Below are 53,975 nucleotides of genomic sequence, written 5' to 3' on the forward strand. Positions count from 1 at the left end.
CGAGGCCCGATTCGAGGCGGTCAGATAGTCGATGGCCTTGACGATTCCCTTGGCGCCCGCGCCCGGTCCGCCCAGATCGCGCGACTTGTAGACGCCGGTGGCGATGATCACCGCATCATGCTGCGCGCGGATATCCTCAAAGGACATGGTCTCGCCGACATTGCAGTTCTGCACAAAATGAACGCCCGCCTGCTCCAACTGCTCGACACGGCGCATGACCACGTCTTTCTCCAGCTTGAAGCCCGGGATGCCATAGGTCAAAAGCCCGCCGGCGCGATCGTAGCGGTCATAAACCGTGACCTGAAGACCAGCGCGGCGCAGCATGTCTGCCGCGGCCAGACCGCCGGGGCCTGCACCGATGATACCGATGCTTTCGGTCCGTTCCTGCGATGGCTTACCGGGGGTGACCCAGCCCTTATCCCAAGCAGTATCAACGATATACTTCTCAACCGAGCCGATCGTCACGGTGCCGTGGCCGGACTTTTCGATCACGCAGTTGCCTTCGCAAAGACGGTCCTGCGGGCAGATGCGACCGCAGATTTCCGGAAAGGTGTTGGTTGCCTGAGCGACTTCATAGGCCTCTTTGAGACGTCCGGTCGCGGTCAGGCGCAGCCAATCGGGAATGTTGTTGTGCAGCGGACAATGGCTTTGGCAATACGGCACGCCGCATTGGCTGCAACGGCTCGCCTGCTCTTCGGCCTTGGCCTGCGCGAACTCGACATAAATCTCGTCGAAATCCTTGTTGCGGACATCCGCATCACGCTTTTCGGGCATCGCGCGCGAGACGTCTACGAATTTCAGCATGGGCTGCTTGGCCATTTGGATTTGCTCCATTCAGGGATTCCGGTTGCGCCTCTTTACAGAAGGTCAAAACGGAATAAAAGTCACAACTATTGACCTATAATTCGTTTTTCTGGCCTGCCCAACATTTTTTGACGCAAGATGCGCAGTTTTTAGGTATAACTCCGGACCTTTTATTTGCGTTTCCCCTAGAGTCCAATGAGTTATACAGGGGCCAGTTTTGCATTTCGGAAGATGCTCATGACCTTTACCCACCTTCTCATCCTGGCGCTGATCCAAGGGGTTACCGAATTCCTCCCGATCTCCTCGTCGGGGCATCTGATTCTGCTTCCCAATCTAACAGGTATGGAGGATCAGGGGCAGGTTCTAGACGTGGCTGTCCATATCGGCACTCTCTTCGCGGTTGTGCTTTATTTTTGGGCAGATGTGCGCGAGGCGCTGTTTGGCATTCCCCGAGTGCTGCGCGGAAAGCTGGATACCCCCGGCGCCAAGCTGGCCTTCCTGTTGCTGATCGCCACCATCCCTGTCGTCATCGTGGGGCTTGTCCTGAAGGTCACCGGCCTCAGCGACATGATGCGGTCTACCGCCGTGATTGGATGGACAATGCTGATCTTCGGTCTGGTTCTGTACTGGGCCGACACCCGCGGCCCCGAGGTCAAGGCCGCCCCCGAATGGTCCTTGCGTGATGCTGTCGTCATGGGCCTGTGGCAAGCGGTGGCGCTGATCCCCGGAACCTCGCGGTCCGGCATAACGATCACCGCCGCCCGCCAGTTGGGCTATGTCCGGCACGACGCGGCGCGACTGTCGATGCTGATGTCGATCCCGACGATCATCGCCTCAGGCACCCTGCTGGGGCTTGAGGTCGCCGCAAGTGCAGACGCCGCCGCCGCCCGTGATGGCGCGATTGCGGCCGCGCTGACCTTTGTCGCGGCGCTTCTGGCGCTGAGCCTGATGATGCGCTTGCTGCGGTCTGTCAGCTTTACACCCTATGTCATTTACCGGGTGGTCCTGGGCGTTTTCCTGCTGTGGGTCGCCTATAGCTGACGGCTGGTGCCATCAGCTATGCGATGTCACTCGGCCCATTCCCAGGGCCGCGTGAAGGCCCCCAGAACTTTCGACACCGACGCCTCATCCGTGCCATGCGCCTCTAGCTGCGCCACAAGCCCGCGCTTTTTGTCATCGACGACTGAAACGACCCGCGCCTCCAGCCCCTCGTTCTCAAGCGCACTATTGTAGACCCGCGCAATGGCGGCCTTGCGCAAGTCGGGCTTGAAGACCTTGCCAACGGCGGTCTTCGGCAGTTCCGGCAGAATGGTCATATGCTTGGGCTGCGCCGCGCGTTCGTGCACATGCACCTTGGCGTGTTCCAGCAGTTCCTCTTCGGTGACCGAGGCCCCGGCGATCAGTTCGACAAAGGCGCAGGGCAATTCGCCTGCATAGGCGTCGGGCTGGCCGATAGCGCCCGCAAAGGCGACTGCCGGATGGGCCAAGAGCGCTTCTTCGATCTCGGCAGGGTCAATGTTGTGACCCGAGCGGATGATCAGATCCTTTGCCCGCCCGGTGATCCAAAGGTATTGGTCCGCGTCCATGCGCCCCAAATCGCCGGTGCGCAGATGCGTTCCAAAATGGAACAGGTCGGCGTTTTTGGCAGCCTCGGTATAGGTGTTGCCTGCATAAACGCCGGGGTTGGAAATACAAATCTCGCCAACCTCATCCACGGCGCATTCAACGGGCGTGCCATCGACCATCTTGATGATCTTCACATCCGTGTAGGGCAAGGGAATGCCGGTCGAACCGACCTTCTTTTCCCCGTCAGGCGGGTTTACACTGACAAGACAGGTCGCCTCGGTCAGACCGTAGCCTTCGCAGATCGTCACACCGCAGGCTGCCTCGAAGCGCTTGAACAGCTCCAGCGGCATCGGCGCAGAGCCTGAAAACGCTGTCTTGACCGAAGAGATATCCGCATCCACCGGCCGCTGCATCAAGGCCGACACCGCGGTAGGAACCGTGATGACAAAGCTGATCTTCCAGCGTTCGCAAAGCTTCCAGAAATTGTCAAAGACCCCTTCGCCGCGATACCCGGCAGGCGTTGGAAAGATCACATGCGCCCCGGAACACAGCGCCGCCATAAGGATCACATGGCAGGCAAAAACGTGGAACAGCGGGAGCGGACACATGATGTTGTCCTCTTCGTCGAACAGCAGCGTGGCGCCCAGCCAGCCGTTGTAGATCATCCCGCCGTATTTGTGCTGCGCGACCTTGGGCATACCCGTGGTCCCACCGGTATGGAAATAGGCCGCGACGCGGTCCCCCGTGCTGTCCGCAAATGTCAGCGACTCGGGCTGGCGCGCAGCCTCTTTGGTGAAGTCAAGGTAATCGGCATGGGCGTGCGTGCGATCCAGCTTGGGCCTGACCAAGGGCACAATCCAGGATTTCGGCGGCGTCAGGTAACGATTGAGATCAACTTCGAGAACCTTCGTGACGCAGGGCGCGTGGCGCACCGCTTCGGCCACTTTTTGCGGCAGATCGGTTTTCGGAAAAGGTTTGAGCGTGACGACAACCTTGGCCCCGGTTTCCCGCAGGATCGAGCCGATCTGCTCAGGCTCCAGCAGTGGGTTGATCGGGTTGACGATCCCGGCCACGGCGCCGCCCAGCAGGGCGGCAATCGTCTCGTTGCAATTGGGCAGCACATAGGCCACTACGTCATCTTCACCGACGCCAAGACTGCGAAAGAGGTTTGCCGCCTGCGCGGTTCTGGCCTTCAGGTCGCGCCATGTCAGAGTCTCGGCCTTGTCCCCGGGCCCTGAAAGCAATTGGTAGCTGACGGCGGGACGGTCGGCAAATGCCTCAGCCGTCTTTGAAAGCTGCGCCCAGATCGTTTTCGGCACCTCGCGGGCGTCCCAAGGCATTTGCCCCTGAATAGCATCGCGGTCGGCCACCCCTGCATAGGTCATGCTCCGCCTTCCTCCCTGAAATATTGTTGCGCTCACTGTGGAAAGGAAAGCGCCCCCGCGCAAGGGAAAGGGACGCTGCGGCAGCGCGGTTCTGACGCAACGTCCCGCATCAAACGCCGGGCATCAGGCCCGACAAATCAGCTTCAGGCCATGCCATCGCGCGGAATGCGCAGCACCTGACCGGGGTAAATCTTGTCCGGATCGGACAGCATCGGGCGGTTCGCTTCAAAGATTTCCTTGTAGCGCGCGCCGTTGCCCAAAGTCTTTTCGGCGATTTTCCAAAGCGAGTCGCCTTTTTCAACGGTGTGGAAAATCGCGTCGTCGGCTTCATCAGCTTCGACCTCGGCCACGCCTTCGACGTTGCCGACAGCAAGGATGACCTTTTCGCGCTGCTCGGCGGTCAGAGAGCCGCCGGACACTTTGACCTTGTCCCCTTCCACGCTGATATCGAGCCCTTCGGCATCCAGCCCAAGATCAGAGACTTCTTTTTTCAGCGTGTCAGCGGTGGGGGCCGCATCGCCGCCACCCACAAGAGATTTGCCGGATTTCTTCCAGAAATTGAACAGGCCCATTGGTGCCCTCCTAGTACAGATACAATGTCGCCATTGTGCAGTCGAACACCGCGCGGCACTAGGGGGAATTGGCGGCAAGCCGCGTTATTCCGCGGCAACCCCATCGGTGAACTGAAGCCGCGCCAGACGCGCGTAAAGCCCGCCTTCGGCCACCAGCGCGTCATGTGCACCCGTGGCCACGATCCGCCCCTGATCCATCACGATGATCCGGTCGGCTTTCTTCACGGTGGCCAGACGGTGCGCGACGATGATCGTCGTGCGCCCCTCAGCCAGCTTGTCTACGGCTTGCTGCACCGCGCGTTCGCTTTCGGCGTCCAGCGCGCTGGTTGCTTCGTCCAGCAGAAGCACCGGAGCGTCGCGCAGAATCGCGCGGGCGATGGCGACCCGCTGTTTTTGTCCGCCCGACAGCATCACGCCGCGCTCGCCCAGCCATGTGTTGTAGCCGTCCGGCAAAGCCGACAGAAAGTCATGCGCGGCGGCGGCGCGGGCCGCTGCTTCAACTTCGGCATCAGAGGCATCAGGGCGACCAAAACGGATGTTGTCACTGGCTGTCGCGGCAAAAATCACCGGGTCCTGCGGCACAAGGGCGATGTGGCGGCGGAACTCATCACGGGCCATTTCTGGCAGGGCCACACCGTCCAGACGGACGGACCCGCTGATCGGATCATAAAACCGCTGGATCAACTGGATGATCGTCGTCTTACCTGCGCCCGAAGGGCCAACCAGCGCGACGGTTTCACCCGGCGCGATGGTCAGATCGACGCCTTCCAGCGCCGGGATGTCGGGGCGTGCGGGATAGTTGAAGGACACATCGTCAAATGTGATCTCGCCGCGCACAGGCGCCGCGAGAACCTTGGGATTGGTCGGATCATTGACCGTATCGGTGGCATGCAGCAATTCGACCAGACGTTCCGTAGCGCCGGCGGCACGCTGCAATTCGCCAAAAACCTCGGACAGGGCCGCAACGGCGCCCGCCACCATGACGGAATAGACGACAAACTGGATCAAGGCGCCCGGAGTCATCTGGCCTGCGCGCACGTCCCATGCACCAACCCAAAGCACGCCGACAATCCCTGTAAACACGAGGAAAATGACGATGGCGGTCATCAGCGCGCGTGTCCAGATCCGGCGGCGCGCGGCGTCAAAGCTTTTCTCGGTCACCTCGGCAAAAGCCGCGCGCGACAGGGTTTCGTGCGTATAGGCCTGCACGGTCTGCACCGAGGTCAGCGCCTCGGAGGCATTGCCGGAAGAGGCTGCGATCCAATCCTGGTTCTCGCGGCTCAGCACGCGCATCCGCCTCCCAAGGGTCAGGATCGGCACGACCACAATCGGAACAAGCAGCAATACCAGCCCGGTCAACTTGGCCGAGGTCAGCGACATCAATAGCAGACCGCCAAGGAACAGCAGAATATTGCGCAGCGCGATCGAGATAGACGAGCCGATGACGGACTGGATCAGCGTGGTATCGGTGGTGATGCGGCTGAGCACCTCGCCGGTCATGATCTTTTCGTAAAACGACGGAGACAGCACGATGGCACGGTTGAACACCGCCATGCGGATGTCAGCCACAACCCGTTCACCCAGCCTTGTTACCAGCGCGTAGCGCAGCGCCGTGCCCAGCGCCAACAAACCGGCAAACCCGAGGGCGGCGGCGAAATACTTGTCCAGCAGTGCGCCGTCTTCGACGTTGAAGTTGTCGACCACTCGGCGCACCGCCATCGGCAAGGTCAGCGAAATCGACGCCGTGGCAATCAGCGCAACAATCGATGCGATCATCAGGCCACGGTAGGGTGCCAGAAAAGGCCATAACGCTGCCAGAGATCCGAGCCTGCGCGATTTTGCGCGTTCTTCTTCGCCGTTCTTCTGTTTGCTGGTTCCGCGCGCCATACCGTCCCTTTCGTCCTACTCAAGGTCTTTTGCCACGCCAGACGCTCGGGTCAAGCACCCGCTTTGCCGCAAGGTCTCAAAGTTGAGGGAGAGATTGGAGCGGGCGGCGGGAATCGAACCCGCGTCTCTTGCTTGGAAGGCAAGGGTCTTACCATTACACAACGCCCGCTTATGCCCCCTGAATTAGGACAGCCCCGGCGCGGCGTCAAGCAGGCGGATCGGACCTAATGCTCCCGGCGTGCAAATTTCCGCAAGGTCAGCCTGCAGGAAGCGCCCTTGATGGCGATCTGGCCGTATTTTGGCCCGATTCCCGGCTCAAATACGAAAGCTGTCATTCATGAGTGGGGGCTTTTGAAGATCGAGGTTTGAAGGTGCTGCGTAAATTCGGTTTATTCTCGGCTCTTGCCTGTGCGGTTGCTGCAACCCCGCCGGCGGCCGAAGAACATTATGTCCTGATGATGAAGGACGGGTATTTCCCTGAACACCTGCGCCCTGAGATTGGCGACACGATTCGGTTTATCAATGTCTCGGATCTGCCGATGTCTGCGACGGCGACAGACGATAGCTGGGACACCGGGATTTTGGCACCAAAGCAACACTATGTTCTGATCGTGCATGACCAGATGAAGCGGTCGTTTCAGAACAGCGTGCGTGGCAATCTGGACAGCGACGGGCATCCAATTGGATTGGCTATCGCAGGGTCCATCGACTATTTTGAACCCGAAATGACAACGAGAATGGCCATTCGCCAATTATACTAGGTGGTCCCCGATCAGGGCGAAAGCGGCTCGATCAACTGCGCGCCGCTCGCCCTGTTCGAGTTGACCTCGGTTCCGACGCGGAAAAAGGTCAGGGCCCCTTCGGGCGCCGGCGCCATCAAGGTGGCAGCGCCGCGCCCTTCTTCGCCCAGCCATTTCCCCCAGTCCTCGGGTGCCAGAATCACCGGCATGCGGTGATGGATCGCCGACATCTGGGCATTGGCGCCACAGGTGACGATGGCGCAGGTGCGATAAGCCTCCCCGTCGCGCTCCCAATCCTGCCAGACACCGGCAAAGACCAAAGGCCCCTCACCCGCAGGCCGGATATACCATGGCAGGCGCGCGCCGCCTTCATCCTTGGTCCATTCGTAAAAACCGGTCGCGGGAATCAGGCAACGCCTTTCCCGGCACGCCGCCTTGAAGGCAGGTTTCTCAGCGATGGTTTCGGCGCGGGCGTTGATCAGCAAGGGGCCAGCGTTCGTCGCCTTGTACCAATGCGGCAGAAATCCCCAACGCATGGCTCCAAGCCGCCTTTGGCCGTCATCGCTGCGCACCACGTGGATCTGGTTGGTCGGGCAGACGTTGTAGTTTGGCACGGGCGGCAGATCGTTACCGGGCACGGCACTGAAAAGCTGCGCCATGGCGTCCGGTGGCAGTGTGACCGCAAAGCGCCCGCACATCCCCCTATCCTTTGCGCAAGAGGTTGGAGTAGAGCAGCAGCCCCCAGTCACCAAGCTCGCGCTCCAGCTTGCTCCAGGCAGCGCCAAAGGCCAGCGGATCCAGCCGCGCGCCCTCAGCAATCTGGGACAGGCTGCGTTTGCCATCGATCCCGGCAATCAGAGCGGCGCTCTCGCGTGGCAGGCGCAGGGTTGTCTTCATCTCCTTCAGGCTGACCGGAATCGGTTTGCCCTTGGCAACGGCCTGCGCCAAGGCACCCGCCTGCACCCCGCGCAGATGCGGCACAAGCTTGCGGTTGCTGCCTTTGGCAGGTTTGCGGGTATCCTCGGACGGCACAGCATAGGCGATGTGCATCTTCAACGTGCCCAGCAGCTTTTCCGCGACCTCCATTGCTTTTGCGTCGCTCATCCCCTTGGGGCGTTCGGCGATGCGCGACAGATCGTACAGCGCCGGGGTCGGAAAGCCCTGCAGACGCCAACCGGTGTTTTCCAGAACTTCAAGCAGATCGGGGATGTCATAGGCCCGATCCTGACCATGCAGCAAAAGGTCATAGAATCCCGCATCGCTGACCGCATGATCGCCAAGGTTCACGTTGGCCTTGAAGGGGTGCCCATCCGGCAAGGCAGCAACGATCTTTTGCGCACGGTGCAGCCGGGTTTTCGGATCGAGCCCTTCGAACAGCGCGCCAAAGGCTTGTTGCAGCGGATATACCCCGGAACGCCCGTAAGGCGCATAGACCATGAAGCCAAGACCGCCCCCCGGGGCAAGCGCGGCTCGAAGGGCTTTGAACCCCTCTTCCGGTTTCGGCAGGTGATGCAGCACGCCGCAACAATCGATGTAGTCAAAGCTGCCATAGTCCGGCGCATCCAGCAGCGAGCCTGTGTGAAAGGTGATCCCTTTCAGACCGCGTGCCCTGGCCCGCGCCTCGGCCACCGCGCGTGAGGCTGTCGAGAGGTCGACATAAGTGATCTCATAGGGCGCGCCCGCCGAGGTCAGAACCTGCGCCAGCTGGATCAGCCCATCACCCGTGCCACCGCCCGCAACCAAGGCCCGCAAGGGTTGCGACCAGTCGCGCTGACCCGAAAAAAGGTGGTGGTCGATTTCCAGCGGATGCGAAGGCGATCCGGTGATCAGGCGTTTGGCTTCATCCGCCGGGTCGCGTTCTGGATAGGGGTAAGCTTCATACTGTTCGCGGGTCGAGACCATGCCTGTGCTTTCTTTGGGGCTTTGAGCGCGACAGTGCCACGACACGCAGCCAAGGCCAAGTCAGCCGCGCTTGCGGGATATCTCGATCCGGGCTTCGAGCATGGACATGTCCTGAATGATGCGGCGGCGGTCGGTGCGATCAGTGGCCTCGCGCAGTTCGGCGCGCAGGCGGGACAGTTCGCGCGACAGCGAGACGATCTCGGGCACAGCGCCGTTGTCCTTGAGGATTCGGTGCAGAACAGCGTTTTCGGGATCATCGCAAGGCGGCAGCGGTTTCCCCGCCCCTTCGAGGTTGTCGAAGGCGCCCTCGGCCTCGGCGGCCTGAATCTTGGCGTTGATGAGATCGATCAGCGGATGGTCCATGGCAGTATTGTGCCAGAGGCGCGCGATTTCGACCAGAGGGGCTAGGCGCGTCAGTCCACTTGCGCGCAACCCCCCGCACCAAGGCTTGGCTGGCAAGAAGAAAGGGCCGCGCCGGTTGTTCCCGGCGCGGCTCTGTTTGGCTTATTCCTTCACGGTGATGCGGCCATCCGTGTAGGGTTCGTAGGGGCCCTGCGCCGCGATGTATTCCGCGGTGACATCGGCAAGGTCGGGGCCAAAGTCATAGGCGTTGTCGGCGTCGCGGAACATGTTGTAACCGTCACCACCGTTGCGGACGTAGTTGTTGGACACCAGACCATAGGTTTCTTCCAAATCGATCGGAGCGCCGCCAACCATGACGTCAGAGATGCGGCTGCCCGGCTCGGCCTTGGGATCGACGGTAAAGGTCATGCCCGCCACCTGCGGGAAGCGACCTGCGCCCTCTTCCATCTGGCTCACCCCGTTTTCAAGCGCTTCGACGACCGTTGCGCCACTGACCTGAAAGGTGGAAAGCGTGTTCTGGAAAGGCAGGACCGTCAACACTTCGCCCATGGTGACAGGGCCTGCATCGATAGAGGCGCGCAATCCGCCAGAGTTGGCGATCGCAATATCGATGCCCTGATCCTTGACACGCGCAAGCATGGCATCCGCCACCAGATTGCCCATCGAGCACTCCATGGCGCGGCAAACATCGCGGTTGCCTTCGATGGCAGCGGCGGCCTCGGCCACAACCTTGTTGCGCACCTCTTCAAGCGGAGCAGCGGCCTCGGTGATGCGGGCCTTGGTGCCCTCTTCTTCGGCCACGGACCCGTCCAGCAGGATCGGCTCGCCCATGGCTTCGATCACTTTGCCCTCGTCATCGAAGGTCACGTTCAGCTCGCCCAGGAATTTGCCATAGGCGTAGGCCTGCACGATGGCGGTGTCGCCAACCATGACAGGATACGGCCCCTTGGCGCCTTCGATGGTGTTCGACAGCAACGAGTTGTCGTGCCCGCCGACGATCACGTCGATGCCCGGAACGGTTTCTGCAACGAACTTGTCGACGTTCAGACCGGAGTGGGACAACACGATGATCTTGTTCACGCCTTCGTCCGTCAGGCGGGCCACCTGTTCCGCGACCGCATGGCCAGGCTCGGTAAAGATGACATTGTCGCCCGGCGAGGCCAGCTCATCGGTGTCCTGCGGCGTCAGGCCGATCAGGCCCAGCTTTTCACCCCCGCGTTCGATGATCGTGCTTTTCAGCAGCGTATCGGCCAGCAATTCCTCGCCCGAGAAATCGGCGTTGGACATCAGAACCGGGAAATCCACCGAGTCGATAAAGCCGCGCAGCACCTCGGGGCCATCGTCGAATTCGTGGTTGCCCACGGTCATCGCGTCATAGCCCATCTGGTTCATCATCTCGGCGGCCAGTTTGCCTTTGTAATAAGTGTAGAACAGCGTGCCCTGAAACTGGTCGCCGCCATCCACAAGGATATAGTTGTTGGTGCGCGACTTGGCCTCGGTGATGGCCGTCTGCAGACGGGCAGACCCGCCAAAACACTTACCTTCGGTGTTGTCTTCAGCTCCGCATCCCGAATCGTATTTGCTGATCGGCTCAAAACGGGCATGGAAATCGTTGGTGTGCAGGATGGTCAGGGAATAGTCGGCGTAGGCCTGCCCTGCCATAAGGGCAAGGGCGGCGGCACCACTCATAAGGCGAAAAGACATGGTGAACCTCTCTGTCAGGGTTTTTATATGCGCACAGGGTGACTCCACCTCGGGGCGAGAGTCAAAGACAGAAACAGGATGTCGCCGCGTCACATGACAGGCAGGCGACACCCATGCGGGAAAAATGCGCAGGCCCACATGTTCAAAACGAAGTGCCTTCTTTGCACCTTTGTGGCTGTGTCGATGATCGCGCCCGGAGTCTGACGCCGCGAAAGTTGCCGACGGCGCGGATTTCGACGCAACACTGGCCCGCCTGCGCGCGGACGCTTGACCCCTGCCCCGCGTCAAGGCAACAAGCACTCATGCTTATTTACAAGATCCTTCGCGCCGAGGAATGGGCGGCTTTGCAATCTCGCGGGGAAACCGCCGGAGCGCCAATCGACATCTCTGATGGGTATGTCCATTTTTCCACCGACGAACAGGCGCGCGAAACCGCGTCCAAGCATTTCGCCGGAGTCGAAGGGCTGGTTCTTGTCGCTTTTGACAGCGACGCGCTGGGTGATGCCCTGAAGTGGGAGCCATCGCGGGGCGGCGCGCTGTTTCCGCATCTTTACGCACCGCTGCGCTATGCGCAGGCGGTCTGGTCCAAGCCCCTGCCACTTGGCCCGGACGGGCACGAATTCCCGGAAGGTTTTGCATGAAACTGCTCGAACAGGCGGGTTTGAAACTGCTGCGCGGTTGCGATCCTGAGCGCGCCCATGGGCTGGCCCTGACTGCCCTACGCGCCGGGTTGGCACCGGCACCGGGCGAGCTGACCTCGGACCGTTTGCGCTGCGTGGTGGCGGGCCTGCACCTGCCCAATCCGATTGGCCTTGCGGCGGGGTTCGACAAAAACGCCGAAGCGCTGACAGGTCTGGCCCGCGCAGGCTTCGGATTTGTCGAAGTCGGCGCTGCCACCCCACGACCGCAACCCGGAAACCCCAAGCCGCGCCTGTTCCGCCTGAGCGAAGACAAAGCCGCGATTAACCGCTTTGGGTTCAACAATCAGGGGATGGAGGCGATTGGCGCCCGCCTTGCGCAGCGCCCAAGCGGCATGGTTCTGGGTCTCAACCTTGGCGCCAACAAGGACAGCGACGACCGCTCGGCGGATTTTTCCAAGGTCTTGGCGCACTGCGGCACCGATCTGGATTTCGCCACAGTCAACGTCAGCTCTCCAAACACCGAACGCCTGCGGGATTTGCAGGGCAAAAAGGCGCTTTCCGCCCTTCTGGCGGGCGTCATGGAAGCGCGCGCAAAGCTGAGAAAACCGATCCCTGTCTTTCTCAAAATCGCCCCCGATCTTGACGATCAGGGCCTTGTCGATGTGGCCGATGTTGCGCTTTCCTCAGGTGTCGCTGGCGTGATCGCCACCAACACAACCCTGTCGCGCGATGGGCTGAAATCCGGCCACGCAAGCGAAATGGGCGGCCTCTCGGGCCAGCCGCTGTTCGAAAAATCCACACGCGTTCTGGCGCGCCTGTCCGAGTTGACCCAAGGCAGCCTGCCCCTGATCGGGGTCGGCGGTGTCGGCTCGGCAGAACAGGCGTATGAGAAAATTCGTGCCGGGGCCTCGGCGATCCAACTTTATACTGCGCTGGTTTACGGCGGCCTCAGCCTTGTCCAAGAGATCGTTACAGGGCTCGATGCTCTGCTCGCACGGGACGGTTTTGCCAACGTGGCGCAGGCCGTTGGTACAGGTAGAAAGGACTGGACATGATCCTCTGGCACAATCCACGGTGCTCGAAATCCCGGCAGGCCCTTGCCCTGCTTGAAGAAAACGGCGCGACCGTCGAGCTGCGCAAATATCTGGATGACGCGCCCTCTCTGATCGAATTGAAGGCGGCGCAGAAGGCACTCGGGCTGCCCGCCATCGCCATGATGCGCCCCAATGAGGCCGAATTCAAAGCCATGGGTCTGGCCAAGACGGACGACGACGAAAAACTGCTGGCCGCGATGGCAACAGCGCCAAAATTGATCGAGCGCCCCATCGCTTTTGCCAAGGATCGCGCAGTAATCGGCCGCCCGCCCGAGCGGGTTTTGGAATTGCTCTAAAGCTTCGGGATCGGCTTGGCGCTCTTTGCCGCCGCGACGAACGCGGCGATCTTGGCAGCATCCTTCACACCCGGCGCGCTTTCCACGCCGGACGACACGTCCACTTGCTGCGCGCCCGTCATGGCAATTGCCGTGCCCACGTTTTCGGGTGTCAGCCCCCCGGCAAGCATCCACGGCTTGGCCCAACGCTTGCCCGCCACCAAACGCCAGTCAAACGACAGCCCATTGCCACCGGGCAGTTCAGCCGTTCGGGGCGGCTTGGCGTCGATCAAAAGCTGATCGGCGACCTGAGCATATAGGCCAAGTTTTGGCAGATCCACTTCATCCGCGACACCGACCGCCTTCATCACCGGCAGACCGTAGCGGGACCGGATCTCGGCCACGCGCTCCGGGCTTTCCTTGCCATGAAGCTGCAACAGGTCCAGCGGCACTTGGTCCGTGATTTCATCCAGCAGGGCGTCCGAGGCATCCACCACCAAAGCCACTTTTGCCAAACCGATCGGCGCAAGTAGGGCCAAGGCGCGCGCCACTTCCGGCGTCACGTTTCGCGGGCTTTTGGGAAAGAACACAAAGCCGGCATAAGCCGCGCCTGCCTTGGCGGCGGCTTCGACATCCGCGGGCTGTGTCAGCCCACAAATTTTGACACGGACATCCGGCATCTCCCGCGCCCCTTCTTCATCTTGTCAGCAAAAACCCGGGGAAGCGCAGCTAAACTGCGCGGGGGCTAAAGCCCCTTCCCGGTAAAAGGTCAGCTCGCCTGATCCAGCAGCGCGAGCACCTCATCCTTGTCTTTGTCCCGCTCGGCCTGAGTTTTCTTCAACTCACGCTCCAGCTTGCGCACTTCGCCGGTCTTGCGGCTGGCTTCGGCACGATGCTTGTGTTCCCGGAACCATTCCCAGATGAACCCGATCAGCAGACCCGCAAGAATCCCGCCAAAGATCACGAGAAACAGCGGCATTTCGATCGAGAAATCCACCAGACCTGCGCCGGGAAAGCCGCGCAGCCCTTCGGGCAAAGTATTCAGGACGACGGATTGCCGGTTGGCCAAGGCCAAGGTCACCAAAACAATGGCCAGAGCCGCAAGAAAGGCATAGCGAATGTAACGCATCGGTCGTCTTACTTTCCGTTCAGTCGGTCGCGCAGCAGCTTGCCGGTCTTGAAGAAAGGCACATGCTTTTCTTCAACCTCGACCGATTCCCCGGTTCGAGGGTTCCGTCCCACTCGCGCATCACGCTTCTTGACCGAAAAGGCCCCGAAGCCCCGCAATTCGACCCGGTCTCCCCGAGCCATGGCATTGGTGATTTCCTCAAAGATCGTATTGACGATCCGCTCAACATCCCGCTGATAAAGATGCGGATTATCGTCGGCGATCTTCTGGATCAATTCTGACCTGATCATGGTCGCAAATCCCCCTGGTGCGCTTTTTTCGCAAACGCTTGTTACAGGGAAACTATACTGGTCCAAATCCGAATGCGAAACCGGCAAGTTTGGGGAAAACCCATGATTTGCAGCGCTTTGGAGGCTTCCAAAGGGATAGCCGGCATGATTTCGCCAACCGGATCCAGCCTCGGGCAAATGCCGCAGCGCAGAGCAGATGCCCCGATTCGCAACAAAAAAGGCCCCGGACATCGCTGCCCGGGGCCCAAATCTTTGTTCTCGCACGGAGCGAGGATTACTCGTCGCCGCCCTTCAGCGCTGCGCCAAGAATATCGCCCAGCGATGCGCCCGAAGCGGAAGAACCGTACTGTTCCACGGCCTCTTTCTCTTCAGCGATCTCGCGTGCCTTGATCGACAGACCCAAACGGCGGGTCTTGGCGTCGATGTTGGTCACGCGGACGTCGATCTTGTCACCAACGTTGAAACGCTCGGGACGCTGCTCGGCACGGTCACGGGACAGGTCAGAGCGGCGGATGAAGGACTTCATGCCTTCGTATTCCACTTCGATGCCGCCGTCTTCGATCGCGGTGACCTCAACGGTCACGATCGAGCCGCGCTTGGTGCCGCCAACGGCGTCAGCGAACTTGTCGCCGCCCAGTGCCTTGATCGAGAGGGAGATACGCTCTTTCTCGACGTCGACTTCGGAAACCACGGCCTGGACGATGTCGCCCTTGCGGTATTCCTGGATGGCTTCTTCGCCGCGCTGATCCCAGGACAGGTCCGAAAGGTGAACCATGCCGTCGATCTCGCCTTCGAGGCCAATGAACAGACCGAATTCGGTGATGTTCTTGACTTCGCCTTCGACCTGCGTGCCCTCGGGGTGTGTTTCTGCAAACACTTCCCACGGGTTGCGCTGGGTCTGCTTGAGGCCAAGGGACACGCGACGCTTGGCGCCGTCGATTTCCAGAACCATGACGTCGACTTCCTGCGAGGTCGAAACGATCTTGCCGGGGTGCACGTTCTTTTTGGTCCAGGACATCTCGGAGACGTGAACCAGACCTTCGACACCGGGCTCGAGCTCAACAAATGCACCGTAATCGGTGATGTTGGTGACGCGACCTTTATGCACAGAGGCCAGCGGATACTTGGCGCCAACCAGATCCCACGGATCTTCCTGCAGCTGCTTCATGCCAAGGCTGATGCGGTGGGTGTCTTTGTTGATCTTGATGACCTGAACCTTGACCGTCTCGCCAATCGTGAGGATTTCGGAGGGGTGGTTCACACGGCGCCATGCCATGTCGGTCACGTGCAACAGGCCGTCTACGCCGCCAAGGTCGACGAATGCGCCGTACTCGGTGATGTTCTTGACCACACCGTCAACGGCCTGACCTTCGGTGAGGTTGGCGATGACTTCGGCACGCTGCTCGGCACGCGATTCTTCAAGGATTGCACGACGCGAGACAACGATGTTGCCACGGCGACGGTCCATCTTGAGGATCTGGAACGGCTGCTTGAGACCCATGAGCGGGCCAGCGTCGCGCACGGGGCGCACGTCAACCTGGGAGCCGGGCAGGAAGGCAACGGCGCCGCCGAGATCGACGGTGAAGCCACCTTTGACACGGCCAAAGATCGCGCCTTCGACGCGAGCGTCGTCTGCGTATGCTTTTTCCAGGCGGTCCCATGCTTCTTCACGGCGGGCCATCTCACGCGAGATAACAGCTTCGCCGCGGGCGTTTTCAGCCGCGCGCAGGTAAACCTCGACCTCATCGCCAACAGCGATTTCAGGGGCTTCACCGGGATTTGCGAATTCTTTCAGATCAACGCGGCCTTCCATCTTGTAGCCGACGTCGATGATGGCTTGGCCTGCTTCAATTGCGATGACCTTACCTTTAACGACAGAGCCCTCATCGGGGGTGTCCATTTCGAGGCTCTCGTTCAAGAGGGCTTCGAATTCTTCCATTGTTGCGTTTGCCATGTGGCGTCTAGATCCTTTTACTTCGGTTTTCTGGCCATGCGGTTGTCTCCGCCGGTCTTGCGTTTGGTCATGTTGGCGAGATGCAAAACAAAGAGGGCCGGTAGTTGCCCGACCCTGCTCGACTCATGTGTTTTGCGGCGTTTTCGCCTTATCGACAGGCGGCTCTATAGCCAAGAGCCGCCTGTCAGGCAAGCCCTAGGCGACCTGCGTGACGAATTCCTCGCGCGGTTTGCGCACCTTTTTCATCTTTACCAACCAATCGCCTTCTTCCTGACGGTACCCCAACGGCAACAGAACCACCGACCGCAGGCCTTTTTCACGCAGGCCAAGGATGGCATCGACAGCCTCCGGGTCGAACCCTTCCATCGGGGTGCTGTCGACTTCCAGCTCGGCAGCAGCGGCCAGCGCAAAGCCCAGCCCGATGTAAGCCTGACGCGCGGCGTGATTGTAGTTCACGTCCTCTGCGCGTGGCAAATAGGCGTTTTTGAGGTTGTCGTAGTAACCGCTCAGCGTTTCGCTTTTGCCGCGTTCATCTTCCATCTGCTCAACAACATTGTCGATCCTCTCGGCGGTGTAGTTGTCCCAGGCGGCAAAAACCAACAGGTGCGAGCCGTCGGTGATCTGCGCCTGATCCCACGCGACTTTGCGGATCTCGGCGCGGGTTTCGGGATTGGTGATGACAAACAGGTGGAACGGCTGGGTGCCGGACGAGGTCGGCGCCATGCGCACGGCCTCGACGATCTGGTCAACCTTGTCCTGCGGGACGGGCTTGCTCGGGTCCATTTTCTTGGTGGCGTAACGCCAGTTCAGCTTGTCAAACAGCGTGGTGGTCATTGGGTCGGTCCTTGCATTCTTTGAAGTGGTATACATTTGTGACCTGCTATATAAGCGATACCGAAAGGCCGACAAGAAGGCACATTTCTGAGCCCCGGTTACACAAAGGGAACCACCCATGAAGGACCAAGCGAAATGCCCCGATTGCAAGCGCATCAACGAAGTGTTGTCGCGCGTCGGGGACCGATGGAGCGTTTTGGTTGTGATCTCACTCGCGCAGTATGGCGTGATGCGCTTTAACGAACTCAAGCGCCACCTGGGGATTTCCCAGCGCATGCTGAGCCTGACCCTGCGCGAACTCGAGCGCGACGGTTTGGTCAACCGCACCTATCACCCCACCATTCCGCCCAAGGTGGAATACGAACTGACGCCTTTGGGCGAATCCTTCAAGGAACCAGTCAAGGCCATAGGGCTTTGGGCATTGGATAATCTGCCCCTGATCGACGAGGCGCGGTTGCGATTTGACGAAGACAAGGAATTGCAGGACAGCGCCTGAGTCTGGCGCTACTTGCGGCGCAGGCGGATCACCACGTCGACGCTGGCGATTTCCGCGCCCTCCGGGGCATCGGGGATGCGGATGATCTGAAGCTGCTCGGCGGGTGCATCCGTCAGGCGGCCATCGTCTTCCCAATAGAAATGCGGGTGATCGTGGGTGTTGGTGTCGAAATAGCTTTTCGAGCCGTCCACCGTGACCTCTTGCATGAGGCCCGCATCACAAAACGCCTTGAGCGTGTTGTAAACCGTGGCGAGCGACACGCTTTCACCAGCATCGCGGGCTGAGTCAAACAGACCCTCGGCGGTGACATGGCGATCCTGCCCATCGCCCACCAGCAAAGCCGCCAAAGCGACACGCTGGCGCGTCGGGCGCAGCTCGGACTTGCCCAGCCATTCCTGTCCGCGTTCAACTGCCTTGTGATGCATCACGGGTCCTGTCCTCCTCGACGTGTTGTATATATAGAGCCTCTTTCGGCAGAAATTCAAACGGATTTGCCCGGATTTCATGCTATTCGCGGGGCAAAGCCTGCTCTTGCAAGCCGTCGGGACGCGATGATAGAGGGGGCGAATCCAAGACCAAACCATATGGGAGCGCGCCGAACATGGCCGAATATCCGACCAGCTTCAGCAAGGAAGATCTTCTGAAATGCGCCGCGGGCGAACTTTTCGGCCCTGGCAACGCGCAGCTTCCGGCGCCGCCCATGCTGATGATGGACCGGATCACCGACGTTTCGGCTGATGGCGGGGCCCATGGCAAGGGCCACATCGTCGCGGAATTCGATATCACGCCGGACCTTTGGTTCTTTGAATGTCACTTTCCCGGCAACCCGATCATGCCCGGCTGTCTTGGTCTTGACGGTCTTTGGCAGCTGACCGGTTTCAACCTTGGCTGGCGCGGCTGGCAAGGGCGCGGGTATGCGCTTGGTGTCGGCGAAGTGAAGCTGACCGGCATGGTGCGCCCGGACCGCAAGATGCTGACCTACAAGATCGATTTCACCAAGGCGATCCAAACCCGCCGCCTGACCATGGGCGTTGCCGACGGTATCGTCGAGGCCGATGGCGAAGTGATCTATCAGGTCAAGGACATGAAAGTCGCCCTGTCCGAAAGCTGACAAGGGGCGTGAGCACGACATCAAGGTAAAGGGCGCGCCTGCAAAGCGCGCCCTTTAATAATTTGGCGATCTGCGTCTGTCAGCAGCCTGGCGCCATAGTCGGAATTGCCGGTCTGGCATCGCAGGCTGCGCGTCCAGACGCTACAGCAAAAAGTCGAAACCGTCTGTCAAGTCAGGCGGTACGTTGTCCTCCCAACTGTCGACGCTTGGGGTGTTGTGCGCGGCCGCCGTCTGGACAGCCTGAACCGCGCGTTCAAGGTGATCAAACGCAGCAAAACGCGCAATTTCGTTTTCCAGATGCATCATCGCGGCACGTTCAGCTTTGTCGTTCGCGATGCTGTCGCCGTTGTCGTTTGCGAAGAAACGAAAACCAATACGAAGATCCTCAGGCATATCCAAATCCTCTTGAAAATCGCCCCGGTGCCGGGGCTGGAAAATCAACTCGAAAAACTGTTTTGAAACTTAATAACTACAAGCACTACACTAATCTTCGGACCGGATTTTCATAGTCAGGTATTCCTGACAGTGGCTTTCACGCAGAGCCAAAACTCAGGGGTCGCCCTGCCAATCAGCGGGGACCAAATCGCCGAAACGCGCCCGACAGAAATCGTATTGCGGCGCCAACATCTGCGCGAGAGCCGTCCGGGCGTCCTCGGGCAAAGGCTGTTTCACGGTGGTCTGATTGCGCTTCTTGTCAAAGTCCGCCGGCCCCGGCTCGACCCCACAAAAATCGCAAAGCTTGCCAAGCGAGGCGTCGGAAAAAAGGTCTTCGTAAAACATATACAGGACATCGGCAGCGGCAAAGCTGGCATCCAGCGCCGTCACGGTCGCGCGGTAATCACCGCGGGCGCGAATGCCGGGAGACTGGATCGCCTCGGGCCATTTCGCCAGCGCGTCATTCTCGGGGTTCATCTGCTGCAAGTGGCGCAGTTGCGACCACAAGCGCGCAACCGGATCACGCATCACGAACAGCAGTTTCAGCTGGACGGCCTGCGCTGCGCAAAACGCCTTGATGTAGTCGAACGCCTCTTGGCCCATTGCCGAATAGGCCGGGGTGATGTCACAGAACACCCGGGTCCGGGCGCTGCACAGACGGGCAAAATGGCCGAAATAGGCGTTGTCATCATAGATCATCTGCACCCGTTCGACACTCGCCTGAAAAGCCGGGCGTTGTTTCAGCGCGTCAGCCATGTCCTCCGCCTGGGCCATATGAAACCGCAACCGGGCAAGCGAAAACGCCTCCATGTCGCCCAGCGCGTTTTGCGGGAATTTCGCGTTGAAAAAATGCAATTCCTTGAGCGGAGAAACCGCGACCTCTGGCAGCCCGCCCAGATAGCCGTGCAGCCAGCTTGTCGCGCATTTGGTGGCGCCAACGCAGATCAAAAGCGTCTTGCCGTCCAGTTCGTCAAAGCGCCGGAGCGCGTGTGGGTCAGCGGGCATCTTGCGGCTCCTGAGCGGACGCGGGCTTGGATCAGGCTGCCACAGTTGCGCTGCGTGCTCAATGACCACGGACGGGCGGGTTTGCTGCCGCAAGGCGCATGACCTACCGCCTTGCACCTACTGCCTTGCATGCCCTACACAGACGTAAGCAAACCGTAAGGAGGCCGCATGCGCCGCGTCGTTGTCACAGGTCTGGGGGTTGTCTCCTCCATCGGGAACAATGCCGAAGAGGTTCTGGCCTCTCTCAAGGCTGGTAAATCTGGGATCACCGCCAATGAGGCGATGAAAGAGCATGGGTTCCGCAGTCAGATTGCGGGCGACATCAAGTTGGATGTCTCTGAACATATCGACAAGCGGACCCTGCGCTTCATGGGTCCGGGTGCCGCCTATGCCTATATCGCCATGGGTCAGGCGATTGCCGATTCCGGGCTTGAGGAAAAGGACATCGTGAACCCGCGCACCGGTCTGGTCGCCGGGTCCGGCGGCCCGTCCACCAGCGCCATGTTGGTCGCGCATCAGGCAGTTCTGAAGAACGGGTCCACCAAGCGGATCGGGCCATTCGCGGTGCCGAAATGCATGTGCTCGACCGTCTCGGCGAACCTTGCCACGGCGTACCAGATCAAGGGCATCAACTATTCGATTACCTCGGCTTGCTCGACCTCTCTGCATTGCATCGGCAACGCGGCAGAACAGATCATGATGGGCAAGCAGGACGTGATGTTCGCGGGCGGCGGCGAGGAACTGGATTGGACCCTGTCCTGCCTGTTCGACGCCATGGGCGCGATGTCCTCCAAGTATAACGACACCCCGGATAAGGCCTCCCGCGCATTTGACGCGGACCGCGACGGGTTTGTCATCGGCGGCGGCGGCGGCATCCTGGTGCTTGAAGAACTGGAGCACGCCAAGGCCCGTGGCGCCAAGATTTACGCCGAAGTCACCGGCTATGGCGCCACATCGGACGGCGCCGACATGGTGGCCCCCTCCGGCGAAGGCGGCGAGCGCGCGATGCGGGTGGCGCTTAGCACCCTGCCCGAAGGCCGCAAGGTCAGCTATATCAACGCGCACGGCACCTCGACCCCGGTCGGCGACGTGGGCGAGATCGAGGCGGTGCGCCGCGTCTTTGGCGATGGATCTACCCCGCCGGTCAGTTCGACCAAATCCATGACGGGGCATTCCCAAGGCGCGACGGGTGCGCAAGAGGCGATCTACTGCCTGTTGGCGCTGGAGCATGATTTCATCATCCCGTCGATCAATGTCGAAACGCTGGACCCGGCGCTGAAACCAGCGGAAATCGCCACGACACGTGTGGACAATGCGGGCCTCGACTCTGTGATGACCAACAGTTTCGGGTTCGGCGGCACCAATGGCTCGATGATCCTGTCGAGATTCCGCGACTAAACTGCGGATCCAATATCGAGGGAGCGCCGGATATCGGCGCTCCTGATCGCAGGTTCACGCAGGTTCATCGCCCTCAAGCTCCATCACAAAGTAATGCAGATGTGGGCGCAGCATCGGCTGATCGCGATAAGTCGTTGTCTCAATCGGTCCGGGCACCTCGGTAAAACCAAGCTTGGGATACAGCGCACGCATTTCTACATTCGGCGTCAGTGTATCCGCGACAAGGCGTTTCAACCCCATTTGCCGCGCCACCTGCATCCGCCGTTCGATCATCCGCCGACCCGTGCCCGTTCCCCGTGCCGCTTCGGTGACGAACACCCGCTTCAATTCGCCCGTGTCCTGATCCAGCCGTTTGAGCATGCCGCAGCCGACAATGTCGCCATCCGCCGCCTGCGCAATCACAAGGGCCCCGTCTGGCGGCAGGTAGTCGGTCGCATGTTCCCAGAATTCCGCCATCGCGCTTTTCGGTGCGGCCGGATCAATGTCGAACCCCATGTCCCTCATCCGCTTTACGATCAGATCGTAATATTGTGTCAGAACAGCATTCAAACCTTCGCGGGGTGGCAAGCTTTCGCAAACCACTATCTCGATGGCGGGCATGAGCCAAACTCCTTGTGCGCAGAACACCATCCTTGCAGTCCGCCGCAGTTCGGGCAAGCCTGCTGCCACTGGCTTCGGCTTGACCTCACGGCGCGTTCCAGTCAGGTAATGGGAAAAGCCGGAGGGGCAGGATGACGATTTCACTGAACGGCAAGCGCGGGCTTGTGATGGGCGTGGCGAACGAACGCTCGATTGCATGGGGCATTGCCAAGGCCTGTGCCGAAGCCGGGGCGGAGCTGGCGTTTACCTATCAGGGCGAAGCTTTTGGCAAGCGGCTGGAGCCGCTGGCGGCCAGCGTCGGTAGCGATTTCATGGTCGACGTGGATGTGACCGACGATGCCAGCCTTGATGCGGCTTTCGAACAACTGGGAAAACGCTGGGACCGGCTGGATTTTGTCATCCATGCCATCGCCTATTCCGACAAGAACGAACTGACCGGGCGGATCCTCAATACCTCTCGCGAGAACTTCAAGAACTCGCTCGATATCTCGGCCTACAGCTTTATCGACATCGCCCGCCGCGCCCATCCCTTGATGACTAACGGCGGCACGCTGATCACCCTGACCTACATGGGCTCGACTCGTGTGACGCCGAATTACAACGTCATGGGCGTGGCCAAGGCGGCGCTGGAAAGCGCCACGCGCTATCTGGCCAACGATCTTGGCCCCGATGGCATCCGCGTCAACGCGATCAGCCCCGGCCCGATGAAAACCCTTGCCGGCGCTGCCATCGGCGGCGCGCGCAAGACCTACAAGCACACCGACATGAACGCCCCTCTGGGCAGCAACGCGACGCTGGACGCGGTGGGCGGTACGGCCGTCTGGCTGATTTCCGACGCGGGCGCTTGCACCACCGGTGAAATCGTGCGCGTGGACGGCGGCTATCACGTGCTGGGGATGCCGCAGTACGACAACCTCTAAGGAGATCCGCGCATGCTGCGTCTTGTTCTGTGCGGGCTGACGGCCCTGTCCCTTTCCGGCTGCATTGAAGCCGCTGCACCCTCCTCTGCACCGTCCGCTGACGGCATGGCGACCAAGCTGAAGCCGGGCAGCAGCGAGAATGACGCCTTTCTGACCTTCGGCCCGGAAAGCGGCTTTGAGAGGAACCCGGACAACTGGGATCAGTCCTGCCTCAGCTATGCCTACGGGCCGGGAGATGCGCCGAAATACGTGCATGCCCTGTTTGAAAACGGCGTCCTGATCCGGTCGAGTGATGGCCATGACGGGCTGTGCACCTTTGCCCAGCCCACCTCGGCCCCCGAGATCTGAGACAGACTGGCGCCGGGCGGCGAAGCAGACTAGCCTGCGTCCATGATACGCCGCCTTCGCGCTGCTTTCCGCAGACACCCCATCCTGACCAGTGGCTTTACGCTGGCTTTGCTGCTGACCCTGTTCTTTTCCGGGCGCCTTGTGGTGCATTCCTTCTATTGGGCCGACCCCACCCACCGCGATGAGCAGATCGCAGGTTGGATGACCCCGGGCTATGTCGCTCATTCCTGGCATGTACCGCCGGAAATCATTGGAGGCGCGCTGGGTTTCACACGCGAGACTATCGTGCAGGGGCAGACGCTGGATGAACTGGCCGAAGCGCGCGACGTCCCGTTTGACCAACTGGCGAAAGATCTGGAAGCGGCGATTCTGGAATTCCGGACCACACGGAATGACTGACGCGTTTCTGGCATTGGTCCCGCTATATGGCGGCTGGATTTTGATGGCCGTGACCTTTTTGTCCTGCCTAGCCCTTCCGGTTCCATCTTCTTTCATGATGCTGGCAGGCGGCGCCTTTGCCGCCTCCGGGGATCTGAACCTTCTGACCGCCACGCTGTCGGCCTTTGCCGGGGCGGTGGTCGGCGATCAGACCGGGTATCTGATCGGGAACAAGGGTGGCACGCCGCTTGTCTCGCGGTTGCAACGGCGCCCGAAAACCGCCGATACAGTGCAAAGAGCCAGCCGACTGCTTGAGCAACGCGGTGGGATTGCGGTTTTCCTGACGCGCTGGCTGCTCAGCCCGCTTGGCCCCTACGTCAACCTGATCGGCGGCGCGATGGGGCTTGGCTGGCAACGCTTTACTTTCGGCAGCGTCAGCGGAGAGGCGCTTTGGGTCAGTATCTACACTGGTCTTGGATTTGTCTTTGCCGGACAAATCGCCGAAGTCGCGCAGATTGCGTCGGACCTTGCGGGATTGCTGGCCGCCGCGACGGTGACGATAATGCTGGGGACGTTCCTGTTTCGCCACCGGCACGACCATTCCACGAAGAACACCGCGAAGGGCACGACTTACTCACAGCCCGAAAGCAAACCAAACAAACAATAAAAATGACAGAAATTGTCTGGCGCATGCAACAGACAGCGGTTCCTGATTAAGCCGACCGCTTACTTGCCCGTCCCTTTCAGAACGGCGCCCGCAGTGGCACAGATGATCCTGATATCCATCCGCAAGGATACATTGCGAAGATATTCCGCGTCCATGAGCACCCGTTCTTCATAGCTGACATCATTGCGGCCCGAGACCTGTCAAAGTCCGGTAATCCCCGGTTTCATTGACAAATAGGCAACGCGATACTGCCCATATTTGCGCATCTCTGCGCGCACCACGGGACGCGGACCAACAAAGCTCATCTCGCCTTTCAACACGTTCCAGATCTGCGGCGACTCATCAAGACTGCTGCGACGCAGGAAGTCTCCAAAGCGGGTGACGCGTGGATCATCGGTCAGCTTGTGGTCGCGGGTCCATTCGGCCGCGGCCTGCGGATTTCCCTCAAGAAATTTCGCCAGCCGCACCTCGGCGTCCGGAACCATCGTCCGAATTTTCCAGCAGCGGAAAGGCTTGCCATTATGGCCGACGCGAACGTGCCCGAAAAAACCGGGGCCACCGTCGCGGCGCGTTGCGGCCCAAAGAAACGCAATGGCAGGCAGAAGAACCGGAAGCAAAACAACAGCGAGAACGATGTCAAATGCGCGCTTCGAGATACGCAGGTAGCCAGACCTGCCTGCCCGTCGAAACTCTTCGCGCTGGGCACCAATAGAAGGGGCCGTGTCCACACTCGTTGTAAATTCTGCCAAACTCATACACCGGGTCCTTCAAAAGCATTTGAAAGGATGAAACGCCAAATAAGCAACAACGTGAACAGATCGTGAAACTGCCCCGCCAAACATCCCGAGTTCTGATTAATTAATGTTTTGTTAACTGTCTAGATCCTGCATCGGCAAAATGACGAGGTGCAGGGGAATTTGACCAAAATTTACTCTTTTGCATCTGCGCAACGGCAGCCAGCAAGCGGGCAGAAATTTCGCGTGACGCGGAACTCTCGAAATTCGCAAACTTCTCTAAATAAATTCATCATGTTAACAGGAAGCCCTCTGTCGCTCTCAACGAACCCTACGCCTTCCACGTTTAGGCGTACCTTCGCCGCAGAAAACCCGGCTTAGTTGCGCTGGAGATTTACGCGCGCTTCCTCAGTTCCTGACCGCCAGCCTATTTCCGCGCGATTCTCAGTCAGGGTATTGAATCGGGAGTGTGGAGCGACCCCCCAATTTCAATACCGCAATTCCTGTTTTTTCAGAATTCATTCCCGAAAAACGCGAAGATTCAATCCCCGACAGGTGCCGCCAAAGCCATCTCATAAGAGTCAGGAAACGTCACCGTGTCGCTCAGAACCATTGCCCCGGCTCCATCAGGCCAAGGTCCAGAAGCTGCCGCGAATGCCATTCGAACGGCATGGAATTGTGCCAACGAAAGCTTTTGATGTCGAATGTGCTTCCCGGGTTTGACTTGAGCGCCTTTGCAGTGCGGAACGACGCGATCGCCGCCGTCAGATTGTTGTGCCACGGACAGGCATATGTGTTGTACTCTTCGTCGGAAAACGTGTGGTCGTCGCGCAATTTCAGCCCCGGCGCGGCGCGGAACAGGCCAATCCGGTCAATCTTGCGCCGTTCCTGCGGGACATGCTCTTCGTAGCGCCAGCGCAGACCGCCATAGAAATCAAGCTGCCGCTCTTTCGGGTGATCGTCGTTTTCAGCATCACGCCGCGCCAGTGCGTAATAGCCCGAGCGATCAAGGTAGGCGTCGTCCAAAGACACCGCCAATGGCCATTGGTTCAGATCACCGGCATACAAATCGACAACATAGGTCAGCATGGCATCGCGACGCTCTTCGGCGTGAAAGGCCAGCAATTCCGTAATGCGCCGAGTTTCGCAGAACGGATAGAAAAGGTATTCCGCGTTATAGCAGTAATATAGCCACTGCCCCGGCGCGGCGGCGATCAGTGCGTTGACGTTGCTCTGCAAAGCGCCTTCCAGCCGAGGATTGAAATCAATGCGAATGGTTTTTTCACGCAGATCCGGCGGCAGATCATAGCGCGGCTCCATAAAGGCGATCGTCACCTCGAACCCCAACTGCCGATGGTGGCGCAGCGTTGTCGCCAGTTCGACATCATCCTCGGCAAAGATCATCGCCACCGGCCCCTTGGCCAGCGCGGCGTTGTCCGCCTGAAGAAAGTCGTGAAGGTTCGAATACTGCATCCTGCGCCCCTGCCCCGGCGTTCTGCCATAGAATCTGTGAAAATCTCGTGCATTGCAAGGCAGGGTGGATTCGGGCTATCTGCGGCCTCTGATATTGGCGGAGCACGGAATTTTCGACGACGATTCCGATCCCCCACCGGACGCGCGACAGGACAGGCCCATGACAACGCCCAAAAAGCTATTCATCAAGACCTACGGCTGCCAGATGAACGTCTATGACAGCGAACGCATGGCCGAGGCCATGGGCGGACAGGGCTATGTCACAACCGACAGCCCGGACGATGCGGACATGATCCTGCTCAACACCTGTCACATCCGGGAAAAGGCCGCCGAAAAGGTCTATTCCGAGCTTGGGCGATACAAAGGTCTGAAGGCAGAGAAACCCGATCTCAAGATCGGCGTGGCAGGCTGTGTTGCGCAGGCCGAGGGCGAAGAGATCATGCGCCGTCAGCCGATGGTTGATCTGGTTGTCGGCCCGCAAAGCTATCACCGCCTGCCGGCGCTAACCGCAAAGGCACTGGCCGGAGAAAAGGCGCTCGACACCGAGTTCCCCGAGGAGGACAAGTTCGAGCATCTGCAATCGCGCCCCAAGGCCAAGCGCGGCCCGACTGCGTTTCTGACGGTGCAGGAAGGCTGTGACAAATTCTGCGCCTTCTGCGTGGTGCCCTACACCCGCGGCGCCGAAGTTTCGCGCCCTGCGCAGCGCGTGATGACCGAAGCCCGCGATCTGGTGGAACGCGGCGTGCGCGAGATCACTTTGCTGGGGCAGAACGTCAACGCCTATCACGGACACGAGGGCGGTTTGGCTGGCCTGATCCGCGAATTGGCTGGGATCGACGGGCTCGAGCGTATCCGCTTTACCACCAGCCACCCGAACGACATGGACGATGCCCTGATCGCCGCGCATGGCGATTGCGACAAGCTGATGCCCTATCTGCACCTGCCCGTGCAGGCTGGCAGCGACAAGATCCTCAAGCGGATGAACCGAAGCCATACGGCAGAGCAGTACCTCCGCCTGATTGACCGGTTGCGCGCCGCGCGCCCTGACCTGCACCTGTCAGGCGATTTCATCGTCGGCTTCCCCGAGGAAACCGAAGAGGACTTTCAGGACACCCTGGCGCTGATTAAGGCGGTCAAATACGGCTCGGCCTTCTCGTTCAAATACTCCGAACGCCCCGGCACCCCGGCGGCGGAGCGTGCACAGGTGGATGAGGCGGAAAAGGACGACCGCTTGCAGCGTCTTCAGGCCCTGCTGACCCGCCAACAGCGCGAACTGCAGGATGCCATGGTCGGCCGCGAGGTGTCGGTTCTGTTTGAAAAGACCGGCCGCCTGCCGGGTCAGATGGTCGGCAAGTCGGAATACCTGCACGCCGTTCACGTCGAATCCGAGCGCCTTGCCAAAGGCGATCTGGCACGGGTGCGAATCGTCTCATCCGGGCCCAATTCGCTTAAGGGCGAGCTGATCTCGGGCTGAACCGCAGCGCAGTTGTTGTTTCTCAACCCCGCTGAGAATTATCCACGGATGAGCGCCCAGAAACCGGGGATTGTTTCCGAATCCGGAGCAAAAGCAGCGCCTTTTCGCTTCACACCCAAGATATGTTTGCTAATGTGTTGATTATAGTGAGTTAGCGCGCTCCCGCTGCCAATATTGGGATTTGCGCGCTGGGGGAAACAACGAACCAAGGGACACAGGCTGTGGCGAATCGCATTACCAAAGCCGTCGGCGCGCTTGCGCTGGCTGCCCTGACGGGAATCACGGCCGCGACGCCGGTGATGGCCGACGGGACAGGGCAAAAAACAGCATTCATTTCTACGCAAAACACCCGCGTTATAAAGGGTGAGCAATATATTCCCGGCATCTGGATTGACCCGGATGGCTGCGAACATTGGGTCATGGATGACGGTGTTGAAGGTTACATGGACCCGCACCTTGATCGCAAAGGTCTGCCGGTCTGCAACCGTGGCAACACCTGCGGCGTCATGAACACCGATCAGTTCTTTGCCACCGACAGCTACCGCATCTCGGCGGCAGGCAAGCAAAAACTGGCGGAATTCTTCCGCAGCGCCTCGGCGCAGGCCTACATCATCACGGGCCACACCGACAGCCGCGCGTCGGACGACTATAACCTGCGGCTGAGCTATAATCGTGCTCTGGCCGTGGCCAATGTCGCCAAGTCGACAGGGGCGAATATTTCGGATGTGCGCGGATACGGCGAACGCTGGCCGGTTGCTTCGAACGCCACCACCACCGGCATGGCCAAAAACCGCCGCGTCGAAATCATCTGCATTCGCTGAAGGGACCTGACACAATGAAACTGACAAAACTGGTCCTTGTTCTGAGCGCTGCCGCGGGCCTTGCGGGCTGTGAAGTCGGTGAAGGCATCGGCGCCTATGGCCCCGACAAAAGCATCGACCGCGGCATCGACTCGGGCAATCTGAGCGACATGCATGCTGGTATCTGGGTTGACCCCAATGGCTGCGATCACTGGATCATTGACGATGGCGTCGAAGGTTACCTGTCGTCGCGCCTTGATAAATACGGCAAACCGGTCTGCTCGGGCGTTGCCCCGCCCACGATCGCCACGGGCGACTTCAAGCAGGGCTCGACCTCGATCATCGGCGATCCGCTCTGAGCACCGCTCAAACTGCACAAATCCAAGGCCGCGCACCCTTTGCGCGGCCTTTTTCGTTTCAATCCTGTGACAATTGCCTATCACTGCTTGCGTCAGGTGGGCTGTCTTGGCACCATATGTTGAAACCTCTGCGCAGGAGACATGCGTGACCACAGGCACCCTGACCGAAGCCATTCTTGAATTCCCGGACAACCGTCTGCTGATCGATCTTTGCGGCGAATATGACCGCAACCTGACCGAAATCGAGACCCGGACCGGCGTGCAAATCCTGAGACGGGGCAATCAGCTGGCCATCCATGGCGCCCACGAAGCTCAGGCCGAGGCGACAGAGGTGCTGCGCGCTCTCTACGAACGCCTTGAACAAGGCCGAGAGGTCAGCCACGGCGAGATCGACCGTCAGTTCCGCATGGGCGAAGACACCGGCCCTGATGCTCAGCTCGAAATGTTCTCGGGCGGGGCGGTGGAAATCAAGACCCGCAAAAAGCTGGTCGAACCACGCACCGATGCGCAAAAGGCCTATGTCCGGGCGCTGTTCGAACATGAAATGGCCTTTGGCATTGGTCCGGCGGGCACCGGCAAGACCTATCTGGCGGTTGCGGTCGGCGTGAACATGTTGATCAACGGGCTTGTCGACAAGATCATCCTCTCGCGCCCCGCCGTCGAGGCTGGCGAAAAGCTGGGCTACCTGCCGGGCGACATGAAGGACAAGGTCGATCCCTACATGCAGCCGCTTTATGACGCGCTGAACGACTTTATGCCGGGCAAGCAATTGGCCAAGATGTTCGAGGAAAAGACCGTGGAAATTGCGCCCCTGGCCTTTATGCGCGGGCGCACGCTGTCCAATGCCTTCGTCGTTCTGGACGAGGCGCAGAACGCCACCTCGATGCAGATGAAGATGTTCCTGACCCGGCTTGGCGAAGGCTCTCGCATGGTGATCACCGGCGACCGCACCCAGGTCGACCTGCCGCGCGGCATGCCTTCGGGGCTTGCGGATGCTGAACGTCTTCTGGCGCATATACCCAAGATTTCATTTAACTATTTCACCGCCAAGGATGTCGTGCGCCACCCGCTTGTCGCCGCGATCATTGAGGCCTACGACAAAGATATGGGATAGGGCTAAGCCTTGAGCTCTTTCACTCATTAAATTTTCCGGGGGTCCGGGGGCCGAGCCTCGGGACAGATGTCATGCTGACCGACACGATCATCGAAGACGAGCGCTGGCAGGCCGCCGGGCTGGAAGCGCTGGCTGAAACCGCCGCAACAGCGGTGCTGGCACATCTCGACATTGACGAGGCCTTTGAAATCGCTGTTCTGGGCTGTGATGACGCCCGCATTGCCGCGCTCAATGCCGATTTTCGTGACAAACCCCAGCCAACCAATGTGCTCAGCTGGCCGTCTGAGGATCTTTCAGCCGAAGAACCGGGCGGGAAACCGCTGCTTCCCGAGATGGAAGAGCTGGGCGACATTGCCATTGCCTATCAGACCTGCGAACGCGAAGCGCAGGAACAGGGCAAGCCATTTCAGGCGCATGTCACTCATCTGATCGTTCACGCCGTGTTACATTTGTTGGGCTATGACCACATAAGTGACGCGGATGCCACGTTGATGGAGGGCATCGAAGTTGAAATACTTGGCAAACTGGGGCTTCCCGACCCATATAGAGAACTTGACGGGCCTCAGGGCCTCTAACCGGAACAGGAACAATGGGCGACAACGACGACTCGTCTAATGCAGCGCAGGGCGCGCATAAGACGGGAGTGACAGAACAGAGTGCCAGTGAGGGCCCCGGGTTATTTCGGCGGCTGATTGACTGGGTGGGTGGCGACCAACAAGACATGCCCGCCAGAAATGGCAGTGCGATGTTGTCATCCGAAGCCCCCCGACACGGGATGATCAACCTCCGCCGGATGCGTGTCGAAGACGTGGCCATCCCCAAGGCGGAAATCGTTGCGGTCCCCAATACGATCACCAAGGACGATCTGGCGCAGGTTTTCCGTGACACTGGGCTGACACGTCTTCCGGTATATGAAGGCACGCTCGACAACCCGGTTGGCATGGCTCACCTCAAGGACTTCGCGCTTCAACACGGGTTCAACGGGACCGGGCAGCGCTTTAACCTCAAGCGAATGGTGCGGCCGCTGCTGTTCGTTCCGCCGTCGATGCCGATTGGCATCTTGCTGACCAAGATGCAGACCGAACGGCGTCACATGGCGCTGGTGATCGACGAATATGGCGGAGTCGATGGCCTTGTGACCATCGAGGACCTGATCGAACAGGTCATCGGAGAGATCGAGGACGAACACGACACCGACGAAGGCCAGTTCTGGACGCGTGAAAACTCGGGCTGTTATCTGGCGCTCGCCAAGACCCCGCTCGAGGATTTCGAGGCCGAGCTAGGCATGATGCTGACCGATCACGAAGAGATCGACGAAGAAGAGATCGACACCCTCGGCGGGCTTGTCTTCATGCTTGCGGGCCGCGTGCCTGCGCGCGGTGAAGTCGTGCACCATCCCGCCGGTCTTGACCTTGAGGTTGTGGATGCAGACCCGCGCCGGATCAAGCGCCTGCGCGTTCGTTTGCCCGGCACACCTCGCAGCGGCGCAACGGCCGCCGTGCCCACGGATCAGGCGCAGGACCGAAGCGGAGCATGACATGACCGACGGGGCGCCAAGCCTGTCCCGCCCTTTTCCCCGTTGGGCAAGGCTGCCTTTGGCTGTCGGCTTTGGCATGCTCATGGGGCTGGGCGCCGCTCCGTTTGACCTTTGGCCAATCGCTCTTGTCGGCTGTGTCGGCGCCTTCTGGCTGTTTCTCAACACCCCCAAGGGCATCTTGGCCGCGGGCACCGGCTGGGCCGTGGGATTTGGCTATTTCGGCCTGTCGCTGGGGTGGATCGTCGAGCCATTTCTGGTCGATGCGGCAAGCACCGGCTGGATGGCGCCCTTTGGTCTGTTGGGGCTGGCGGGCGGCTTGGCGCTGTTCTGGGCCTTGGCATTTTGGGGCGCGGGGCAGTCGCGCCGCCATCCTCTTGCGGCATTGGTCGTCACATGGAGCGCCGCCGAACTGGCGCGCGCCTATGTCCTGACGGGCTTTCCCTGGGGGCTTGTCGGCTATGTCTGGGCGCCCAGTCCAGGCATTCAATGGGTCTCGGTCATCGGGCCGCACGGGCTGACTATACTGACCTTGGCCTGGGCCGCCTTCAGCGCCAAGGCGATCTGCACACCCTCTGCAATCCGCGCGATTACGGTCGCACTGGTCCTGGCAGCGATCCTCGGCGGCGGCTGGCTTTTGACGCCTCCTCAACAGGATCTGAGCGGACGTCCGATCGTGCGGCTGATCCAACCCAACGCTGCCCAACACGAAAAGTGGAACCCGGCGATGGTGCCTGTGTTCTTTGACCGGCAGGTCACCTACACCGCCGCACCGACACAGATACCGGATAGCCCGCGACCTGCGCTTATCGTCTGGCCGGAAACCTCGGTCCCAGTGCTCTTGCATCGCGCCGGAGAGACGCTGGCGATGATCAGCGACGCCGCACAGGGCAGCCCGGTCGCCTTGGGGATACAGCGCGCCGAAAGCGGCAACTACTTCAATTCGCTGGCTGTTCTGGATGGCTATGGCGATGTGGCGCAGGTTTATGACAAGCATCATCTGGTGCCGTTCGGGGAATACATGCCCGCCGCCGAGCTGTTCAAACGCTGGAATATCGCCGGCCTCGCCGCACGGGCTGAAGGCGGCTACGCCGCTGGTCCCGGGCCTCAGCTGATCAATCTTGGACCTCTTGGCCTTGCCCTGCCGTTGATTTGCTACGAGGCCGTCTTTCCACAAGACGTGCAGCGTGCGCCCGTCCGCCCTGACATGTTGCTGCAGATCACCAATGACGCTTGGTTCGGGCAATGGTCCGGCCCCTATCAACATCTGGCGCAGGCGCGCATTCGCGCGATCGAGCAAGGCCTGCCCCTGCTACGGGCGGCAAATACCGGCGTCTCGGCGGTCATTGATGGCGGCGGACGCATCATCGCCAGCCTCCCCTTGGGAGAGGCGGGTTTTATCGACGCCCCCTTGCCCTTGCCCCTGCGCCTCACGATATATGCACGAACAGGCGACCTTTCTGCGCTGCTGGTACTCTTTGTATCCACGCTTGGGCTAATCCGCTTCAAATCCAACAAAGCTCATTGACCGCAAGGTCGGCTAAGCGTACTGCAAATAGTCATTAAACCCGTCACAACGGCTTCCTGGCGTGACGGAGAACCCCAATGGAGCAATTTCCAATGTCTCGACAAAATTACATTTTTACTTCGGAATCCGTTTCCGAAGGCCACCCCGACAAAGTCTGCGACCGCATTTCCGACGCCGTTCTTGACGCCTTTCTTGCCGAAGATTCCTTGGCGCGGGTCGCCTGTGAAACCTTTGCAACAACCAACCGTGTCGTCATCGGCGGCGAGGTTGGCCTGACCGATCAGGACAAGCTTGCCGAATACATGGCGGCGATCCCTGATATTGCCCGCGCCTGCATCAAGGACATCGGCTACGAGCAGGACAAGTTCCACCACGAGACCTGCAAGATCACCAACCTGCTGCACGAACAATCCGCCCATATCGCACAGGGCGTGACCGGCGAGCGCGGCGACGAAGGGGCTGGCGATCAAGGCATCATGTTCGGCTATGCCACCAACGAAACCGATGCGCTGATGCCCGCGCCGATTCAGTATTCCCACGCCATCCTGCGCCGTCTGGCCGAGGTGCGCAAAGACGGGACCGAGCCGCTGTTGCGCCCGGACGCAAAATCACAGATCTCCGTGCGCTATGAAAATGGCAAACCGGTGGGCGTGAGCTCGATCGTTTTGTCGACGCAGCACGCCTCCGAGGCGCAGAGCAGCGCAGATATCCGCGCGATTGTGGAGCCCTATATCCGCGAAGTCCTGCCTGACGGCTGGATCACCGCCGAGACCGAATGGTGGGTCAACCCGACCGGTACCTTCGTCATCGGTGGCCCGGACGGCGACGCGGGCCTGACCGGCCGCAAGATCATCGTCGATACCTATGGCGGGGCCGCCCCCCACGGCGGTGGCGCGTTCTCGGGCAAAGATCCGACCAAGGTTGACCGCTCGGCGGCCTATGCGGCGCGTTATCTGGCGAAAAACGTTGTGGCGGCTGGCATGGCCGATCGCTGCACCGTGCAGCTGTCTTACGCCATTGGCGTTGCCAAGCCACTGTCGATCTATGTCGACACGCACGGCACTGGGCAGGTCGCACCCGAAGCCATCGAAGCTGCGATCCCCAAGGTGATGGACCTGACGCCGCGCGGTATTCGCACGCATCTGGACCTGAACAAGCCGATCTATAGCCGAACCGCAGCCTATGGCCATTTTGGCCGCCCACCCGAAGCGGACGGCGGCTTTAGCTGGGAAAACACCGATCTGGTCGATGCCCTGACAAAATCGGTCTGACACATCGCCCAACGGCGCCCATGTGGTTGAAATCAAAGCCTGCTGCCCCCGCGCAGCAGGCTTTTTCATTTGGACGGTCGCTGCGCAACAAAGTTTCCGCTACGTCAATTTATTTGACCGGGCTCAATAAAGCGCTGAAAGTCGAAAGATTATTAAATAATTGGAGGGTCCAATGAAATTTTCTTATAGAATCTCCGTGGCCATCGCGGCCAGTTTTCTACACATCCCCGTTGCACAGGCGGAAGGCGGAGCCACCAAACTTTGGGAACTTGGCGGTTTTGCCAATCCGGAAAGCGCCTTGTTCGACGCGGAGCGCGGCATCGTCTACGTCTCGAACGTCGCCGGAGACCCGACCGGAAAGGACGGCGTTGGTTATATTTCCAGGATTTCCCCCGCAGGCGAGATGCTCGAGGCGGAATGGGTCACCGGCATGAACGCTCCCAAGGGGCTGATCCTGTCCGGGGGCACGCTCTATGTCAGCGACATCGACCAGCTTGTCGCCATTGATGTCGACAGCGGTGAGATCACAAACCGCTGGGATGCCGAGGGGGCAATCTTTCTCAATGACACGGCTGTCGATGAAAGCGGGCGCATCTATGTCTCCGACATGATTGCCGAGGCGATTTATGTGTTGGACGGCGATGCTCTGTCCGTCTTGGCCAAGGGCGAAGAGCTGGCCCATCCGAACGGGCTCAAAATCGCCGATGGGCAGTTGATCGTCGCCACATGGGGTCGCGATCTGCAAGCGGATTTCTCGACACTTGTTCCCGGCAGCTTGCTGTCCATCGACCTCGACAGCAAGGTCATTTCTGCACTCGGATCCGGCAAAGGTGTCGGCAACCTTGATGGTTTGGAACAGGACGGTGCCGGAAACTGGCTGGCCACAGATTGGGTTAGCGGCGGCTTGCTGCGGATCAAACCAGACGGAAGCCATGAGATGCTGGTCGATCTCGACATGGGCAGCGCCGATCTGGGCTATATCCCGGCCGACAAGGTGGCGATTGTTCCAATGATGATGAACAACTCGCTTCTCGCCTACGAGGTCGAATAGCAAGGGCGACGGGCCGCTCGGTGATTGTGTTCTGTGGGCGGCGGCGCTAAACGCCCCCGTCATGACCACATCGAACAAACATCCTAACGCCCCCTGGCGCAATTTCTATGGCCGCATACGGGGCAAAACGCTCAAACCGGCGCAAGAGGCGTACCTGAACGAAGATCTGGAGGCCCTGTCCCCCGGCTCCGTCGATTGGGACGTCAACCCCGACCGCATTCCGCTGGATCTGGAGGCCCTGTTCGACGGCAAACCCGTCTGGCTGGAAATCGGCTTTGGCGGCGGCGAACATCTGGTCCATCAAGCCGCGACCTACCCCGAGATCGGGATCATCGGCTGCGAGCCGTTCCTGAACGTCGTGGCCATGCTTTTGGGCAAGATCCGCAAAGCCGGCGTCACCAATCTGCGGGTGCATCCCGGCGATGTGCGCAATCTTTTCGACGTGCTGCCCGAAAGCTCGGTCGAGAAGGTGTTTCTGCTGTATCCCGATCCCTGGCCGAAAAAGCGCCATCACAAGCGCCGCTTCGTGACGCAAGAGCATCTGGAGCCATTGGCCCGGGTGATGAAACCGGGGGCAGAATTCCGCGTCGCCACGGATATTCCCGACTATGTCCGCCAAGCCTTGATCGAGGTGCCGCAAGCGGGTTTTGAATGGCTCGCCGAGGGCCCCGAGGACTGGCGCAAACCCTGGGGCGATTGGCTGTCTACCCGCTATGAACAAAAGGCGCTGCGACAGGGCCGCGTGCCGCATTACCTAACTTTCCGGCGGCTGGGCTAGGCACGGTCGGGGTGCGACGCCCGAGCAGTATTTGGAACAAGACCAAGCGCTGAGTCTGGACGCTAACGCAGCGGCGGTCTATCAGGCTGGCAACCTGTATTGGAGGCCACATGTCCGCCCACGGCACACCTATCCCGATGACATCCCGCAAGAGCGGCCCGCTGAAAGGCGAGGCGCATGTTCCCGGCGACAAGTCGATCTCGCACCGATCCCTGATCCTTGGCGCCATGACGGTCGGTGAGACCAAGGTCACGGGCCTGCTTGAAGGCCAGGACGTGCTGGACACCGCCAAGGCGATGCAGGCCTTTGGTGCTGACATCGAGAAGCGCGGCGAAACTTGGCACATCCACGGCGTTGGCGTCGGTGGCTTTGCCGAGCCCGAGAACGTGATCGACTGCGGCAACTCCGGCACCGGCGTGCGGCTCATCATGGGTGCCATGGCGACCTCCCCGATTGCCGCCACCTTTACCGGCGATGCCAGCCTGAACAAACGTCCGATGGCGCGAGTGACGGACCCCCTGGCGCTGTTCGGAGCGCGCGCCTATGGCCGCTCGGGCGGGCGTTTGCCGATGACAATTCTCGGCGCGAAAGACCCCCTGCCCGTGCGCTACGCTACGCCTGTGCCTTCGGCTCAGGTGAAGTCAGCCGTGCTGCTGGCGGGTCTCAACGCACCGGGCGAAACCGTGGTGATAGAGCGCGAAGCCACGCGCGATCATTCCGAACGTATGCTGGCGGGCTTTGGCGCCACAATCACAACCGAGGACAGTGACGAAGGCCGCGTCATCACCCTGCAGGGCCGCCCGGAATTCACGCCGCAAACGATCATCGTTCCGCGCGATCCCTCCTCCGCCGCCTTCCCGGTCTGCGCCGCGCTGATCACCGAAGGCTCCGACGTTCTGGTGCCCAACATCGGCCTCAACCCGACCCGCGCGGGCCTTTTCTTTACCCTGCAGGACATGGGCGCGGACCTCACCTTTGAGAACATGCGCGAGGAAGGCGGCGAGCCGGTCGCCGATCTGCGTGCGAAATTCTCTCCTGACCTCAAGGGCATCGAGGTGCCCGCCGAACGCGCCGCCAGCATGATCGACGAATACCCCGTTCTGTCGGTCGTCGCCGCCTTTGCCCATGGCAAGACCCATATGCCGGGCGTCAAGGAACTGCGCGTCAAGGAATCCGACCGCATCGACGCCATGGCCCTAGGCCTGCGCGCTGCAGGCATCACCGTCGACGAAGGAGAGGATTGGTGGACCGTACACGGCCGTGGTTTCGGCGACGTGCCGGGCGGCGTGACCGCGCAAAGCCATCTCGACCACCGCATCGCCATGGCCTTCCTCGTCTTGGGGCTTGCCACCGAACAGCCGATGTCCGTGGACGACGGTCAACCCATTGCCACTTCATTCCCGATTTTTGAAACTCTCATGGGCGAACTCGGGGCGCGTATCTCCCGTGACTGATCCTGCGGCAAGGCACGCGTGGGTGCACCTGATTGGGGCTTTGGCCCTGATCGTGCTGCTGATCGAATGGATCACGCTTTATCGCATTGTCGGACCGCTGACCGGGTACTTCCTGCCGCAGATGCATTTCGGCGCATTCACCTCGGGCGATCTGTTCACCTTTGCCGCCGAGCTGTCGAATAATCAGGACCGCTTCGATCTGTACGAGCGGTTTCTGCAATGGGTCGATCCAGTCTTTATCCTGCTGTTCTGCCTGTGGCTGTTCAAGGCCATGCGCCCGCGCCTGCTTGCCCTTGCGGCGCTGCTCTGTTTCGCGATGCTCGATCTGGCCGAAAATGCCTTGCTGCTCTACTATCTCGGTGATCTGCGGATGGTCCTGATCGTCGCAGAAGCCAGCGATGCTCCGGCGCTCGACGCTGCCATGCAGGACCCCACCGTTCTGTTCCTGTCCTACATCACCTCGGCCAAACTTGCTCTCGGCGTGCTGAGTGCCGCCTACACAATCGGCAGTGGAATCGTGAACCGCAGCCGCACAAAGGTCGCCCCATGACCCCGTTCTACATTAGCCTTCACCTCTTTGATCCACTCGGCCCGATCCAGGTTGCGGAAAGCGGCACCTACGGCGGCGATGCCCGGCTGTTTGTCGTCCACGCCCGCAGCCTTGCCGAGGCACTGGGCGAGGTGTTGGAGGTGATCGCGGACCAAAGCTGCCGTCTTCTGCGCATCGGTCATGCCGGACCGCTGGCGGACTACCTGCCGGATTACTTCCCCTTTCCCGCCGATGTCGCAGAATTGGCCGCGCAGGCGCAGGATGGTCCGGTCAGCACCCCGGCCTACAGCTTTGAGCCATGGGGCGCAGATGTCACCAGCGGCGTCAGTATCGCGGTGCTTGACGTCTATGATCCCTCTATGGAGGGCGGCGAGCCCTACGATGGCGAATTGACCCTCGCCGCCGCCCCCGGCACCCCGGAGGAGGCGCTGCGGACACTGCTCGACGTTCTCGAAGACAGCAACGTGCGCTTGAAAAAGCTCGAAGATCTGCGCGAAAGCGCCGAAGCCAGCCCCGACGAATACGATGACGACTGGCCCCTGCTGGACATCGTGGCCGAGGCTGGCGAAAGCGGCGGGCCTGCATTCTCGCCCGCGTTCGTCTATGAAGCCGAGGAAAACTGACACGAAAAGAGAGGCGCCATGGCATTTACCATCGCAATCGACGGACCAGCCGCGGCTGGCAAAGGCACCATCAGCCGGGCCGTGGCCGATCATTTTGGCTTTGCCCATCTCGACACCGGGCTGCTGTATCGGGCAGTGGGGCGCAAGATGCTGGATGGGATTGCGCCGATTGAGGCAGCCGAAAACCTTGTGGCGGAAGACTTGCAAGACGACAGCCTGCGCACGCCCGAGGTCGCGCAGGCAGCCTCCAAAGTGGCGGTGATCCCCGAGGTCCGCGCGGCGCTGGTTGATTTTCAGCGAGCATTTGGCCGACGCTCTGGCGGCGCCGTGCTGGACGGGCGCGACATCGGCACCGTGATCTGCCCCGAGGCAGAGGCCAAGCTGTTTGTCACCGCCAGCGCCGAGGTCCGCGCCGACCGCCGCTTTCGCGAGTTGATCGGCAATGGTCTGGACGTGCGCTTTGACGATGTTCTGGCCGATGTACGGGAACGCGACGCACGCGACATGAACCGCGCCGATGCCCCCTTGAAACCTGCGGCAGATGCGGTGACCATCGACACCTCGAAGCTGGACATCGAGGCAGCGATCAGCGCCGCTATCAGTGCAATCGAGGCGAAACGGGGGATTTCATGAAACAAGTGACCATCGGGGCCAATGGCCCGAAAACGTCCTGCCTTGGTATTGGCGCCATGTCCTTTGCCGAATTCTACGGCCCCACGACCGAGGAAAATTCATGGGCGATCATGGATGCCGCGATCGAGGCGGGCGTGACCCATATCGACACATCGAATGTTTATGGTATGGGCCGCTCCGAAAGCGCCATCGGCGCCTATCTCAAGGCCAATCCCTCGGCCCGCGATCATTTTCACATCGCCACCAAGGGCGGGATCACCAAGGACGCTGACGGCAATCGCATCTTTGACAACTCGGCCGAACACATGGAAGCGGCGCTGGACGCCTCACTCAAGCGGCTGGGGATTGATTGCGTCGATCTTTACTACGTTCACCGCCGCGAGGCCGCGCGCCCTATCGAAGAGGGCGCCGAAACCATGGCGCGTCTTGTGGCCAAAGGCAAATGCAAGCAGATCGGCTTTTCCGAAATCGCCCCCTCCAGCCTGCGCCGCGCCCATGCGGTCTATCCGGTTGCCGCGGTGCAATCGGAATATTCGCTTGCCACACGGTTCCCCGAACTGGGCCTCGTGCAGACCTGCGCCGAGCTGGGCACCGCCCTTGTGGCCTTTTCGCCGGTCTGCCGGTCGCTGCTGACCGACACCCCCTTGGCCGCCGAGGTGATCCCTTCCCTTCCCTTCCTGAAAAGCGCTCCGCGCTTTACACAGCCGAACCTGGGCACCAATCTGGCCTTGACCGAGCCTTTCCGCGCGCTTGCGGCAGAGATGGGCCTTCCGACCGCCGGTCTGGCAATTGCCTGGCTGCTGGCAAAAGGCGATCATATCCTGCCGATCCCCGGCACACGTTCGGTCAGCCATTTCAAGCAATTGGTCAAAGGGGCGGAAACTACACTCAGCTCCGACGACATGGCCCGCTTAGACGCCATCCTTCCTGTCGGGTGGGCGCATGGCGACCGCTATTCCGACGATGCCTGGATTGGCCCTGAGCGCTATTGCTGAGGCAAGCCCCGGTCGCATGGATGTCCGGCAAGCAGCCATCATTGTCTTGGCATCTAGAGGCAAATCTGCCTGACGGTCCTCAAGCCGCGTGAACTGCCGCAGGGATGTGATCTTTGATGACCCAAGACCGTTTGCCGTTCAAAGCCCTTTGCCTTGCCTTCGGGCTTGGCTGCGCCAGCGCCGCTTTGGCGGCCGAGGTCAGCCAGAAGCCTTTGGAAGGCCTGCCCAAAAGCGTCCGAGCAGACCATCATTTGTCGCTGTCCGGCGAAGTCGGGCCAGACGACGCCAAGGCCCTCAGCGCGCGCGTGGCAAGCCTTGATTCTGGCCGGGTGGTTCTATCGCTGAATGGCGTTACCGGGACATTCGCGGCAATGTCGGAATTGACCCATGTGATCAAAGACTTGGGACTTAGGACTTATCTGAACGGCAACATGCCGTGCCTTTCAGGGTGCGCGCTGCTGTTCATGGCAGGCCGGGACGCGGGGGCAGTGATGGCGGCGAACGCCCGGCTGGGTTTCGAACCCACCGTCATGATTGCCCGGACAGATCCGCTTGGCGAAGCAGAGATCGCCGCTCAACTGGTGCAACTGTCGTTCTCCGGCCTTCTGCCCCCCGGCCTTGTCGAGGAGATCTTGCAAGGCACGGACACCCTTTGGATCGAAACTGTCGACCAGTCGGGTCGCTGGGGGATCGCACTGTCCGAACAGGGAGCGTTTGCGGCGGCAGGCAGCGTGATGCAAGAGGGCGATCTTCCCGCGCTGAACCGACATTGCACCAATACGGTACATTGGATCAACGATATGTCCCTCGCCGATCGCGAGGAAAGCTATTCCCTGCCAGGCCTTTACACCCCCTACCAAGGACCTGACGCCGGATGCACCTATACCCCCCAGAGCAGCGAAATTCGCTATGATATCTGGTCGGACGAGGCGCGCAGCGGCACGGTTTTGAATTGGCACACCCTGCCAGCGCAGACCAAACTGGCCGAACTGACACCGCAACAGATCACTGGGGACCGCCCGGCCAGCGATCCCTTCGCCACCCCGCCCGAAAGCCGCGTGGCAGGCGCATGCAAGGACGGCGCCCGCTGGGTGGGCGGCTGGATGGGCGCCTCTTGGTCCGAGGCCTTGGGTTATGCCGCCTTGGAAAGCTGCGAAACAGGGGCGGCGGTTTTGCGTCTGGAATGTCATCATGGAACCGGCAAAGTCGACCTGCGGTTCCAATTGAACACCTTTGATTTGGCCGAACTGACCGAAAGCAAGATAGGCTTTCAGATCGACGATGAAGTGCCACTGCGCGTCGGCGGGGCGAACACAGCGGAGCGCGGAGCGCCGGAATACGTCACGCCGCTTCCGCGCGACCATTTCTTGATCGACAAGCTTATGAAAGGCGGATCGCTGCGACTGAGCGTCGGAGAAACGAGCCGCAGCCTGCACCTGTCGGGCTCTGGCAAAGCCATAACCGCGATGCTGGCGTCTTGTCTGTGATTGTCTCGCTGGTACCCGCGGCCGGATTCGAACCGGCACGGCACTAAGGCCTGGAGATTTTAAGTCTCCTGTGTCTACCATTCCACCACGCGGGCCAGCGTCGCGACAATAGCCCGCCGCGCGGCAGTGTAAAGCGTCAGAGTTCGTCGCCCGGAAGAGGTTTCAACAGACCGCGTTCGGAAAGCCACGGGTTCAGCGCAAGCGCCTCGCGCAGCGTCTTCTGCCCCTCAAGATCGCGGCCCAAAGCCAGCAAAGTCAGCGCCTTGCCTGCCAGCGCGCCCACATGCCTCGGGTTGATCTTCAGTGTTTGTTCCAGATCGGGCAAAGCAGCTTCATAATCCTCGCGCAGATAACTGATAAAGGCGCGTTGGTTGTAGCCTTCGGCGTAAAACGGGCAGTAGCCCACCAGCCGATTGAAACGATCCATGGCGCGCACGAAGTCAAAGCTTTGACGCGCCCGCATGCCTTCGTCCAGCATGGACTGGCTTGGTTCATCCGGCGCGTCGGCCCAAAGCGCCCACAACTGGTTTGAAATCAGCCGTGCTTCCATCTGGTCCGGCGCGACCCTGAGATCGTCCAGCAGATCGTTCAGCGCCGCCTCATGGTCGGGCGCGACTGGACAGCCATCAGCAAATGCGGGCGGAGCCAAAAGGCAAAGGACAAGAGCAAGTGAACGCATGGACCAAGGGTGCAGCACGGGCCGCATCGGTCAAGTCACATCCGCGAGACCGTCATCCTTGACGGCCTGCATCGCCACATAGGTCGAAGTCAGCGAGATCCCCGGCAAGGTCGACAGTTTTTCCGCCAGAACCCGGCGATAGGCGCGCATGTCAGCGGTGCGCACCTTCAGAAGATAGTCGAAATTTCCAGCAATCAGATGCGCTTCTTCGACTTCGGGAATGGCGGCGACAGCTTTGTTGAAGGCCTCCAGCGCGGCTTCGCGCGTGTCGCTCATGCGAACCTCGACAAAGGCGACATGGTCCAGACCCAGACGGATCGGATCAAGGATCGCACGATAGCCCCGGATCACGCCCGATTCTTCCAGCCGCTTCAGCCGCGCCTGTGTCGGAGACTTTGACAATCCGATCCGTCGGGCCAGTTCTGTAACTGAAATGCGCCCTTCCTCGGCCAAGGCGATCAGAATCGACCGGTCGAAGCTGTCCATCGACTCAACATCCATCTGCACTGCGATCCCCCAACGTTTCCGACTTATTGACTGGCTATCAGATCATCATAAGACGATTTTCCCGGGAAACCTAGTGTAAGATAGTCCAATCATCCGGAGAGAGTTCATGCCACAAGATCACACCGACACCTTGCGCGCCCGTATTGACGCTGGCACCTACGCCAATGAGGCGCAAACCGTCGCGCGTCTGGCAGCCCAGGCCGATCTGACGGCCGAGGACCGCTCTGCCATCAGCGCCCGAGCCGCCGGATTGGTCAGCGACATTCGCGGCACTTCGAACCCAGGGCTGATGGAGGTCTTTCTGGCCGAATATGGCCTCTCCACCGACGAAGGCATTGCCCTGATGTGTCTGGCCGAAGCCTTGTTGCGCGTGCCTGACGCCGAAACCATCGACGCCCTGATCGAGGACAAGATCGCGCCGTCCGACTGGGGCAAGCATATGGGGCACTCGACCTCGCCGCTTGTCAATGCCTCAACATGGGCCCTAATGCTGACCGGCAAGGTGCTGGACGAACGCAACCCCGGTCCGGTCAAGCACCTGCGCAGCGCCATCAAACGGCTGGGCGAGCCGGTGATCCGTACCGCCGTCGGCCGCGCCATGAAGGAAATGGGCGCGCAATTCGTGCTGGGCGAGACGATTCAAAAGGCGATGAAGCGCGGCAGCGCCCAAGAGGCGAAAGGCTATACCTACAGCTATGACATGCTGGGCGAAGCCGCCCGCACCGAAGGGGACGCCAAGCGCTATCATCTGGCGTATTCGCGCGCCATCGGGGCCATCTCTGAAGCTGCGCGTGGCAATGACATCCGCACCAACCCCGGTATTTCAGTCAAACTGTCCGCGCTGCATCCGCGCTATGACGAATTGCAGCACCAGACGGTGATGGATGAGGTCGTCCCGCGCCTGCGCACCCTGTGCCAACTGGCCCGCAGCGCCGGGATTGGCCTGAACATCGACGCCGAAGAAGCCGACCGGCTGGATATCTCTCTGGACGTTATCGAAGACGTGTTGTCAGAACCCTCGCTCGCCGGATGGGACGGGTTCGGCGTTGTGGTGCAGGCCTACGGGCATCGCGCCAGCTATGTGATCGACTGGCTGTACGATCTGGCCAACCGGCTGGATCGCAAGATCATGGTGCGGCTGGTCAAAGGCGCTTATTGGGACACCGAGGTGAAGCGTGCTCAGGTTGCGGGTATCGACGGGTTTCCGGTCTTCACCTCCAAGGCGGCGACCGATGTGTCCTACATCGCCAACGCCCGCAAACTGCTGGGCATGACCGATCGGATCTATCCGCAATTCGCCACCCACAACGCTCATACCGTCGCCGCGATCCTGCACATGGGCGCGGACCCGGCGCTGTACGAATTCCAGCGGTTGCATGGCATGGGCGAAACCCTGCATTCGCTGGTCAAGGCCAAGGAAGGCACCCGCTGCCGCATCTACGCCCCCGTCGGCGCCCATCGCGACCTGCTGGCCTATCTGGTGCGCCGCTTGCTGGAGAACGGCGCGAACTCGTCTTTCGTCAACCAGATCGTTGACGAAGATGTCCCCCCCGAGGTGGTCGCCGCCGATCCCTTTGAGCAGGTCGCGGCCTCTGGCCTGACCACCGGGCCAAACCTATTTGCACCCGAGCGCGCCAATTCCAAAGGCTTCGATCTGCGGGATCGACCGACGCTGCGCGCGATTGAAGCCGCACGCTCGAAATTTGCCAATCATTATTGGTCCGGCACCCCGATCACCGCCGTGCCCGCGCCGCATGGCGCAAACGCCACGGTCCCGAACCCCGCCGATCCGGCCGACATCGTCGGTCAGATCACATGGGCCTCGGCGGAGAGCGTCAGCGCGGCCGCAAACGCGGCCCGGCCATGGGGTGCCTCGCCCTCTGAGCGCGCAGAAATCCTGAACCGCGCCGCTGATCTCTATGAGGCAAACTACGGTGAACTCTTCGCGCTGTTGCACCGCGAAGCGGGCAAGCTGCTGCTGGATGCCGTGGCCGAACTGCGCGAAGCGGTGGATTTCCTGCGCTACTACGCGGCCCGGACCGAAGGCGGCGAGGCGCGCGGCACCTTCACTTGTATTTCGCCGTGGAACTTCCCGCTCGCGATCTTCACCGGGCAGGTTTCGGCTGCTTTGGCGGCGGGGAACGCCGTGCTTGCCAAACCGGCCGAGCAGACCTCGCTCATCGCGCATCGCGCCGTCGAACTGCTTCACGAGGCTGGCGTGCCGCGCACGGCCCTGCAATGTCTACCCGGCGCAGGCGACGTGGGCGGAGCGCTGACCGCCTGCGCGCTTGTCGATGGCGTGGCGTTCACTGGCTCGACGGAAACCGCGCAGATCATCCACCGCGCCATGGCGGCCAACCTTGCCCCCGGCGCGCCTTTGATCGCCGAAACCGGCGGGTTGAACGCGATGATCGTCGACAGCACCGCCTTGCCCGAACAGGCGGTTCAGGCCATCGTGGAAAGCGCCTTCCAATCTGCGGGCCAACGCTGCTCAGCCCTACGCTGCCTGTATGTGCAAGAGGACATCGCCGAAAGCTTCCTTGAGATGCTGCAAGGCGCTATGGACGCGCTTGTCATGGGCAATCCGTGGAATGTCGCCACCGACGTTGGCCCGGTGATCGATGAAGAGGCCCGCGCCGGCATTCTGGCGCATATTCGCACCGCGCAGGCCGAAGGCCGCGTTCTGCGCACCTATCCGACGCCGGATCAGGGCTATTTCGTCGCACCCACGCTGATCAGGATTGACGGCATTGACGATCTTGAGCGCGAAATCTTTGGCCCGGTGCTGCATGTCGCAACCTTCAAATCAACCGGGCTGGACAAGGTCATCGATGCGATCAACGCGACCGGCTATGGGCTGACCTTTGGCCTGCAAACCCGGATCGACGACCGCGTACAACACGTGACCGAACGGGTCCATGCCGGAAATATCTATGTGAACCGCAACCAGATCGGCGCCATCGTCGGCAGCCAACCCTTTGGCGGTGAAGGCCTTTCCGGTACAGGCCCCAAAGCGGGCGGGCCTTTGTATCTGGATCGTTTCCGCAGCCACCCGGCACCGCTTGCTGGTGCGCCGGTAACGGCACAGGCCGACGTGGCCGCCATCCAGAAGGCCTTGGCCCAGACCCACGCAGCCGCGCCCAAGATTCGGACGGAACTGCCGGGTCCGACAGGCGAAGCCAACCAGTACAGCACCCTCCAGCGCCCGCCCGTGCTGTGCCTTGGTCCGGGCGCCGAAGCCGCAAAAACACAGGCCGAGGCGATCAAGGGCTTTGGCGGGAACGCGGTCGCGGTGGCGGAGACGCTCGCGCCGGAGGCACTTGGCCAATTGAATGGCTTTTCGGGCGTGATTTGGTGGGGCGATGAGGGCACAGCGCAGACCTACCGGTCAGCGCTGGCACGGCGTTCGGGCGTGATCCTGCCACTGATAACCGGCGCGCCGGACAAGGGCCACGCCCTGGCCGAACGTCACGTCTGCATCGACACCACCGCCGCCGGCGGCAACGCCGCCCTTTTGGCCGGGCAATAACCAATCCAGGTCGATTTTTCGCAGAAAACTCTGTTCCCCGTCGCGCATCGCCTTGACGCCGCGACGGGGAGGCGCAAACTCCCTTCATGTTTCCCATTCGTGATCACAACCCGTCGGGCCGTGTGCCCTATGTCACCTACGCGCTGATCATGGCCAACGTGGGCATCTTTCTTTCGACATGGAACCTGCACGCCGACCAACGCGCGCTTTATCAGTTTTACAGCGCCTACGCGTTGGTGCCTGCGATGGTGTCTGACGGCTATGGATTTTCCGGCTTCGTGACCTCGATGTTCCTGCACGGCGGGCTGGCGCATCTTGGCGGCAACATGTTGTTTTTGTTCATCTTCGGGGACAACGTCGAAGATGAGATGGGCCATGTCGGCTATATGCTCTTCTACCTTGCCTGCGGGATCGGCGCGGGACTGGCGCAATACATCTCGGCGCCGCTTTCGCCTGTGCCAACCGTGGGCGCTTCGGGCGCCATCGCCGGAGTGATGGGAGGCTATCTGCTGCTCTTCCCCAAGGCCCGCGTCGATATTCTGGTCATCCTGATCGTGATTTTCCGCGTGATCCCCCTGCCCGCCTGGATCCTTCTGACCCTATGGTTCGCAATGCAGATCTTTGGCGGCTTTGGCACAGCGGCCGCTGGCGGCGGCGTCGCCTACTGGGCACATGCCGGCGGTTTTCTGATCGGGGTGGGTCTGACAGTACCGCTCTGGCGCCGGTTGGGCGGCCTCGCGTTCTGGAGCCGCACCGACGGCCACCCACCGCATCCAGGCACTCAGTATGCGATTTCTGCGACCCGCATTCCAAGGATACCAAGACGATGAGCGCTCCGGTCAAAGCCACCTGCCATTGCGGCGCGGTCGAACTGCGCGTGACCCTCAGCGATGGATTCAACACCGCCCGCCGCTGCGACTGTTCCTTCTGTCGCAGGCGCAGCGTCCCGGTTGTCTCGGCCCCCTTGGACGGAATCGAGGTGATCCAAGGCGCGGACCAGCTGACACTATATGAATGGGGCACCAAGACCGCGAAACACCATTTCTGCTCGGTCTGCGGGATCTATATGTACCATCGGCGCCGCTCGAACCCGAATGAGTACGGCGTCAACCTATATGCCATTGAAGGCGCCGAGCCGAAGGATTTTGAGCCCGTTATCTGGCACGATGGTGTCAATCACCCCTCGGATCGTGGCACAACGTGACGCGTTCCAAATGATCTGGAAAACACCCCTTGCGCACTGGCACGAAGGTCAGGCTTCGCGGATGATCTTGGCGAACTGATCGAAAATCTGGTTGTTCGCACAAAGAATTGCGCCCGCTTCAAGCGGATCTTGATCCTTGCGGACGCCTTCCACCAAAGCCCCGGCCTCTTTCGCGATCAGGAACCCGGCAGCGACGCTGGTCAGGGGCAGCTCGCGCTCCCAATAGCCATCGAAGCGGCCTGCGGCGACATAGGCCAGATCCAATGCGGAAGCGCCCCACTGGCGCGCGCCAGCGCATTCCGGCATCAAGCGGGCAAGATCCTTGATCGTGGCCGGAAGAGTACGTTTGGTGCTGTGCGGCACGCCCGTCGCAAAAAGCGCCTCAACCATGCGCGAACGGCCGGAAACCCGCATCCGTTTGGAATCGTTCAGCCATGCCCCGGCACCGCGTTCTGAATAGAACATTTCATCCTTGGCCGGATCAAAAACCACGCCCGAGACGATCTGCCCCTTATGCTCCAACGCGATCGAGATGCACCAATGCGGCAGGCCGTGCAGGAAGTTCGCGCTGCCGCCCAAAGGATCGACGATCCAGCGGCGCGTCGGGTCATCGCCCTCGATTTCTCCGCTGATGTCGCCAAGCCAGCCATAGCTGGTGCGCGCGCCCATCAATTCTTCTCGCAGGATCTCTTCTGCGGCGATGTCAGCCCGGCTGACAAAATCACCGGCCCCCCGCAAGGAAACCTGAAGGTTTTCGACTTCGCGGAAGTCCTTGACCAGAGAACGGCCCGCTTTGCGCGCCGCTTTCATCATAATATTGAGATTCGCGCTGCCCTGCATCGGTTCGGCCCTCATAAGCAATCAGGCCGCGCGTATACGCGGCCTGACCTGGAATGCCAAGAGCACGAGGCAAGCCCCCGTGCCTTGAAGTCATTTAGCGATAAACAACACCCTTTTCACCCACCGGCGCATAGGCGCGGGGCTTGTAGGCCGGCTTGGGCTTGTAAGCGGCCTTGCCGGGGCGGTTCACATAGGGGCCGGCATTGGGCACACCGCAGCAGACCACTCCACCCATGGTGACGGGCTGCAGACCCGCCGGGCACATGTTCGGCGCGTTGTAGCTGTGCATAAGGAAGTTCGAGTTCGGATCGTTGGTCGCGTCACCCATGTACATGTCACCCCATGCAAAGGCTGCTCCGCCCGTCAGGGCAAAACCAACCGCCAAACCAAGTGTCCCGAAAATACGCATAATGTCCCCCATCGTGACCGAAATTTTATCTTCGCTTGTCTTTCAGGCTACCAGCCCAAGAGCGCAAGTCAATTTTTTCCTGTGGGAAATCGGGGATTTGATGCTTTTTGGCGCGGGGCATAGGTAGCGCACATATTCAAAGAATTTTTGTCTCTGAGAAGTAAAAACGCCCTGACATGGTCAGGGCGCGGAACTCGTTACAAAACCGGGTGCCTGTAGCATCTACCGTGATGCGAAACCTGCCAGCAGGGCGCGCAGCGCTACGGGGGACAGAGGGAACAGAGGGTTGATCGCCGGTGCCGTCTGTTTTGATTTTTGTGCCATTCACTGATCCCCGTGGAATGAGGAACTTTTAACTCCCAAAGGGATGGTCCGTCATGGGGAGAAAGAGGCGCGGTTTCCCCAACGCCTGCTTTGCCGTCGAGCAGGACAGGGCCTTCTGGCCAGTCATGACTGCTCTAAAATCTTGATATTGCATCGGCCATTTCATGGAATGGCCAAAGCATCCGGCCCCAAAGGTCAGTAAATATAGCGGATCTGGTCTGTCCAGTAACGTTCAACCCGGCGCAGCGAGTTTGTGATCTCGTCAATGCCGTCAATGCTCAGAACGCTCTTTGACTGCAGGCCATCCGCATGGCGCCCGAACAACTCGGTAACGATGTCGCGGATTTCGCGGCCCCGCTGCGTCAGACGCACGCGCACCGAGCGGCGGTCAATCTCGCAACGCTGGTGGTGCATATAGCCCATCTCGACGAGCTTTTTCAGGTTATAGCTGACGTTGCTGCCCTGATAATAGCCGCGCGACTTGAGTTCGCCTGCGGTCACTTCGTTGTCACCGATATTGAACAGCAGCAAAGCCTGCACCGCGTTCACATCGATGATGCCAAGCCGCTCAAATTCATCCTTGATGACATCCAGCAGCAAGCGGTGGAGACGTTCCACCAAGCTGAGCGCATCAAGGTAACTGGCCATATAACCCTGCTCACCGGGTTTCGCCATCTTGGAATGAATACTCATATCCGTCTCCGCCTGTGTTTTTCTGCAGACGGAAACTCAACGAAAAAAACCAATATAGGGTTAAATGACGACGATAATGGGAAAAATGCGAACGATATTTGCGTCGTATTTCTTTCGACTGCTGCACAGAGCCGGTCAGCCTGCGCCCGAAGCAACCTCGCGGATATCCTCGATAAGCGCGAAATGTTCTTTGGGCGCAGGGACTTGTCCAGAAACCCACTGATACAGGTCCTGATCGTTTTCGCTGAGAACGGCCTCGTAGGCATCCAGTTCAGGATCGCTCATCCCGGCCAGCTTTGCCTCGCTGTAGCGGATCAGAAGGATATCCATCTCCTTCATTCCTCGCCGCATCGAACGCATGGCCAACCTTTTCTTACGGGTTTCGCGATCCTCAAACATCTCAGCCTTGTTCCTTCAAAAGCTTGCGAAGCGACTTTTCCAGCCGCCCCAGTTTTTCTGCCTGCGATTGCAGACCGGCCCGCATGGTCCGAATCTCGCCCAGAACGGCGACGACATCCGGCGAAAGAGCATCCCCATCCGGGGTGCTGACCCCTTCGCCTTCGCCAGTGATCAGCCAAACCATCGAGACATTCAACACCCCCGAGATCATCGACAGCTTGTTGGCCCGCGGTTCGGACAGATCGTCCTCCCAGGATTCCAGGGTCTTGAGCTTGACGCCCATGCGTCTGGCCAGCACTTCCTGAGTCATCCCGGCTGCTTCGCGAGCAGCGGCAAGACGGTCGCCAAAAGTGGCTGCGTCCGGCCCATACCAGTCAGTCTCGGCTTTCATATCGGTCATTCCAGTCCTTCCTTCCCGCGGAGTTTGCCGCGTGACAGCGGTGAAGCGCCTTGATTGCTGCTTTGGCGCAAACTAAGACAGACGGCGGCCATTTACAAACCGGTGATCCGTATGCCCTTCCTCTCGACCACGCTTTCGCGCGTTCAGCCTTCGCCCACAGTGGCCATCACCCAGCTTGCGCGCGAATTGGCCGCAACCGGGCGCGACGTGATTTCGCTCAGCGCCGGTGAGCCTGACTTTGACACACCCGACAACATCAAGGCCGCCGCGATTGCGGCAATTCAGGAGGGGAAAACGAAATACACCGCCCCTGATGGCATCCCGGAACTGAAACAGGCGATCTGCGCCAAGTTCTCTCGCGAAAACGGGCTGGCCTACCAGCCCTCGCAGATCAGCGTCAGCACCGGCGGCAAGCAAGTGCTGTATAACGCGCTTTTGGCCACCCTGAACCCGGGCGACGAGGTGGTGATCCCCGCCCCCTATTGGGTCAGCTATCCTGACATCGTGCGCCTTGGTGGAGGTGAGCCGGTGATCGTCACCGGTGAACGCCAGATGGGCTACAAAATCACCCCCGAGGCACTGGAGGCGGCGATCACGCCAAAGACGAAATGGTTTATCTTCAACTCGCCCTCCAATCCCACCGGCGCAGGCTATAGCCGCGATGGGCTGAAAGCGTTGACCGACGTCCTGCTACGCCACCCGCATGTCTGGGTGATGTCCGACGACATGTACGAACACCTTGCCTATGATGGCTTTGAATTCTGCACCCCGGCGCAGGTCGAACCGCAGCTGTATGACCGCACCCTGACCGTCAACGGCGTGTCCAAGGCCTATGCGATGACCGGCTGGCGCATTGGCTATGCTGGCGGCCCCGAGCATCTGATCGCCGCCATGCGCAAACTGCAAAGCCAAAGCACCACCAACCCCAGTTCGATCAGCCAATGGGCCGCAGTCGAGGCCCTGAACGGCCCGCAAGAATTCCTTGCCGAACGCGGCGCGGCCTTCCTGCGCCGCCGCAACCTTGTGGTCGACGGTCTGAACGCCTGCAAAGGCGTGACATGCCCTACACCCGAAGGCGCTTTCTACGTCTATCCCGACATTTCGGACTGCATTGGCAAGACCAGCGCAGGCGGCGCAAAAATCGAGAATGACGAAGCCTTCTGCACCGCCTTGCTCGAAGAACAGGGCGTAGCGGTGGTCTTCGGCGCGGCCTTTGGGCTGTCGCCCTGCTTCCGCGTCAGCTATGCCGCGTCGGACGAGGCGCTGCGCGAAGCCTGCAACCGGATCGCGGCTTTCTGCGACGGCCTCACGTAACGAAAAAGGTGCCCAATGTCCGGTGAATTGCCCGAGTTCTATTTTCGCATCCGTGACAACGGTGCAATGGTCTTTCGCGTCGATACGGAAAACCGCCAGCGCCGGATCGAACTGGACCAGATCGCCGTGGTCAACCTGAACAGGGGCGATATCAAACCGCACGGTGACCACGTCCTGACCACCGACGAAGCGCGGGCCATCGCAGAGTGGATGGCCGAGCGCAAGACAACCCTCGGCACGCGCGAAATCGACGACATCCACCGCACCGTAGATCACCTCAACCTAACAGCGCAATGGGCGCAAAGTCGGGCAACCGAAACCCAGCTGGACGAAGTTACAGACGCCCTCTTGCTGGCCATGCACGACCTGCGGATCGTGCTGGTGCGAAAAAAAGCTGACCGGATGCTGAAAAACTGATCCTCGCCCGTTTTTTACCCACCCGCGGTTTCATCGGTCCATAAATATCCCGGGGAGTCGCAGCTTGCTGCGGCGGGGCAGAGCCCCAACGGCCCGCTAAACAATCGACCGGCTCGAAAAAGTCCTGCGCCAACCAAGTGCGCCAACCCGAGGACGCCGCCGAAGGCGAAGGACGAGACATCTGCGCAGGGCCGCAGGCCCTGCTCCTTTCTCTAACGGCGCGACAGAATCATGACCTGCAATTCGCGTTTAAGCTTGCGCACCATGGCCGCTTCGAAATCGTCAAATCCCAAAGCGGTTTCGACAAAGGCCTGCTCGCCCTCGATCACATAGGCGCGGAAATAGGCCACCAATTCCCCCAAGCCCGGCGCTGGCTGCCCGGGGGCCGCTGGCGAGCCGATGATCAGCGCGTTGATCGTCACCCCCAAAGGTCGCACGTCCTGAGGGCGCGGCCCGGTGTTGTTCTTGCCATCCCCCGACAGGTCAAGCACTTGCCGCCAACAGTCGCTCTGCCCGGCCAGCAAACGCGCCCCGTGGGCCTTGGCCGATCCAATCGCCGTCGACGGGTCAAGCTCAGCCCGGGCCAGTCCGCGCAGCCGTGTCGCCACCTCGGCCACAACCGCGCGGTCCGTCACTTCGACCCAGTCCTGCAGGGTCCGCTGGGCATATTCGCCGCTCCACTCGAAGACCGTCAGACGTACCGGTGCATCGGGCATTTCCAGCAAGGCTGCCACGACTTCGGGATTTTCCAGAGCACCCGCGAGCCCATCCAGTTGCAGCCGGTACTCCTGCGCATTGACCGAACCAGACACGTCCAGCCCAAGGGCCAACGCCTGTCGGCACGCGGCCTGCGCCTGTGCCGCCCACATGGCCAAAAGCAGGAAAAGAACGCCCTTCATCCCGG

Annotated in this window: 59 protein-coding genes, 2 tRNA genes, 2 pseudogenes and 1 riboswitch (2 of these 64 cut by a window edge); of the genes and pseudogenes, 33 read left to right on the top strand and 30 right to left on the bottom strand. The window is 60.5% G+C overall.

All coding sequences use genetic code 11. The features are described 5' to 3' along the window. Positions 1-819: the 5' portion of an NAD(P)-dependent oxidoreductase gene (locus tag ACOYQJ_RS12610; protein ID WP_422906381.1), read on the bottom strand. The gene continues 618 nt to the left of window position 1, outside the view; the window shows 819 of its 1,437 coding nt (coding positions 1-819); its start codon is at positions 817-819; its stop codon lies beyond the left edge, outside the window. A 222-nt stretch (positions 820-1,041) separates the two neighbouring features. Between ACOYQJ_RS12610 and ACOYQJ_RS12615 the strand changes: the two genes are divergently transcribed. Next, positions 1,042-1,845, top strand: a complete 804-nt coding sequence (locus tag ACOYQJ_RS12615; protein WP_422906382.1) for an undecaprenyl-diphosphate phosphatase — start codon at positions 1,042-1,044, stop codon at positions 1,843-1,845. Between the two features lie 26 nt (positions 1,846-1,871). On the opposite strand, the gene ACOYQJ_RS12620 is transcribed toward ACOYQJ_RS12615, so the two are convergent. From ACOYQJ_RS12620 to ACOYQJ_RS12635, 4 genes are all read right to left on the bottom strand, one after another. Continuing rightward, complete coding sequence (locus ACOYQJ_RS12620) at positions 1,872-3,755, bottom strand: acyl-CoA synthetase (RefSeq protein WP_422906383.1); 1,884 nt, start codon at positions 3,753-3,755, stop codon at positions 1,872-1,874. A 143-nt stretch (positions 3,756-3,898) separates the two neighbouring features. Continuing rightward, positions 3,899-4,327 carry a peptidoglycan-binding protein LysM gene (gene lysM / locus ACOYQJ_RS12625; RefSeq protein WP_422906384.1) on the bottom strand — a complete coding sequence of 143 codons (429 nt, stop codon included), beginning with the start codon at positions 4,325-4,327 and terminating at the stop codon, positions 3,899-3,901. A gap of 84 nt (positions 4,328-4,411) precedes the next feature. Beyond that, the gene (locus ACOYQJ_RS12630; protein ID WP_422906385.1) at positions 4,412-6,214 is read right to left on the bottom strand and encodes an ABC transporter transmembrane domain-containing protein; all 1,803 of its coding nucleotides are present in this window, start codon (positions 6,212-6,214) and stop codon (positions 4,412-4,414) included. A gap of 95 nt (positions 6,215-6,309) precedes the next feature. Then, positions 6,310-6,383: transfer RNA gene (locus tag ACOYQJ_RS12635), tRNA-Gly, on the bottom strand. A 172-nt stretch (positions 6,384-6,555) separates the two neighbouring features. Here ACOYQJ_RS12635 and ACOYQJ_RS12640 point away from each other — a divergent pair. Beyond that, a complete protein-coding gene (locus ACOYQJ_RS12640) occupies positions 6,556-6,975 on the top strand; it encodes a cupredoxin domain-containing protein (RefSeq protein ID WP_422906386.1) in 420 nt (139 codons plus the stop codon). A gap of 11 nt (positions 6,976-6,986) precedes the next feature. Here ACOYQJ_RS12640 and ACOYQJ_RS12645 read toward each other — a convergent pair whose 3' ends face one another. From ACOYQJ_RS12645 to ACOYQJ_RS12660, 4 genes are all read right to left on the bottom strand, one after another. Then, positions 6,987-7,652, bottom strand: a complete 666-nt coding sequence (locus tag ACOYQJ_RS12645) for an SOS response-associated peptidase (protein ID WP_422906387.1) — start codon at positions 7,650-7,652, stop codon at positions 6,987-6,989. A 4-nt stretch (positions 7,653-7,656) separates the two neighbouring features. Next, positions 7,657-8,856, bottom strand: coding sequence for a class I SAM-dependent methyltransferase (locus ACOYQJ_RS12650; RefSeq protein ID WP_422906388.1), 1,200 nt, complete (start codon positions 8,854-8,856; stop codon positions 7,657-7,659). A gap of 60 nt (positions 8,857-8,916) precedes the next feature. After that, positions 8,917-9,219: a DnaJ family domain-containing protein gene (locus tag ACOYQJ_RS12655; RefSeq protein WP_422906483.1), complete on the bottom strand. Its 303-nt coding sequence runs from the start codon at positions 9,217-9,219 to the stop codon at positions 8,917-8,919. A gap of 141 nt (positions 9,220-9,360) precedes the next feature. Beyond that, positions 9,361-10,923 (bottom strand): bifunctional metallophosphatase/5'-nucleotidase, encoded by a 1,563-nt coding sequence (locus tag ACOYQJ_RS12660; RefSeq protein WP_422906389.1) that lies wholly within the window; start codon positions 10,921-10,923, stop codon positions 9,361-9,363. A gap of 302 nt (positions 10,924-11,225) precedes the next feature. On the opposite strand from ACOYQJ_RS12660, the gene ACOYQJ_RS12665 reads away from it, so the two are divergent. Genes ACOYQJ_RS12665 through arsC form a run of 3 tightly spaced genes read left to right on the top strand, consistent with a single transcriptional unit; the run spans position 11,226 to position 12,954 of the window. Further along, a complete protein-coding gene (locus ACOYQJ_RS12665) occupies positions 11,226-11,564 on the top strand; it encodes a DUF952 domain-containing protein (protein ID WP_422906390.1) in 339 nt (112 codons plus the stop codon). Continuing rightward, positions 11,561-12,619 carry a quinone-dependent dihydroorotate dehydrogenase gene (locus tag ACOYQJ_RS12670; RefSeq protein ID WP_422906391.1) on the top strand — a complete coding sequence of 353 codons (1,059 nt, stop codon included), beginning with the start codon at positions 11,561-11,563 and terminating at the stop codon, positions 12,617-12,619. Before ACOYQJ_RS12665 ends, ACOYQJ_RS12670 begins: the two co-directional genes overlap by 4 nt. Then, positions 12,616-12,954 (top strand): arsenate reductase (glutaredoxin), encoded by a 339-nt coding sequence (gene arsC / locus ACOYQJ_RS12675; protein ID WP_422906392.1) that lies wholly within the window; start codon positions 12,616-12,618, stop codon positions 12,952-12,954. Before ACOYQJ_RS12670 ends, arsC begins: the two co-directional genes overlap by 4 nt. Here the strand turns inward: arsC and ACOYQJ_RS12680 are convergent. The 5 genes and pseudogenes from ACOYQJ_RS12680 to ACOYQJ_RS12700 all read right to left on the bottom strand — a co-directional run bounded on the left by ACOYQJ_RS12680 (position 12,951) and on the right by ACOYQJ_RS12700 (position 17,140). Further along, complete coding sequence (locus tag ACOYQJ_RS12680; RefSeq protein ID WP_422906393.1) at positions 12,951-13,613, bottom strand: phosphoribosylanthranilate isomerase; 663 nt, start codon at positions 13,611-13,613, stop codon at positions 12,951-12,953. The genes arsC and ACOYQJ_RS12680 overlap by 4 nt on opposite strands. A gap of 89 nt (positions 13,614-13,702) precedes the next feature. After that, positions 13,703-14,062 carry a LapA family protein gene (locus ACOYQJ_RS12685; protein WP_422906394.1) on the bottom strand — a complete coding sequence of 120 codons (360 nt, stop codon included), beginning with the start codon at positions 14,060-14,062 and terminating at the stop codon, positions 13,703-13,705. Positions 14,063-14,070: 8 nt separating this feature from the next. Continuing rightward, positions 14,071-14,352, bottom strand: a complete 282-nt coding sequence (ihfB, locus tag ACOYQJ_RS12690) for an integration host factor subunit beta (protein ID WP_132245905.1) — start codon at positions 14,350-14,352, stop codon at positions 14,071-14,073. 274 nt (positions 14,353-14,626) lie between these two features. Then, positions 14,627-16,324: pseudogene (gene rpsA / locus ACOYQJ_RS12695) on the bottom strand (30S ribosomal protein S1); the annotation flags it as partial. A 177-nt stretch (positions 16,325-16,501) separates the two neighbouring features. After that, complete coding sequence (locus tag ACOYQJ_RS12700; protein ID WP_422906395.1) at positions 16,502-17,140, bottom strand: NAD(P)H-dependent oxidoreductase; 639 nt, start codon at positions 17,138-17,140, stop codon at positions 16,502-16,504. Between the two features lie 118 nt (positions 17,141-17,258). Between ACOYQJ_RS12700 and ACOYQJ_RS12705 the strand changes: the two genes are divergently transcribed. Beyond that, the gene (locus ACOYQJ_RS12705; protein ID WP_422906396.1) at positions 17,259-17,636 is read left to right on the top strand and encodes a winged helix-turn-helix transcriptional regulator; all 378 of its coding nucleotides are present in this window, start codon (positions 17,259-17,261) and stop codon (positions 17,634-17,636) included. A gap of 8 nt (positions 17,637-17,644) precedes the next feature. Here the strand turns inward: ACOYQJ_RS12705 and irrA are convergent, their stop codons facing one another. Next, the gene (gene irrA / locus ACOYQJ_RS12710) at positions 17,645-18,061 is read right to left on the bottom strand and encodes an iron response transcriptional regulator IrrA (protein ID WP_422906484.1); all 417 of its coding nucleotides are present in this window, start codon (positions 18,059-18,061) and stop codon (positions 17,645-17,647) included. A 176-nt stretch (positions 18,062-18,237) separates the two neighbouring features. Between irrA and fabA the strand changes: the two genes are divergently transcribed. Beyond that, positions 18,238-18,747 carry a bifunctional 3-hydroxydecanoyl-ACP dehydratase/trans-2-decenoyl-ACP isomerase gene (gene fabA / locus ACOYQJ_RS12715; RefSeq protein WP_422906397.1) on the top strand — a complete coding sequence of 170 codons (510 nt, stop codon included), beginning with the start codon at positions 18,238-18,240 and terminating at the stop codon, positions 18,745-18,747. 141 nt (positions 18,748-18,888) lie between these two features. Here fabA and ACOYQJ_RS12720 read toward each other — a convergent pair whose 3' ends face one another. Next, positions 18,889-19,140 (bottom strand): hypothetical protein, encoded by a 252-nt coding sequence (locus ACOYQJ_RS12720; protein WP_422906398.1) that lies wholly within the window; start codon positions 19,138-19,140, stop codon positions 18,889-18,891. A 156-nt stretch (positions 19,141-19,296) separates the two neighbouring features. Beyond that, complete coding sequence (locus ACOYQJ_RS12725; protein WP_422906399.1) at positions 19,297-20,187, bottom strand: sulfotransferase; 891 nt, start codon at positions 20,185-20,187, stop codon at positions 19,297-19,299. A 168-nt stretch (positions 20,188-20,355) separates the two neighbouring features. On the opposite strand from ACOYQJ_RS12725, the gene fabB reads away from it, so the two are divergent. Continuing rightward, positions 20,356-21,585 carry a beta-ketoacyl-ACP synthase I gene (fabB, locus tag ACOYQJ_RS12730; protein WP_422906400.1) on the top strand — a complete coding sequence of 410 codons (1,230 nt, stop codon included), beginning with the start codon at positions 20,356-20,358 and terminating at the stop codon, positions 21,583-21,585. A gap of 54 nt (positions 21,586-21,639) precedes the next feature. On the opposite strand, the gene ACOYQJ_RS12735 is transcribed toward fabB, so the two are convergent. Beyond that, the gene (locus ACOYQJ_RS12735) at positions 21,640-22,185 is read right to left on the bottom strand and encodes a GNAT family N-acetyltransferase (protein ID WP_422906401.1); all 546 of its coding nucleotides are present in this window, start codon (positions 22,183-22,185) and stop codon (positions 21,640-21,642) included. 131 nt (positions 22,186-22,316) lie between these two features. Here ACOYQJ_RS12735 and ACOYQJ_RS12740 point away from each other — a divergent pair, with 131 nt between their 5' ends. Genes ACOYQJ_RS12740 through ACOYQJ_RS12755 form a run of 4 tightly spaced genes read left to right on the top strand, consistent with a single transcriptional unit; the run spans position 22,317 to position 24,498 of the window. Further along, positions 22,317-23,105 carry an enoyl-ACP reductase FabI gene (locus ACOYQJ_RS12740; RefSeq protein WP_422906402.1) on the top strand — a complete coding sequence of 263 codons (789 nt, stop codon included), beginning with the start codon at positions 22,317-22,319 and terminating at the stop codon, positions 23,103-23,105. A 12-nt stretch (positions 23,106-23,117) separates the two neighbouring features. Then, positions 23,118-23,453 (top strand): hypothetical protein, encoded by a 336-nt coding sequence (locus tag ACOYQJ_RS12745; protein WP_422906403.1) that lies wholly within the window; start codon positions 23,118-23,120, stop codon positions 23,451-23,453. A gap of 42 nt (positions 23,454-23,495) precedes the next feature. Continuing rightward, positions 23,496-23,852, top strand: a complete 357-nt coding sequence (locus ACOYQJ_RS12750) for a hypothetical protein (RefSeq protein ID WP_422906404.1) — start codon at positions 23,496-23,498, stop codon at positions 23,850-23,852. Continuing rightward, on the top strand, positions 23,845-24,498 hold the full coding sequence (locus tag ACOYQJ_RS12755; protein WP_422906405.1) for a DedA family protein: 654 nt from the start codon (positions 23,845-23,847) through the stop codon (positions 24,496-24,498). Before ACOYQJ_RS12750 ends, ACOYQJ_RS12755 begins: the two co-directional genes overlap by 8 nt. A gap of 59 nt (positions 24,499-24,557) precedes the next feature. Here ACOYQJ_RS12755 and ACOYQJ_RS12760 read toward each other — a convergent pair. Together ACOYQJ_RS12760 and ACOYQJ_RS12765 are read right to left on the bottom strand one after the other, a co-directional pair. Next, a pseudogene (locus tag ACOYQJ_RS12760) lies at positions 24,558-25,253 on the bottom strand (sugar transferase). A 582-nt stretch (positions 25,254-25,835) separates the two neighbouring features. Next, a complete protein-coding gene (locus ACOYQJ_RS12765; RefSeq protein ID WP_422906406.1) occupies positions 25,836-26,705 on the bottom strand; it encodes a hypothetical protein in 870 nt (289 codons plus the stop codon). 160 nt (positions 26,706-26,865) lie between these two features. On the opposite strand from ACOYQJ_RS12765, the gene miaB reads away from it, so the two are divergent. From miaB to ACOYQJ_RS12845, 16 genes are all read left to right on the top strand, one after another. Then, entirely contained in the window at positions 26,866-28,179 is a 1,314-nt protein-coding gene (gene miaB, locus ACOYQJ_RS12770) for a tRNA (N6-isopentenyl adenosine(37)-C2)-methylthiotransferase MiaB (protein WP_422906407.1), read from the top strand. Positions 28,180-28,400: 221 nt separating this feature from the next. Then, positions 28,401-29,000 (top strand): OmpA family protein, encoded by a 600-nt coding sequence (locus ACOYQJ_RS12775; RefSeq protein ID WP_422906408.1) that lies wholly within the window; start codon positions 28,401-28,403, stop codon positions 28,998-29,000. 14 nt (positions 29,001-29,014) lie between these two features. Further along, positions 29,015-29,338, top strand: coding sequence for a hypothetical protein (locus ACOYQJ_RS12780; protein WP_422906409.1), 324 nt, complete (start codon positions 29,015-29,017; stop codon positions 29,336-29,338). A 145-nt stretch (positions 29,339-29,483) separates the two neighbouring features. Further along, a complete protein-coding gene (locus ACOYQJ_RS12785) occupies positions 29,484-30,452 on the top strand; it encodes a PhoH family protein (protein WP_422906410.1) in 969 nt (322 codons plus the stop codon). 71 nt (positions 30,453-30,523) lie between these two features. Further along, the gene (gene ybeY, locus ACOYQJ_RS12790) at positions 30,524-31,027 is read left to right on the top strand and encodes an rRNA maturation RNase YbeY (RefSeq protein WP_422906411.1); all 504 of its coding nucleotides are present in this window, start codon (positions 30,524-30,526) and stop codon (positions 31,025-31,027) included. A 14-nt stretch (positions 31,028-31,041) separates the two neighbouring features. Continuing rightward, positions 31,042-31,989 (top strand): hemolysin family protein, encoded by a 948-nt coding sequence (locus ACOYQJ_RS12795; protein ID WP_422906412.1) that lies wholly within the window; start codon positions 31,042-31,044, stop codon positions 31,987-31,989. A gap of 1 nt (position 31,990) precedes the next feature. Continuing rightward, positions 31,991-33,514: an apolipoprotein N-acyltransferase gene (gene lnt, locus ACOYQJ_RS12800; protein ID WP_422906413.1), complete on the top strand. Its 1,524-nt coding sequence runs from the start codon at positions 31,991-31,993 to the stop codon at positions 33,512-33,514. A 37-nt stretch (positions 33,515-33,551) separates the two neighbouring features. Next, a riboswitch (SAM-SAH riboswitch) is annotated at positions 33,552-33,599 on the top strand. Between the two features lie 7 nt (positions 33,600-33,606). Next, a complete protein-coding gene (metK, locus tag ACOYQJ_RS12805; protein ID WP_422906414.1) occupies positions 33,607-34,785 on the top strand; it encodes a methionine adenosyltransferase in 1,179 nt (392 codons plus the stop codon). Between the two features lie 172 nt (positions 34,786-34,957). Beyond that, positions 34,958-35,836, top strand: coding sequence for an SMP-30/gluconolactonase/LRE family protein (locus tag ACOYQJ_RS12810; protein WP_422906415.1), 879 nt, complete (start codon positions 34,958-34,960; stop codon positions 35,834-35,836). A gap of 61 nt (positions 35,837-35,897) precedes the next feature. Further along, entirely contained in the window at positions 35,898-36,614 is a 717-nt protein-coding gene (trmB, locus tag ACOYQJ_RS12815) for a tRNA (guanosine(46)-N7)-methyltransferase TrmB (protein ID WP_422906416.1), read from the top strand. Positions 36,615-36,724: 110 nt separating this feature from the next. Next, the gene (aroA, locus tag ACOYQJ_RS12820; RefSeq protein WP_422906417.1) at positions 36,725-38,068 is read left to right on the top strand and encodes a 3-phosphoshikimate 1-carboxyvinyltransferase; all 1,344 of its coding nucleotides are present in this window, start codon (positions 36,725-36,727) and stop codon (positions 38,066-38,068) included. Further along, a complete protein-coding gene (locus tag ACOYQJ_RS12825) occupies positions 38,061-38,618 on the top strand; it encodes a hypothetical protein (RefSeq protein ID WP_422906418.1) in 558 nt (185 codons plus the stop codon). The genes aroA and ACOYQJ_RS12825 overlap by 8 nt, the downstream gene beginning before the upstream one ends. Further along, positions 38,615-39,241 carry a hypothetical protein gene (locus ACOYQJ_RS12830; RefSeq protein WP_422906419.1) on the top strand — a complete coding sequence of 209 codons (627 nt, stop codon included), beginning with the start codon at positions 38,615-38,617 and terminating at the stop codon, positions 39,239-39,241. Before ACOYQJ_RS12825 ends, ACOYQJ_RS12830 begins: the two co-directional genes overlap by 4 nt. An 18-nt stretch (positions 39,242-39,259) precedes the next feature. Next, positions 39,260-39,874, top strand: coding sequence for a (d)CMP kinase (locus ACOYQJ_RS12835; RefSeq protein WP_422906420.1), 615 nt, complete (start codon positions 39,260-39,262; stop codon positions 39,872-39,874). Continuing rightward, complete coding sequence (locus ACOYQJ_RS12840) at positions 39,871-40,869, top strand: aldo/keto reductase (protein ID WP_422906421.1); 999 nt, start codon at positions 39,871-39,873, stop codon at positions 40,867-40,869. The genes ACOYQJ_RS12835 and ACOYQJ_RS12840 overlap by 4 nt, the downstream gene beginning before the upstream one ends. A 116-nt stretch (positions 40,870-40,985) precedes the next feature. Beyond that, positions 40,986-42,356, top strand: coding sequence for a hypothetical protein (locus ACOYQJ_RS12845; RefSeq protein ID WP_422906422.1), 1,371 nt, complete (start codon positions 40,986-40,988; stop codon positions 42,354-42,356). A 9-nt stretch (positions 42,357-42,365) separates the two neighbouring features. On the opposite strand, the gene ACOYQJ_RS12850 is transcribed toward ACOYQJ_RS12845, so the two are convergent. From ACOYQJ_RS12850 to ACOYQJ_RS12860, 3 genes are all read right to left on the bottom strand, one after another. Further along, positions 42,366-42,451, bottom strand: a tRNA-Leu gene (locus tag ACOYQJ_RS12850). 41 nt (positions 42,452-42,492) lie between these two features. Continuing rightward, positions 42,493-43,035, bottom strand: a complete 543-nt coding sequence (locus ACOYQJ_RS12855; protein ID WP_422906423.1) for a tetratricopeptide repeat protein — start codon at positions 43,033-43,035, stop codon at positions 42,493-42,495. Between the two features lie 30 nt (positions 43,036-43,065). After that, positions 43,066-43,536 carry an Lrp/AsnC family transcriptional regulator gene (locus ACOYQJ_RS12860; protein WP_422906424.1) on the bottom strand — a complete coding sequence of 157 codons (471 nt, stop codon included), beginning with the start codon at positions 43,534-43,536 and terminating at the stop codon, positions 43,066-43,068. 112 nt (positions 43,537-43,648) lie between these two features. Here ACOYQJ_RS12860 and putA point away from each other — a divergent pair, with 112 nt between their 5' ends. From putA to ACOYQJ_RS12875, 3 genes are all read left to right on the top strand, one after another. After that, positions 43,649-47,071 carry a bifunctional proline dehydrogenase/L-glutamate gamma-semialdehyde dehydrogenase PutA gene (gene putA, locus ACOYQJ_RS12865; RefSeq protein ID WP_422906425.1) on the top strand — a complete coding sequence of 1,141 codons (3,423 nt, stop codon included), beginning with the start codon at positions 43,649-43,651 and terminating at the stop codon, positions 47,069-47,071. An 86-nt stretch (positions 47,072-47,157) separates the two neighbouring features. Continuing rightward, positions 47,158-47,901: a rhomboid family intramembrane serine protease gene (locus ACOYQJ_RS12870; RefSeq protein ID WP_422906426.1), complete on the top strand. Its 744-nt coding sequence runs from the start codon at positions 47,158-47,160 to the stop codon at positions 47,899-47,901. Beyond that, a complete protein-coding gene (locus ACOYQJ_RS12875; RefSeq protein ID WP_422906427.1) occupies positions 47,898-48,275 on the top strand; it encodes a GFA family protein in 378 nt (125 codons plus the stop codon). The genes ACOYQJ_RS12870 and ACOYQJ_RS12875 overlap by 4 nt, the downstream gene beginning before the upstream one ends. A gap of 48 nt (positions 48,276-48,323) precedes the next feature. Here the strand turns inward: ACOYQJ_RS12875 and ACOYQJ_RS12880 are convergent, their stop codons facing one another. From ACOYQJ_RS12880 to ACOYQJ_RS12900, 5 genes are all read right to left on the bottom strand, one after another. Beyond that, positions 48,324-49,115, bottom strand: a complete 792-nt coding sequence (locus ACOYQJ_RS12880) for an inositol monophosphatase family protein (protein ID WP_422906428.1) — start codon at positions 49,113-49,115, stop codon at positions 48,324-48,326. 94 nt (positions 49,116-49,209) lie between these two features. Continuing rightward, complete coding sequence (locus ACOYQJ_RS12885) at positions 49,210-49,524, bottom strand: hypothetical protein (protein ID WP_422906429.1); 315 nt, start codon at positions 49,522-49,524, stop codon at positions 49,210-49,212. A 519-nt stretch (positions 49,525-50,043) separates the two neighbouring features. Then, the gene (locus ACOYQJ_RS12890; RefSeq protein ID WP_422906430.1) at positions 50,044-50,541 is read right to left on the bottom strand and encodes a MarR family winged helix-turn-helix transcriptional regulator; all 498 of its coding nucleotides are present in this window, start codon (positions 50,539-50,541) and stop codon (positions 50,044-50,046) included. A 135-nt stretch (positions 50,542-50,676) separates the two neighbouring features. After that, positions 50,677-50,940, bottom strand: coding sequence for an FAD assembly factor SdhE (locus ACOYQJ_RS12895; protein WP_422906431.1), 264 nt, complete (start codon positions 50,938-50,940; stop codon positions 50,677-50,679). Position 50,941: 1 nt separating this feature from the next. Then, complete coding sequence (locus ACOYQJ_RS12900) at positions 50,942-51,331, bottom strand: helix-turn-helix domain-containing protein (RefSeq protein WP_422906485.1); 390 nt, start codon at positions 51,329-51,331, stop codon at positions 50,942-50,944. A gap of 120 nt (positions 51,332-51,451) precedes the next feature. Here ACOYQJ_RS12900 and ACOYQJ_RS12905 point away from each other — a divergent pair, with 120 nt between their 5' ends. Both ACOYQJ_RS12905 and ACOYQJ_RS12910 read left to right on the top strand, forming a co-directional pair. Beyond that, positions 51,452-52,654, top strand: a complete 1,203-nt coding sequence (locus ACOYQJ_RS12905; RefSeq protein WP_422906486.1) for a pyridoxal phosphate-dependent aminotransferase — start codon at positions 51,452-51,454, stop codon at positions 52,652-52,654. A 15-nt stretch (positions 52,655-52,669) separates the two neighbouring features. Beyond that, entirely contained in the window at positions 52,670-53,071 is a 402-nt protein-coding gene (locus ACOYQJ_RS12910) for a hypothetical protein (RefSeq protein WP_422906432.1), read from the top strand. A 212-nt stretch (positions 53,072-53,283) separates the two neighbouring features. Here ACOYQJ_RS12910 and ACOYQJ_RS12915 read toward each other — a convergent pair whose 3' ends face one another. Together ACOYQJ_RS12915 and ACOYQJ_RS12920 are read right to left on the bottom strand one after the other, a co-directional pair. Then, complete coding sequence (locus tag ACOYQJ_RS12915) at positions 53,284-53,970, bottom strand: DUF1194 domain-containing protein (RefSeq protein WP_422906433.1); 687 nt, start codon at positions 53,968-53,970, stop codon at positions 53,284-53,286. Then, positions 53,967-53,975, bottom strand: partial view of a DUF1194 domain-containing protein gene (locus ACOYQJ_RS12920; protein ID WP_422906434.1) — the end only. Its footprint extends 723 nt past the window's final position; the window shows 9 of its 732 coding nt (coding positions 724-732); its start codon lies beyond the right edge, outside the window — the gene reads right to left on this strand; the stop codon is at positions 53,967-53,969. The genes ACOYQJ_RS12915 and ACOYQJ_RS12920 overlap by 4 nt, the downstream gene beginning before the upstream one ends.

The organism is Pacificoceanicola algae, from assembly GCF_049341065.1.
Classification (GTDB): domain Bacteria; phylum Pseudomonadota; class Alphaproteobacteria; order Rhodobacterales; family Rhodobacteraceae; genus Pacificoceanicola.

Coding starts and splice junctions, on each gene's coding strand:
- ACOYQJ_RS12615 (WP_422906382.1), top strand. CDS start 1,042: ATGACCTTTACCCACCTTCTCATCCTGGCGCTGATCCAAGGGGTTACC.
- ACOYQJ_RS12620 (WP_422906383.1), bottom strand. CDS start 3,755: ATGACCTATGCAGGGGTGGCCGACCGCGATGCTATTCAGGGGCAAATG.
- lysM (WP_422906384.1), bottom strand. CDS start 4,327: ATGGGCCTGTTCAATTTCTGGAAGAAATCCGGCAAATCTCTTGTGGGT.
- ACOYQJ_RS12630 (WP_422906385.1), bottom strand. CDS start 6,214: ATGGCGCGCGGAACCAGCAAACAGAAGAACGGCGAAGAAGAACGCGCA.
- ACOYQJ_RS12645 (WP_422906387.1), bottom strand. CDS start 7,652: ATGTGCGGGCGCTTTGCGGTCACACTGCCACCGGACGCCATGGCGCAG.
- ACOYQJ_RS12650 (WP_422906388.1), bottom strand. CDS start 8,856: ATGGTCTCGACCCGCGAACAGTATGAAGCTTACCCCTATCCAGAACGC.
- ACOYQJ_RS12655 (WP_422906483.1), bottom strand. CDS start 9,219: ATGGACCATCCGCTGATCGATCTCATCAACGCCAAGATTCAGGCCGCC.
- ACOYQJ_RS12660 (WP_422906389.1), bottom strand. CDS start 10,923: ATGTCTTTTCGCCTTATGAGTGGTGCCGCCGCCCTTGCCCTTATGGCA.
- ACOYQJ_RS12665 (WP_422906390.1), top strand. CDS start 11,226: ATGCTTATTTACAAGATCCTTCGCGCCGAGGAATGGGCGGCTTTGCAA.
- ACOYQJ_RS12670 (WP_422906391.1), top strand. CDS start 11,561: ATGAAACTGCTCGAACAGGCGGGTTTGAAACTGCTGCGCGGTTGCGAT.
- arsC (WP_422906392.1), top strand. CDS start 12,616: ATGATCCTCTGGCACAATCCACGGTGCTCGAAATCCCGGCAGGCCCTT.
- ACOYQJ_RS12680 (WP_422906393.1), bottom strand. CDS start 13,613: ATGCCGGATGTCCGTGTCAAAATTTGTGGGCTGACACAGCCCGCGGAT.
- ACOYQJ_RS12685 (WP_422906394.1), bottom strand. CDS start 14,062: ATGCGTTACATTCGCTATGCCTTTCTTGCGGCTCTGGCCATTGTTTTG.
- ihfB (WP_132245905.1), bottom strand. CDS start 14,352: ATGATCAGGTCAGAATTGATCCAGAAGATCGCCGACGATAATCCGCAT.
- ACOYQJ_RS12700 (WP_422906395.1), bottom strand. CDS start 17,140: ATGACCACCACGCTGTTTGACAAGCTGAACTGGCGTTACGCCACCAAG.
- ACOYQJ_RS12705 (WP_422906396.1), top strand. CDS start 17,259: ATGAAGGACCAAGCGAAATGCCCCGATTGCAAGCGCATCAACGAAGTG.
- irrA (WP_422906484.1), bottom strand. CDS start 18,061: ATGCATCACAAGGCAGTTGAACGCGGACAGGAATGGCTGGGCAAGTCC.
- fabA (WP_422906397.1), top strand. CDS start 18,238: ATGGCCGAATATCCGACCAGCTTCAGCAAGGAAGATCTTCTGAAATGC.
- ACOYQJ_RS12720 (WP_422906398.1), bottom strand. CDS start 19,140: ATGCCTGAGGATCTTCGTATTGGTTTTCGTTTCTTCGCAAACGACAAC.
- ACOYQJ_RS12725 (WP_422906399.1), bottom strand. CDS start 20,187: ATGCCCGCTGACCCACACGCGCTCCGGCGCTTTGACGAACTGGACGGC.
- fabB (WP_422906400.1), top strand. CDS start 20,356: ATGCGCCGCGTCGTTGTCACAGGTCTGGGGGTTGTCTCCTCCATCGGG.
- ACOYQJ_RS12735 (WP_422906401.1), bottom strand. CDS start 22,185: ATGCCCGCCATCGAGATAGTGGTTTGCGAAAGCTTGCCACCCCGCGAA.
- ACOYQJ_RS12740 (WP_422906402.1), top strand. CDS start 22,317: ATGACGATTTCACTGAACGGCAAGCGCGGGCTTGTGATGGGCGTGGCG.
- ACOYQJ_RS12745 (WP_422906403.1), top strand. CDS start 23,118: ATGCTGCGTCTTGTTCTGTGCGGGCTGACGGCCCTGTCCCTTTCCGGC.
- ACOYQJ_RS12750 (WP_422906404.1), top strand. CDS start 23,496: ATGATACGCCGCCTTCGCGCTGCTTTCCGCAGACACCCCATCCTGACC.
- ACOYQJ_RS12755 (WP_422906405.1), top strand. CDS start 23,845: ATGACTGACGCGTTTCTGGCATTGGTCCCGCTATATGGCGGCTGGATT.
- ACOYQJ_RS12765 (WP_422906406.1), bottom strand. CDS start 26,705: ATGCAGTATTCGAACCTTCACGACTTTCTTCAGGCGGACAACGCCGCG.
- miaB (WP_422906407.1), top strand. CDS start 26,866: ATGACAACGCCCAAAAAGCTATTCATCAAGACCTACGGCTGCCAGATG.
- ACOYQJ_RS12780 (WP_422906409.1), top strand. CDS start 29,015: ATGAAACTGACAAAACTGGTCCTTGTTCTGAGCGCTGCCGCGGGCCTT.
- ybeY (WP_422906411.1), top strand. CDS start 30,524: ATGCTGACCGACACGATCATCGAAGACGAGCGCTGGCAGGCCGCCGGG.
- ACOYQJ_RS12795 (WP_422906412.1), top strand. CDS start 31,042: ATGGGCGACAACGACGACTCGTCTAATGCAGCGCAGGGCGCGCATAAG.
- lnt (WP_422906413.1), top strand. CDS start 31,991: ATGACCGACGGGGCGCCAAGCCTGTCCCGCCCTTTTCCCCGTTGGGCA.
- metK (WP_422906414.1), top strand. CDS start 33,607: ATGTCTCGACAAAATTACATTTTTACTTCGGAATCCGTTTCCGAAGGC.
- ACOYQJ_RS12810 (WP_422906415.1), top strand. CDS start 34,958: ATGAAATTTTCTTATAGAATCTCCGTGGCCATCGCGGCCAGTTTTCTA.
- trmB (WP_422906416.1), top strand. CDS start 35,898: ATGACCACATCGAACAAACATCCTAACGCCCCCTGGCGCAATTTCTAT.
- aroA (WP_422906417.1), top strand. CDS start 36,725: ATGTCCGCCCACGGCACACCTATCCCGATGACATCCCGCAAGAGCGGC.
- ACOYQJ_RS12830 (WP_422906419.1), top strand. CDS start 38,615: ATGACCCCGTTCTACATTAGCCTTCACCTCTTTGATCCACTCGGCCCG.
- ACOYQJ_RS12835 (WP_422906420.1), top strand. CDS start 39,260: ATGGCATTTACCATCGCAATCGACGGACCAGCCGCGGCTGGCAAAGGC.
- ACOYQJ_RS12840 (WP_422906421.1), top strand. CDS start 39,871: ATGAAACAAGTGACCATCGGGGCCAATGGCCCGAAAACGTCCTGCCTT.
- ACOYQJ_RS12845 (WP_422906422.1), top strand. CDS start 40,986: ATGACCCAAGACCGTTTGCCGTTCAAAGCCCTTTGCCTTGCCTTCGGG.
- ACOYQJ_RS12855 (WP_422906423.1), bottom strand. CDS start 43,035: ATGCGTTCACTTGCTCTTGTCCTTTGCCTTTTGGCTCCGCCCGCATTT.
- ACOYQJ_RS12860 (WP_422906424.1), bottom strand. CDS start 43,536: ATGGATGTTGAGTCGATGGACAGCTTCGACCGGTCGATTCTGATCGCC.
- putA (WP_422906425.1), top strand. CDS start 43,649: ATGCCACAAGATCACACCGACACCTTGCGCGCCCGTATTGACGCTGGC.
- ACOYQJ_RS12870 (WP_422906426.1), top strand. CDS start 47,158: ATGTTTCCCATTCGTGATCACAACCCGTCGGGCCGTGTGCCCTATGTC.
- ACOYQJ_RS12875 (WP_422906427.1), top strand. CDS start 47,898: ATGAGCGCTCCGGTCAAAGCCACCTGCCATTGCGGCGCGGTCGAACTG.
- ACOYQJ_RS12880 (WP_422906428.1), bottom strand. CDS start 49,115: ATGCAGGGCAGCGCGAATCTCAATATTATGATGAAAGCGGCGCGCAAA.
- ACOYQJ_RS12885 (WP_422906429.1), bottom strand. CDS start 49,524: ATGCGTATTTTCGGGACACTTGGTTTGGCGGTTGGTTTTGCCCTGACG.
- ACOYQJ_RS12890 (WP_422906430.1), bottom strand. CDS start 50,541: ATGAGTATTCATTCCAAGATGGCGAAACCCGGTGAGCAGGGTTATATG.
- ACOYQJ_RS12895 (WP_422906431.1), bottom strand. CDS start 50,940: ATGTTTGAGGATCGCGAAACCCGTAAGAAAAGGTTGGCCATGCGTTCG.
- ACOYQJ_RS12900 (WP_422906485.1), bottom strand. CDS start 51,331: ATGAAAGCCGAGACTGACTGGTATGGGCCGGACGCAGCCACTTTTGGC.
- ACOYQJ_RS12905 (WP_422906486.1), top strand. CDS start 51,452: ATGCCCTTCCTCTCGACCACGCTTTCGCGCGTTCAGCCTTCGCCCACA.
- ACOYQJ_RS12910 (WP_422906432.1), top strand. CDS start 52,670: ATGTCCGGTGAATTGCCCGAGTTCTATTTTCGCATCCGTGACAACGGT.
- ACOYQJ_RS12915 (WP_422906433.1), bottom strand. CDS start 53,970: ATGAAGGGCGTTCTTTTCCTGCTTTTGGCCATGTGGGCGGCACAGGCG.